This is a genomic window from Bradyrhizobium erythrophlei (assembly GCF_900142985.1).
Classification (GTDB): Bacteria; Pseudomonadota; Alphaproteobacteria; order Rhizobiales; family Xanthobacteraceae; genus Bradyrhizobium; species Bradyrhizobium erythrophlei_B.
The window spans coordinates 3,768,242-3,825,912 of sequence record NZ_LT670849.1; the positions used below are offsets into that span (position 1 = coordinate 3,768,242).

Annotated in this window: 51 protein-coding genes and 1 pseudogene (1 of these 52 cut by a window edge); 28 read left to right on the top strand and 24 right to left on the bottom strand. The window is 58.8% G+C overall.

All coding sequences use genetic code 11. From position 1 onward, the window contains the following. Nucleotides 1-469: 469 nt before the first annotated feature. Nucleotides 470-1,147, bottom strand: a complete 678-nt coding sequence (locus tag BUA38_RS17520; RefSeq protein ID WP_072819602.1) for an FMN-dependent NADH-azoreductase — start codon at nt 1,145-1,147, stop codon at nt 470-472. A gap of 115 nt (nt 1,148-1,262) precedes the next feature. On the opposite strand from BUA38_RS17520, the gene BUA38_RS17525 reads away from it, so the two are divergent. Then, entirely contained in the window at nt 1,263-1,667 is a 405-nt protein-coding gene (locus BUA38_RS17525) for a winged helix-turn-helix transcriptional regulator (protein WP_244552978.1), read from the top strand. Between the two features lie 842 nt (nt 1,668-2,509). Further along, entirely contained in the window at nt 2,510-3,289 is a 780-nt protein-coding gene (locus BUA38_RS17530) for an AraC family transcriptional regulator (RefSeq protein WP_172806040.1), read from the top strand. A gap of 144 nt (nt 3,290-3,433) precedes the next feature. Here BUA38_RS17530 and BUA38_RS17535 read toward each other — a convergent pair whose 3' ends face one another. The 4 genes from BUA38_RS17535 to BUA38_RS38790 form a co-directional block, all read right to left on the bottom strand. Beyond that, nucleotides 3,434-4,168, bottom strand: a complete 735-nt coding sequence (locus tag BUA38_RS17535; RefSeq protein WP_072819605.1) for an MIP/aquaporin family protein — start codon at nt 4,166-4,168, stop codon at nt 3,434-3,436. A gap of 120 nt (nt 4,169-4,288) precedes the next feature. Then, nucleotides 4,289-5,752 (bottom strand): catalase, encoded by a 1,464-nt coding sequence (locus BUA38_RS17540; protein ID WP_244552979.1) that lies wholly within the window; start codon nt 5,750-5,752, stop codon nt 4,289-4,291. 438 nt (nt 5,753-6,190) lie between these two features. Beyond that, entirely contained in the window at nt 6,191-6,391 is a 201-nt protein-coding gene (locus tag BUA38_RS17545) for a hypothetical protein (protein WP_072819607.1), read from the bottom strand. Between the two features lie 213 nt (nt 6,392-6,604). Further along, complete coding sequence (locus tag BUA38_RS38790) at nt 6,605-7,267, bottom strand: VTT domain-containing protein (protein WP_072819609.1); 663 nt, start codon at nt 7,265-7,267, stop codon at nt 6,605-6,607. Between the two features lie 161 nt (nt 7,268-7,428). On the opposite strand from BUA38_RS38790, the gene BUA38_RS17555 reads away from it, so the two are divergent. From BUA38_RS17555 to BUA38_RS38465, 6 genes are all read left to right on the top strand, one after another. Continuing rightward, on the top strand, nt 7,429-8,382 hold the full coding sequence (locus BUA38_RS17555) for a hydrogen peroxide-inducible genes activator (RefSeq protein ID WP_072819611.1): 954 nt from the start codon (nt 7,429-7,431) through the stop codon (nt 8,380-8,382). Between the two features lie 158 nt (nt 8,383-8,540). Beyond that, nucleotides 8,541-9,035, top strand: a complete 495-nt coding sequence (locus BUA38_RS37830) for a hypothetical protein (protein ID WP_197685861.1) — start codon at nt 8,541-8,543, stop codon at nt 9,033-9,035. A gap of 812 nt (nt 9,036-9,847) precedes the next feature. Further along, on the top strand, nt 9,848-11,086 hold the full coding sequence (locus BUA38_RS17565) for a molybdopterin-dependent oxidoreductase (protein WP_072819615.1): 1,239 nt from the start codon (nt 9,848-9,850) through the stop codon (nt 11,084-11,086). Nucleotides 11,087-11,099: 13 nt separating this feature from the next. After that, nucleotides 11,100-11,432 (top strand): c-type cytochrome, encoded by a 333-nt coding sequence (locus BUA38_RS17570; protein WP_072826199.1) that lies wholly within the window; start codon nt 11,100-11,102, stop codon nt 11,430-11,432. 466 nt (nt 11,433-11,898) lie between these two features. Then, nucleotides 11,899-14,229: an amidase family protein gene (locus tag BUA38_RS17575; RefSeq protein ID WP_072819617.1), complete on the top strand. Its 2,331-nt coding sequence runs from the start codon at nt 11,899-11,901 to the stop codon at nt 14,227-14,229. A gap of 419 nt (nt 14,230-14,648) precedes the next feature. Beyond that, nucleotides 14,649-14,783: a hypothetical protein gene (locus BUA38_RS38465; RefSeq protein WP_276328132.1), complete on the top strand. Its 135-nt coding sequence runs from the start codon at nt 14,649-14,651 to the stop codon at nt 14,781-14,783. A 313-nt stretch (nt 14,784-15,096) separates the two neighbouring features. On the opposite strand, the gene BUA38_RS17585 is transcribed toward BUA38_RS38465, so the two are convergent. From BUA38_RS17585 to BUA38_RS17595, 3 genes are all read right to left on the bottom strand, one after another. Next, complete coding sequence (locus BUA38_RS17585) at nt 15,097-15,525, bottom strand: VOC family protein (RefSeq protein ID WP_072819620.1); 429 nt, start codon at nt 15,523-15,525, stop codon at nt 15,097-15,099. Further along, on the bottom strand, nt 15,522-15,704 hold the full coding sequence (locus tag BUA38_RS17590) for a hypothetical protein (RefSeq protein ID WP_072819622.1): 183 nt from the start codon (nt 15,702-15,704) through the stop codon (nt 15,522-15,524). The genes BUA38_RS17585 and BUA38_RS17590 overlap by 4 nt, the downstream gene beginning before the upstream one ends. A gap of 186 nt (nt 15,705-15,890) precedes the next feature. After that, nucleotides 15,891-17,093 carry an MFS transporter gene (locus BUA38_RS17595; protein WP_072819623.1) on the bottom strand — a complete coding sequence of 401 codons (1,203 nt, stop codon included), beginning with the start codon at nt 17,091-17,093 and terminating at the stop codon, nt 15,891-15,893. 1,487 nt (nt 17,094-18,580) lie between these two features. On the opposite strand from BUA38_RS17595, the gene BUA38_RS17600 reads away from it, so the two are divergent. The 4 genes from BUA38_RS17600 to BUA38_RS17615 all read left to right on the top strand — a co-directional run bounded on the left by BUA38_RS17600 (nt 18,581) and on the right by BUA38_RS17615 (nt 21,756). Beyond that, nucleotides 18,581-19,438: an MlaA family lipoprotein gene (locus BUA38_RS17600; protein WP_172806041.1), complete on the top strand. Its 858-nt coding sequence runs from the start codon at nt 18,581-18,583 to the stop codon at nt 19,436-19,438. An 85-nt stretch (nt 19,439-19,523) separates the two neighbouring features. Next, nucleotides 19,524-20,063, top strand: coding sequence for a hypothetical protein (locus BUA38_RS17605; RefSeq protein WP_156898556.1), 540 nt, complete (start codon nt 19,524-19,526; stop codon nt 20,061-20,063). A gap of 159 nt (nt 20,064-20,222) precedes the next feature. After that, entirely contained in the window at nt 20,223-20,798 is a 576-nt protein-coding gene (locus BUA38_RS17610; protein WP_072819626.1) for a DUF1330 domain-containing protein, read from the top strand. Between the two features lie 43 nt (nt 20,799-20,841). Then, nucleotides 20,842-21,756 (top strand): FAD:protein FMN transferase, encoded by a 915-nt coding sequence (locus BUA38_RS17615; protein ID WP_072819628.1) that lies wholly within the window; start codon nt 20,842-20,844, stop codon nt 21,754-21,756. Here the strand turns inward: BUA38_RS17615 and BUA38_RS37545 are convergent. Further along, nucleotides 21,740-22,087, bottom strand: coding sequence for an EF-hand domain-containing protein (locus tag BUA38_RS37545; protein WP_072819629.1), 348 nt, complete (start codon nt 22,085-22,087; stop codon nt 21,740-21,742). The genes BUA38_RS17615 and BUA38_RS37545 overlap by 17 nt on opposite strands. 380 nt (nt 22,088-22,467) lie before the next feature. On the opposite strand from BUA38_RS37545, the gene BUA38_RS17625 reads away from it, so the two are divergent. The 5 genes from BUA38_RS17625 (at nt 22,468) to BUA38_RS17645 (ending at nt 27,322) form a co-directional block, all read left to right on the top strand. Beyond that, nucleotides 22,468-23,064 (top strand): thermostable hemolysin, encoded by a 597-nt coding sequence (locus BUA38_RS17625; RefSeq protein ID WP_172806042.1) that lies wholly within the window; start codon nt 22,468-22,470, stop codon nt 23,062-23,064. Beyond that, nucleotides 23,064-25,187, top strand: coding sequence for an AMP-binding protein (locus BUA38_RS17630; RefSeq protein WP_072819632.1), 2,124 nt, complete (start codon nt 23,064-23,066; stop codon nt 25,185-25,187). Before BUA38_RS17625 ends, BUA38_RS17630 begins: the two co-directional genes overlap by 1 nt. After that, nucleotides 25,174-25,962 carry an SDR family NAD(P)-dependent oxidoreductase gene (locus BUA38_RS17635; protein WP_072819634.1) on the top strand — a complete coding sequence of 263 codons (789 nt, stop codon included), beginning with the start codon at nt 25,174-25,176 and terminating at the stop codon, nt 25,960-25,962. Before BUA38_RS17630 ends, BUA38_RS17635 begins: the two co-directional genes overlap by 14 nt. Then, entirely contained in the window at nt 25,959-26,648 is a 690-nt protein-coding gene (locus BUA38_RS17640) for a tetratricopeptide repeat protein (RefSeq protein WP_083587626.1), read from the top strand. Before BUA38_RS17635 ends, BUA38_RS17640 begins: the two co-directional genes overlap by 4 nt. A 110-nt stretch (nt 26,649-26,758) precedes the next feature. Continuing rightward, the gene (locus BUA38_RS17645) at nt 26,759-27,322 is read left to right on the top strand and encodes a class I SAM-dependent methyltransferase (protein ID WP_083587627.1); all 564 of its coding nucleotides are present in this window, start codon (nt 26,759-26,761) and stop codon (nt 27,320-27,322) included. On the opposite strand, the gene BUA38_RS17650 is transcribed toward BUA38_RS17645, so the two are convergent. Both BUA38_RS17650 and BUA38_RS17655 read right to left on the bottom strand, forming a co-directional pair. After that, nucleotides 27,309-28,745, bottom strand: a complete 1,437-nt coding sequence (locus BUA38_RS17650; protein WP_072819638.1) for an ATP-binding protein — start codon at nt 28,743-28,745, stop codon at nt 27,309-27,311. The two genes, BUA38_RS17645 and BUA38_RS17650, sit on opposite strands and share 14 nt — an antisense overlap. A 1-nt stretch (nt 28,746) precedes the next feature. Next, nucleotides 28,747-29,418 carry a response regulator gene (locus BUA38_RS17655; RefSeq protein ID WP_072819640.1) on the bottom strand — a complete coding sequence of 224 codons (672 nt, stop codon included), beginning with the start codon at nt 29,416-29,418 and terminating at the stop codon, nt 28,747-28,749. Between the two features lie 793 nt (nt 29,419-30,211). On the opposite strand from BUA38_RS17655, the gene BUA38_RS36740 reads away from it, so the two are divergent. Both BUA38_RS36740 and BUA38_RS17670 read left to right on the top strand, forming a co-directional pair. After that, complete coding sequence (locus BUA38_RS36740; protein WP_156898557.1) at nt 30,212-30,472, top strand: hypothetical protein; 261 nt, start codon at nt 30,212-30,214, stop codon at nt 30,470-30,472. Nucleotides 30,473-32,066: 1,594 nt separating this feature from the next. Then, nucleotides 32,067-33,821 (top strand): c-type cytochrome, encoded by a 1,755-nt coding sequence (locus tag BUA38_RS17670; RefSeq protein ID WP_156898558.1) that lies wholly within the window; start codon nt 32,067-32,069, stop codon nt 33,819-33,821. A 435-nt stretch (nt 33,822-34,256) separates the two neighbouring features. On the opposite strand, the gene groL is transcribed toward BUA38_RS17670, so the two are convergent. The 7 genes from groL to traA all read right to left on the bottom strand — a co-directional run bounded on the left by groL (nt 34,257) and on the right by traA (nt 41,553). Beyond that, nucleotides 34,257-35,909 (bottom strand): chaperonin GroEL, encoded by a 1,653-nt coding sequence (groL, locus tag BUA38_RS17675; RefSeq protein WP_072819645.1) that lies wholly within the window; start codon nt 35,907-35,909, stop codon nt 34,257-34,259. Between the two features lie 138 nt (nt 35,910-36,047). Then, entirely contained in the window at nt 36,048-36,365 is a 318-nt protein-coding gene (locus tag BUA38_RS17680; RefSeq protein WP_072819647.1) for a co-chaperone GroES, read from the bottom strand. A 450-nt stretch (nt 36,366-36,815) separates the two neighbouring features. Then, nucleotides 36,816-37,040, bottom strand: a complete 225-nt coding sequence (locus tag BUA38_RS38075; RefSeq protein ID WP_072819649.1) for an ATP-binding protein — start codon at nt 37,038-37,040, stop codon at nt 36,816-36,818. Then, a complete protein-coding gene (locus BUA38_RS38080; RefSeq protein WP_244552981.1) occupies nt 37,031-37,258 on the bottom strand; it encodes a hypothetical protein in 228 nt (75 codons plus the stop codon). Before BUA38_RS38080 ends, BUA38_RS38075 begins: the two co-directional genes overlap by 10 nt. 610 nt (nt 37,259-37,868) lie before the next feature. Beyond that, complete coding sequence (locus tag BUA38_RS17700; protein WP_072819654.1) at nt 37,869-38,081, bottom strand: helix-turn-helix domain-containing protein; 213 nt, start codon at nt 38,079-38,081, stop codon at nt 37,869-37,871. Between the two features lie 131 nt (nt 38,082-38,212). Then, entirely contained in the window at nt 38,213-38,428 is a 216-nt protein-coding gene (locus BUA38_RS17705) for a helix-turn-helix transcriptional regulator (protein ID WP_072819656.1), read from the bottom strand. A gap of 128 nt (nt 38,429-38,556) precedes the next feature. Further along, nucleotides 38,557-41,553 carry a Ti-type conjugative transfer relaxase TraA gene (gene traA / locus BUA38_RS17710; protein WP_072819658.1) on the bottom strand — a complete coding sequence of 999 codons (2,997 nt, stop codon included), beginning with the start codon at nt 41,551-41,553 and terminating at the stop codon, nt 38,557-38,559. 171 nt (nt 41,554-41,724) lie between these two features. Here traA and BUA38_RS17715 point away from each other — a divergent pair, with 171 nt between their 5' ends. Both BUA38_RS17715 and BUA38_RS17720 read left to right on the top strand, forming a co-directional pair. Next, nucleotides 41,725-42,051: a conjugal transfer protein TraD gene (locus BUA38_RS17715; protein WP_072819668.1), complete on the top strand. Its 327-nt coding sequence runs from the start codon at nt 41,725-41,727 to the stop codon at nt 42,049-42,051. Nucleotide 42,052: 1 nt separating this feature from the next. After that, complete coding sequence (locus tag BUA38_RS17720) at nt 42,053-42,322, top strand: conjugal transfer protein TraD (RefSeq protein WP_072819670.1); 270 nt, start codon at nt 42,053-42,055, stop codon at nt 42,320-42,322. 314 nt (nt 42,323-42,636) lie between these two features. Here the strand turns inward: BUA38_RS17720 and BUA38_RS38795 are convergent, their stop codons facing one another. Beyond that, nucleotides 42,637-42,861, bottom strand: coding sequence for a DUF1330 domain-containing protein (locus BUA38_RS38795; RefSeq protein ID WP_083587629.1), 225 nt, complete (start codon nt 42,859-42,861; stop codon nt 42,637-42,639). Between the two features lie 83 nt (nt 42,862-42,944). Beyond that, entirely contained in the window at nt 42,945-43,304 is a 360-nt protein-coding gene (locus BUA38_RS17730) for a hypothetical protein (protein ID WP_156898560.1), read from the bottom strand. A 678-nt stretch (nt 43,305-43,982) separates the two neighbouring features. Between BUA38_RS17730 and BUA38_RS36755 the strand changes: the two genes are divergently transcribed. Then, complete coding sequence (locus BUA38_RS36755) at nt 43,983-44,207, top strand: hypothetical protein (protein WP_156898561.1); 225 nt, start codon at nt 43,983-43,985, stop codon at nt 44,205-44,207. 936 nt (nt 44,208-45,143) lie between these two features. Beyond that, nucleotides 45,144-51,014 (top strand): ATP-binding sensor histidine kinase, encoded by a 5,871-nt coding sequence (locus BUA38_RS17740; protein WP_083588017.1) that lies wholly within the window; start codon nt 45,144-45,146, stop codon nt 51,012-51,014. 121 nt (nt 51,015-51,135) lie between these two features. On the opposite strand, the gene BUA38_RS17745 is transcribed toward BUA38_RS17740, so the two are convergent. Then, nucleotides 51,136-52,035, bottom strand: coding sequence for a LysR family transcriptional regulator (locus BUA38_RS17745; RefSeq protein ID WP_072819678.1), 900 nt, complete (start codon nt 52,033-52,035; stop codon nt 51,136-51,138). Nucleotides 52,036-52,218: 183 nt separating this feature from the next. On the opposite strand from BUA38_RS17745, the gene BUA38_RS17750 reads away from it, so the two are divergent. Further along, nucleotides 52,219-53,448: a cupin domain-containing protein gene (locus tag BUA38_RS17750; RefSeq protein ID WP_072819680.1), complete on the top strand. Its 1,230-nt coding sequence runs from the start codon at nt 52,219-52,221 to the stop codon at nt 53,446-53,448. A 111-nt stretch (nt 53,449-53,559) separates the two neighbouring features. Here BUA38_RS17750 and BUA38_RS17755 read toward each other — a convergent pair whose 3' ends face one another. Both BUA38_RS17755 and BUA38_RS36225 read right to left on the bottom strand, forming a co-directional pair. After that, nucleotides 53,560-53,991 (bottom strand): hypothetical protein, encoded by a 432-nt coding sequence (locus BUA38_RS17755; protein ID WP_072819682.1) that lies wholly within the window; start codon nt 53,989-53,991, stop codon nt 53,560-53,562. 46 nt (nt 53,992-54,037) lie between these two features. Further along, nucleotides 54,038-54,280, bottom strand: a complete 243-nt coding sequence (locus BUA38_RS36225; protein ID WP_083587630.1) for a LysR family transcriptional regulator — start codon at nt 54,278-54,280, stop codon at nt 54,038-54,040. A gap of 119 nt (nt 54,281-54,399) precedes the next feature. Here BUA38_RS36225 and BUA38_RS17765 point away from each other — a divergent pair, with 119 nt between their 5' ends. The 3 genes and pseudogenes from BUA38_RS17765 to BUA38_RS17780 all read left to right on the top strand — a co-directional run. Continuing rightward, complete coding sequence (locus tag BUA38_RS17765; protein WP_072819684.1) at nt 54,400-55,434, top strand: 2-dehydropantoate 2-reductase; 1,035 nt, start codon at nt 54,400-54,402, stop codon at nt 55,432-55,434. A 310-nt stretch (nt 55,435-55,744) separates the two neighbouring features. Further along, nucleotides 55,745-56,962 carry an MFS transporter gene (locus BUA38_RS17775; RefSeq protein ID WP_338076254.1) on the top strand — a complete coding sequence of 406 codons (1,218 nt, stop codon included), beginning with the start codon at nt 55,745-55,747 and terminating at the stop codon, nt 56,960-56,962. 35 nt (nt 56,963-56,997) lie between these two features. Beyond that, nucleotides 56,998-57,117 (top strand): annotated as a pseudogene (locus BUA38_RS17780) (DUF1275 family protein); the annotation flags it as partial. A gap of 42 nt (nt 57,118-57,159) precedes the next feature. Here BUA38_RS17780 and BUA38_RS36760 read toward each other — a convergent pair. After that, nucleotides 57,160-57,525: a hypothetical protein gene (locus BUA38_RS36760; RefSeq protein ID WP_156898562.1), complete on the bottom strand. Its 366-nt coding sequence runs from the start codon at nt 57,523-57,525 to the stop codon at nt 57,160-57,162. A gap of 22 nt (nt 57,526-57,547) precedes the next feature. Between BUA38_RS36760 and BUA38_RS17785 the strand changes: the two genes are divergently transcribed. Beyond that, on the top strand, nt 57,548-57,671 hold the start of the coding sequence (locus tag BUA38_RS17785; RefSeq protein ID WP_072819690.1) for a helix-turn-helix transcriptional regulator. Its footprint extends 785 nt past the window's final position; 124 of the gene's 909 nt are visible here — the first part of the coding sequence; the start codon lies at nt 57,548-57,550; its stop codon lies off the right edge, out of view.

Here is a 57,671-nt window from a genome sequence, read left to right on the forward strand (position 1 = left end):
CGTGTGAGCGACGCCTATGCCTCCAAGTCGTCGCCGGCGCACTAACAGTCGCGATAGGCTGGCGTTCCAACGAAACGCAAACGGCCCGCGCACCCATCCATACGTCGCACTCTTCGTCCGTCGTTAGGATCAAGGCGGCGGCTTCTGTCACTTTGATCCTGCTCGTAGCCAGATCCTGCAACACGCTCATCCGGTCGATCTCCGCCCGGCTCATCGCAATCACCGTCATCATCAGCCCCAAACTCCCCAACCAAAACCGTGGAGAGTGAGATGTCTATCTGGGCCAAGACTTCTCTACCTGGCGTCTACAGTGTTCCTTCGCAGAATGCGTTGTTGTGGAACGACCGGTCATGGCGCGCCGAGCGGGCATTCGGTCGACGACGTCGGGAAAGTGCTATGGGTGTGGATAAGCGATCTGTAGCGGTGATACTCGCTGGATTGAAGTCTCTCGGACAGCTGCCCCTGCTTTTTAAGCAGCCTTCAGGACCGAGACGTCGGCCAGAGCGGTTTCGAGTGCGAGCTTGCGCTGTTCAGGGCCGAGGCCGACGCCTTCAGCACGTACGAACGCGGCGTCGCTGATGCCGATGAACCCGAAGAAACTCGTCAGGAATGTTTCCTGATGATCCATAAACGCCATCGGAGACGAGGCGGTGTAGAATCCACCGCGGGACGAGGCGATGATCAGCTTCTTGTCGCCCGCGAGACCCTGCACGCCGGTCGCGGTGTACTTGAACGTCTTGCCGGGCGAGGCAAGGCAATCAATCCAGGCCTTTAACTGGCTGGGAATCCCGAAATTGTACATCGGAGCCCCGAGCACGACGATGTCGGCCGCGAGGAACTCGTCGAGCACGACGTTGGTTTCGGCGAATTCAGCCTGCGTCGATGCATCGACCGTGGCACCACCCTGCACGGTGGCAGCCACCATTTCGACGATGTGGTCGGCGAGCGCTCCGGCCTCGTACAGCGCCTTCATCTTGGCGAATAGGATGGTGGGCGACTGGTGCGGGACGGGTGCTATTGCCAGATCGCGATAGGTGATTTCGAGACCCGGTGTGGTCTGCTTCAGGCGGGCGACAATACTCGCCGTAAGTTGCCGGCTCACCGACTGACCACCGGATATGCTGGAGTCGATGTGTAAGAGCTTCATATTTGATCTCCTTAGCGCTACATCGGTCAGAGCCGCTTACGGAATAACCGCTAGAAACATTTTGTTCGTTGCCCTAAGATGCATCCCGGCAAAAACTTCACAAGGAGGCACTATTTTGAGCGATACGCACATCGATGTGTGCGAAGGGGGCCACTCCCCTGAGGAGCGCCGCGCGTTCGCGGAAATATTGTCGCGCATCGGCGACAAGTGGACTGTGCTGGTGGTCGGCGTGCTCGCGCATGGACCGATGCGTTACAGTCAGATCTTCAAGCTGGTCGGGGGTGTCTCGCAACGCATGCTGACGCTGACGCTGAAGAGCCTGGAGCGCGATGGCATTATCAGGCGAACGGTTTACCCGACCAATCCGCCACGGGTGGATTATGAGCTGACCGAGCGCGGAAAAACGCTGATTGTGCCCTTACACTTGCTCTGGACGTGGGCTCAGACCAACCGCGCTGCAATCGAGGGTACCCGCCGCGACTTCGATCACCAGCGCAGCAAGGATGGGGCAGCAGCCTGATTGGCGTGACGCATCCTTCACCCAGATCGGAAGATTTCGATCGTGTGAATAGGAAGGTGTCGGGCCCCATTGGCGCTGCCGACGCGGTGATTTGCCACAACTAGGGATTCAGCCCAGAACCTACGCAAGCTCGCAAAACTGATCCCGCTGCCTGCGCTGCAGCCCGCTTAAGCACGCTCGAGTCGACGTCGCCCATACGCGCCGTGCGACCCGCCAACCGCTAGTTCGCGGACTTCTTCAACAGTATCTGCCATGAAGATACATGGCACCCAGACGGCCAGCCTGCGATTCCACGGGTCTTGCGTCAAACTACAGAAGCCGGAACTTATTCAGCTGCCGCCCGGTGCTTCAGCACGTGCGCCGGCGAAATTTGGACCGCGCCTTTGCCCGCCTTGCTGCGATTGGCGCGGTCTTCGTCGATTCTCTGTGGCATCACGCCCTCGTCGCGATGCCTCGATCTCGCGGCAATTCGCGTGCGACGACCTCCAGCGGGTTCATCTGAGGTTGCGGGCGAACGCGCGCTTCAAAGGATCGTGACGGTCGAAGCTTCAACTTAAGGTGAGAGTGGCAGCCTCCGCGTCTTGATGGTCATCGCGACCGTCACGACGTCCCGAGCTGAGGCACACAGCAGCGAGTGAGATCAAACCATGGCCGGCCCCGCCGAAACGACCTTGAAGCGATTTGCTGACCTTTTGCCCCCTCCCATGCGTCCGGTCGCCGAGCCTGCGGCATGCCCGGATCGGATTCTTGAACCTCGCGCGCTTGTCGACATTTCGCCGCCTGAGATCGTCAGACGCCATTCTGCCACGTGGTCGGGCTTACACGCGGAGACGGTCCAGATCATGCGGCTCGCGCCGTTTGAATACGGATTCCGGGCTCCATGGCATCTGCTCATTGCCGCTGAAGTCGCCGAGCGCGACGACGGCGAGACCTTTGTTGAAGGTCTACCCCGGTCTACGCTTCGCAATTTCACGCACAAGCTCACCTTTGTTCCTGCCGGGCATGACTTCCGCGGATGGCAGATACCGCGCGCATTGACGCGTACCACCTATTTCTACATCGATCCGTGCTGGCCACTTGCCGATCCGGCGTTGCGGTTCGAGGAGATCGAATTCAAGCCGCGACTGTTCTTCTTCGATAGCGATCTCTGGCAGACCGCTCTCAAGCTGAAGTCGCTGATTGAGAACTCGGACTCGATGCCCCGGCAATACGGCGAAGTGCTTGGCATCGCGTTGACGCATGAAGTCGTTCGCATCAATAGTGACGCTGCACCCCGGGGGCCCGCCAGTCGCGGCGGCCTTGCGTGCTGGCAGCAAAAGCGGGTGGCCGCCTATATTGAGGAGCACGTCGCCGACGACATTCCACTCGCGACCCTCGCCGAACTGGCGCGACTGAGCCCGTTCCATTTCTGCCGGTCGTTCAAGGAGTCCTTCGGAATGCCGCCGCGCAGATATCATGCGAGCCGCCGAATCGAACGGGCCAAGCAGCTATTGGCGAATCGCGAACTGTCCGTCACGACCATCGCATTTGATGTCGGCTTCTGCGATACGAGCACATTCACTGCTGCATTTCACAGGCTGACCGGCCAAACCCCGAGCCGTTACCGTCGCAATCTCGATTAAAGCGATCCCGGATAACCGCTGGTTTTCCCACCCGACGCTATGCCGACCTGGCTTCAGAATTGAGATCAGTGATGCAGGGCGTCCGCTCGGGCGTATCCGTCGAAGCGGCTCCCGAATGACGTGGCAGTCCGCCTGCTACCGATCTCATTCGGCTGGCGTCCGGGCTGCGGCCGTCGCAATCCGCTCCTGGACCAGCCGGGCGAGCCCTGTGTGCAGAATGGCAGCCACGATGGCGCCAACGATCGGGGCAACCAGGTACAGCCAGGCGTCGTTGAAATTGCCGGTCGCGACCATCGGGCCAAGCGCCCGCGCCGGGTTGAAGGCAGCGCCCGTGAGCGCCCCACCCATAATGATGTTGAGGGTCAGGGTCATACCGATCGCCAACGGCGCGAGGATGCCGGCGCGGCCCGCCACCGCGGTGCTGAGCACGACAGTGACCAGGAAAAAGGCGAGGACGGCCTCGATCACGAAGCCAGCCCAAGCGGTGACTGTGAGGGTCGTGGCACCCAAAACGACGTTGTGCGCGAGCGCGGGCGTACCGAGGCCGGTCTCCGCACCGCCCAATACGGCCCGCAACAACAGCGCACCGACGATACCGCCAATGAGCTGACTGACGATATAAGCGGCCGCTTCGCCCACACGCATGGCGCCGGCGGCGAGCACACCCACAGTGACGGAGGGGTTGAAATGGCCGCCCGACACGGAGCCGTAGGCGAAGGCGAAGACCATGACAGTTAGACCGTGAGCGAAGGCAATCGCGGCGACACCGGGTAGGCCGACACCATCGCCGACCACGGCCCCGGCGCCGGCGCCGATGAATATTAACGCGAAGGTGCCGATGAACTCCGCCAGGAGTTTTGGTGCAATCCGGTTGGACATCGTTCTCTCCAGAGTGGGGTTGACCGCTCGGCGCGATCAGGTCTGCGCCGGGAACGATCCGTTGGCTTTTGGGGATGGCCGACGGCACGGGGAGCGCCGTCGGCAGGCGAAGCGAGCGACCTACTCCGCGGCGATGGTCTGCGGTTTGAAATCGATGCCCATCGCCTTCCCGACGCCCGCGCCGTATTCGGGGTCGGCCCTGTAGCAATGAGCGATCTGCCTCGTGACGATCTCGGCCGGAACGCCTTGCATCGCCGCCCGGTAATTTTGGAAGAGTTGCTCCTTCTGAGCGGCCGTCATGAGCCGGAACAGGTCGCCGGGCTGACGATAGTCGTCGTTGCCGTCGCGGTGATTGTAGCGGTCGGCATCTCCGGAAATTTTCAGCGGCGGCTCGCGGAAACGCTCGTCCTGCACCGGGCCGTTGAACGAATTCGGCTCGTAATAGGCATCAGGATTCGGATTGCCTGCGAGCCGCATGGTGCCATCGACGTTGTAGGTGTGGACGGGACAGCGGGGCCTGTTGACGGGAAGCTGATCCGCATTGACACCGACGCGATAGCGGTGCGCATCGGCATAGGAGAAGATGCGCGCTTGCAGCATCTTGTCCGGCGAGTGGCCGATGCCGGGCACGATATTGGCGGGCGAGAGCGCGGCCTGCTCGACTTCGGCGAAATAATTCTGCGGATTGCGGTTAAGTTCGAGGATGCCGACCTCGATCAGCGGGTAATCGTTGTGCGGCCAGACTTTGGTAAGGTCGAACGGGTTGTACCAGTGCTTGCCGACATCGCTCTCCGGCATGATCTGGATGGAGAATTTCCACTTCGGGAAGTCGCCCTTTTCGATCGATTCGAATAGGTCGCGCTGATGGGTCTCGCGATCGTAGGCGACCTTCTCGGCGGCTTCGGCGTTCGTCCAATTCTTGATGCCCTGCATGGTCTTGAAGTGGAATTTCACCCAGTAGCGCTCATTCTTGGTGTTGATGAACGAGTAGGTGTGCGAGCCGAAGCCGTCGATATTGCGATAGCTCTGGGGCAGGCCGCGGTCCGACATCAGGATGGTTACCTGGTGCAGGCTCTCCGGCGACAGCGACCAGAAATCCCACATCGCGGTCGGCGAGCGCATGTTTGTTCTCGGGTGGCGCTTCTGGGTGTGGATGAAGTCAGGGAACTTCAGCGCGTCGCGCACGAAGAACACCGGCGTATTGTTGCCGACCATGTCCCAATTGCCGTCCTCGGTGTAAAAGCGCAGCGCAAAGCCGCGGACGTCGCGCTCGGCGTCGGCGGCGCCGCGCTCACCGGCCACCGTCGAGAAGCGCAGGAAAGCCTCGGTCTCTTTGCCCTTCTGTAACACCTTGGCCTTCGTGTATTTCGCAATGTCATGAGTGATGGTGAGCTTGCCATAGGCGCCTGAGCCCTTGGCGTGCTGGCCGCGCTCGGGAATGCGCTCGCGGTTCTGGTGGGCAAGCTTTTCCAACAGAACGAAGTCTTGCATCAGCACCGGACCGAGCGGGCCCGCCGTGATGCTGTTCTGGTTGTCGGAGACCGGCATGCCGCTGTCGGTGGTGAGTGTAGGGCGTTTGGCCACGGATTGCTCCTGTGTTGCGAGACGTTAAGATCCCGGCAGCGCTGCTCATGCTTTCGCAACGTCGTCTCACAGGATTGCGGTTGCGAGAACCGGGCGTGAACTCAAACGTATGCATCCGCTTCGCAATGACTTTGGCTCAATTGCTGCCATTGCCGCGGTTTTGCGCCAATCTCCGGAAGCGGAAAGTTATTCAGCTGGCGCGGCCCAGGGATGGAGCGCAAGCCACGAGCCGTGGTCACACGTATTTGTGGTCACACGTAGTTTCGTTTTACAAACTTGTGATGCTCGAGATGGTGGTTCAGCTCAAGTGAGCGCTTGTGGCGTGCGGATAGGTCGACCACGTCACCGTCGAAAGAAAATACTCAAGCAGATGAATTTGTCAGGCAGCGGCTATGCATCGGGCGCGCGTGATGGATCAACCGGCCGGTGCAGGTGCGCTCAATCCGCTGGCTGCTTCCCGTCCTCAATAGCAACTGCAGTCAGGTGTCTCGGGTCGGTCACGCCATTAGATGCTGCCCTGAGTATTCTTTCAGCCATCTTCGCTTTTGTTGCGGGTGTCCGGTTGGCGACATCAATCTGGTCGACAGCCGCATCTAAGACCGACTTCAGCGTAGACACCAATTCCGGTTCGAAATCCATCGGCGATAGCTTCGGCGATGATGGCGACTTCCGCATTAGGGCACTCCTGTTCGCGAGCCTCGTTTAATTTGCGTATGAGTCGATGATGTGACAGGCCGCCCACTTTGTTTTGATTCTAACGATGGCGTCAGCATGAGTGCTTTACGCCAGCCCGTCTACACACGCGCGTCGTTCGGTGGAAACCCCGCCGGAGTGGGTGAGCTGGATGTTTGGTCATCCGCACGAATGATCTAACAGAGCGACCTCCGCTCGACGGCGTAGCGTGACTTCATTTCGTCGAATAAAAATTGGGACTGCATGCCCCGCCGCAATAAATAAGCCCAATGAGATCACACTCAGTATTCCGGAAATCCTGTGATTTTCGGTGCCCGCTGCATAGGCACAGAAGCCAAAGAGACACGCCCAGCAGACTCCACCAGTGATATTGAAGAAGAAAAACCGACCTGCTGGCATGCAGTTGGCGCCCGCAAGCAAAGCCGCGACATTCGCAGCACTGCGATGAAACGCCAAAAGAACACGACGGCGTTCCCATACCGGAAAAAAATATCGACCGATCAGCAATCGATCCTCATCGGGGCGGATCCACCGACGGTATCTGCGAAGAAAGGGCAAACCGAGCTTACGCCCGACCATGTATCCCATTCCATCCCCGACAATCGCGCCGGCTGCAGCCGCGAATACAACGAAGACGATGTCGATCTGACCAGTGGTGGAGGCAAGGAGTGCCGCGGCAACAAGGATTGTCTCCCCTGGGAGAGGCAGGCCGGCACTCTCCAACGCAACAATACCAAAGATGGTCCATGGGCCGTAGATTGGGATCAACTTAATCAGAGCATCGGACAAAGAAATAAACTCGATATGTTGACGGTGTTTCACAGTGCTTCACCGGATGGTGAGATGTTCGCAAGCGATTGATTTATAGGTACCTGACCATGGAATGGTCAGCTGCTGGCTCTTATCTTGTGTGTGTGCGGAGGTCCGCCATTCTTTGCCATTGGACCAATGGATAAAAACGCACAGCTACATTGGACATTCCGATGGCCATCCTGCCCAGTCTTCAACAACTCCGCTTTCTCTGTGCTTTGGCCGAGCAATGCCATTTCGGCCGTGCTGCGGAAAGTTGTGCCGTCACGCAGTCGACGCTGAGCGGAGGGATCAAGGAGCTCGAGGCACGGCTGGGCATAACGCTGTTTGAGCGCAGCCACCGCCACGTGATACTGACGCCCTTGGGGAAAGAGATCGCGACGCGTGCCCAGCGCCTCCTGGTCGAAGCCGAGGAACTGGTCGGGTTGGCCCGCAATGCGCACGAGCCATTGTCCGGACCGCTCCGGTTCGGGGTAATCCCGACAGTCGGGCCGTATGTCCTGCCCTCGCTGCTGTCGCATCTGGGCACTGCGCGGCCGAAGCTCAAACTGTACGTGCGGGAGGCGCCGACTGCAGTGCTGCTGGATAGGCTCGCTGGAGGAGCGCTCGACATTTTGTTGGTAGCAATTCCTTATGACCTTGGCGATGTCGAGGCGATGGAAATCGCCGAAGATCCAATCGTCGTAGCGATGCCGCGCAACCATCCTCTTGGACAACACAAAGCGGTAAGCCGCGATGACCTAGCGCGCGAGCAGCTGCTCCTGATCGAGGACGGACATTGCCTGCGCAGCCATTCACTGCAGGCATGTCGGATCGTGGATCCGGGTCGCAATGAGGTCTTCCAGGCGACCAGCCTGCGATCGCTTGTCCAGATGGTTGCCGCTGAGCTTGGCATCACGCTAATGCCACGGATCGCGGTGGATTCGGAACTCACTTCATCTCGCAATGTTGTGACTCGGCGACTCTCTCCAGAGGAGCCGTACCGGACCTTGGTCCTAGCTTGGCGGCCGACATCCTCGCGCGGCGCCGAATTCAGGATGCTCGGAAATCTTATCCGAGAGTGTCTGACCGGTCCCAAGAAAGCATTTGTGCCTGACCGGGACACTGCAGCACTACCGGCGCGCTGACTGGCATCGTCCTTTTCTGCGGTGATAACAGCGCAATCGGCTGCTCCGATTACTGTCTTCGAAATTTCCCGTTAGCGATCCGAAGTGCGGCAACGATATGAGGTCGGGCAGGAAGTTCGATGATCATTGATGGCTCCTGCCCATCGAAAGGAAGATACATGACTGCACGAAGAACGATGATGGTATTGGCAACCGCCCTCCTTGCCGGCTCTCTGCTCGCGACGGGTGCACAAGCGCGCGGCGGTGGAGGCGGCGGCGGTGGCGGTGGCGGTGGCGGTGGCGGTGGACATGGTGGCGGCGGCTTTGGTGGTGGCGGTGGCTTCCACGGAGGCAGCATGGGCGGCGTTGGCGACGGCGGCTTCCACAGTGGCACTTTCGCTGGAGGATTTCACGGTTTTGGCCCCGGCCCCGTCGTTCGAGGATCCAACAATGGCGGCTTCCATGGCTTTGGCCCCGGTCCCGTCGTTCGAGGATTTAATGGCCACGACTACGGGCACCACCACTACGGCTACCGGCCGTATGGCTACTGGGACAACTACGCTTACTATCCGTACGACGATTCCTACTACGACAACGGCAGTTGCTACGTTGTTCAGCGACGGGTGCACACCGCGCATGGCTTGCGTCTGCAACCCCGCGAGGTATGCGGTTGATCGATCGTAGCGCGTCGATGTTGATCGCGATCTGAAACGTCAATTGACCTCAGCGCGGTCCCGCGCTGAGGTCATTTTTTTGCGGGATGCGCCTACTTCCCCGTCGCGACCCGCTGCGTCTCCACATTCACTAGCCGTCCTCGACATGCACCGGAAACGTCTCGACGACAACGGCGCCTGGGACCTAAGCGCCTAATGGCGTACAGCTTCGGTTGCTATGAGGACCGGATGGAGTGCTGGTTGATTTCTGTGAATGCGATGGGTGGGGTGAAGATAGGCAGGATGGATGCGCCTTACGCGGGACACAGCTTCTTACCCTGCCTGGCTTTGCCATTACAAACGTGAATTCCAAAGCTTGGAGCGCGTGATGCATTTGCCGCAGTGAAAAAAAATGCCACCTACCATTGGCCTTGCAAACCCAGGACGGAGCGCCTCTCGGGTCACCTCCCGTACAATTGATCCTCACATCGACGAAGTCCAGACGAAATTTCTACACGCAAGTTCAACGTTAGAGTTTTCACGTACGTTTGCCAGGCATCCGTTCGGCCGCCGCGCGTCGCCGAACACTCAAGCGTGATGAGTATGGTGCTCGTTTCTTCCTACATCTGGAAATGAAGCGCTTGGCTTGCGTTTCACCAGACGAAAAACCGTGACCGCGAAGGCGGACCAGCACTCGCGAAATCGTACGACAGACGGGTCTTGCAGGCAGTGCACTAAGCTCTAGCGCGATAGACCAGGTGAACTCGGCTGTCGTTAAGTCTGTCGCTGCGGACTAGGTTTGGCCGTATACGGGCACAGGACAGGAGCAGCTGATGCGCGATCACGACGTGCAATCATCGGTGCTGACGCGACGGCGCGTGCTCGGTGGAATGGGAATTGCCGGCCTGGCGCTAATGTCCTCGCCCGTATTAGCGCAAGAGACGGTCGATCTGCACGTGCCGGGCGGTCCGAGTACGCGCATGATCACCACATCCTATCCACAAAAGGGCCGAATGATCCTGCAGCGTTCGAGCCCGCCATGGCTCGAGACGCCCTTCGAAGTCTTCGACAAGGGCGTGTTCACCCCAAACGAGCAGCATTATGTGAGCTGGCACTGGGCGACTTTTCCAGGCGACATCAATGTGGATAGCTTTCGTCTTACGGTGCACGGACAGGTCAATCAGATCCTTTCGTTATCGCTCAAGGATATTCTACAGAGCTTGCCAAGATTCGATATCGCCGCGGTCAACCAATGCGCCGGCAATTCACGCATCTACGCCGTACCACGCGTTGCCGGCGCTCAATGGGCAGATGGTTCGATGAGCAACGCGATCTGGACCGGGGTGCGTCTTAAGGATGTGCTTGACCGTGCCGGTGTAAAAGCTGGTGCCATTCAGGTCCGCTTCGGCGGCCTGGACGAGCCGGTGATTTCGGGTGCACCGAAGTTCCTGAAGTCACTCACCATCGATCACGCTCGCGACGGCGAGGTGATGATCGCTTTCGCCATGAACGGCGAGCAGCTTCCATTGCTGAACGGATTTCCGCTGCGGCTCGTTGTGCCTGGCTGGTGCGGAGTCTATTGGATCAAGATGCTGAACGACATCGAAGTGCTGGATCAGCCCGACACCAATTACTGGACAGCGACCGGTTACCGCGTACCCGATACGCCGCACAATTCCGTCAAGCCTGGCGATACCGGATTCAAGATGGTGCCGGTAACCCGCAACGCTCCGCGGTCGTTCATCACCAACATCCGCGACGGCGACACGGTACCGGCGGGGACGCCAGCTTCGGCGCAGGGCATCGCTTTCGGCGGCGATTGCGGCGTTGCCCGTGTCGACCTGTCGATCGATGGCGGCAAGACTTGGCAGCCGACCCAGCTCGGGGCCGATCAGGGCACATACGGCTTTCGGCAATGGCGGACTCACTTCACGCTGTCTGCGCCCGGCGCGCACACCCTGATGGTTCGTTGCATCAACACCAAGAATGAGGCGCAGCCCGATTTCCGGATATGGAATCCGGCTGGCTACCTGTTCAATACCATTGAAGCGACCCATGTGGTTGCGGCCTGAAGAGGAACAAGAAATGCTACGTGCAGTCCTCCCGATGCCCGCCGTTCTGGGTCTGATTCTGTTATTGCATCCCGGCCATGCCGCAACGATCACCACATTGAAGTCGCTGAAGCTGGATGTCCCCACCAGCGACGCGATGTTCCCCGCCGGTCCAGGATCGGATGCGATCAACAACAACTGCCTCGCCTGCCACTCTGCCGACCACGTGCTGAATCAGCCTTCGTTGTCCAGGGAAGCCTGGCAAGAAGTCGTCAACAAGATGATCACGGCCTACAAGGCTCCTGTCAGTCCTGACGACGCCAAAGCGATCGTCGACTATCTGGTTCGCACCAAAGGCACTTCATAGGTCCGGTAACGCAAGCGCTCAGCAACAGCACCTCGCACCGCTAGACTTTAACGAATCGAAATGGGCTCGCTATGAAGAACCTTGGAATCAGCATTGTAGTGCTGGCAACGGTCTTCAAGGCCGATCCGAACCGCACCCGGCGCTTTTGACCTCACGAACCCAGCAATTGCTTCAGGGACAGAATCGACGACGCCCTCTCGGACAACCGATCCCTTCTCGTTCACTACGCAGATCGACGTCTGCTTCAACGACACGTCAAGTCCAACATAGCATTCCATTGCACCTCTCCATCGTTGCTGGGGCCACATGAGGCTGGCCCCTCTATTCCCTGGAGAGCTGATTCCTATGTCCTTGTCTGGCTCGATCCCGGAATTACCCCATGTTGCAAAAGCCTTTTTGAGGTGACACACGGAATTTTCTAGGAGCGCTGATGCGTTTTGTGTAAACAAATGTGAGGGACCCCGTGATGTTGGATCATATCAAAGACCACGAGACGGCATTCCGGCTGGAAGAAGCGACTATTAGCGAACTGCATGAAGCGATCCGGGCCGGCAAGACCACCCTTGTCGAAGTGGTTCAGCGATACATCGATCGCGCGCGTGCGTATAACGGTGTTGCCTGCCTTTTGCTAACGGAGAACGGCGCCAATGTCCCGGAGGCGAAAGGTGCGGTTCGCGCCCTTGCACCGCTGCAATTTCCGACCGAGACGGTAAAGGCATCGACGATCCTTCCCGATCTCGACAGGTACAATGGGCCGCCACTTGAGTTCGGCCGCATGGAGCCGACGGCATCGGACCCCGACGTGTACCAGCAATATGGGATGATCGTCGGCAAGCCGAATGCGGGCCAAGTAAACGCGATCGGAACTTTCAACATTCGCGGCGAGCGCTCGGTCACCTGCAAGGGAGACTACGATCTTCATCCCTCGAGAGGACCGTTGCCGAAGGGTGCTCCACCGGTCTGTGAATTCTTCCGCAAGCAACCGGACGCATTGGAGCGCGCGGCCGAGCTTGATGCGCAGTACGGACGAAATCCCGACCTCGAGAGGATGCCTATGTACGGCGTTGTATTCTCGTTCAAGGACTCGTTCGACACGGCCGATATGCGCTCAACCGGCGCAGGTGATGCCGCCTACGATATCGATTTCCCGGCACGGGACCATCTGCTTGTCCAGCAATTGCGCAGCAAGGGCGCGATAATTTTCGCCAAGGCGATCAACACGGAGTACAACGGCCGCGCCGGCGATCCCGGCGGGAAAAACCATCCGGAGAAAGTGCTCGCCTCGACACTCGGGTATCAGCGCGGCAGCTGGGGAGGCAATGCGGTCAATCCCTATGACACCGCGCGCGCCGCTTCCTTGGGTTCAAGTTCAGGGTCCGCGCTATCGGTCAGTACTAATCTCGTGATGGCGAGCCTCGGCGAAGAAACCCGCGCCTCGTGTCGCGGTCCGTCAAACCACAACGCGATCGCGCTTATTCTACCGCACAAGGCGATGCTTGGTTTTAATGGTGGTGCGATCGGTGCCGACGTGCATTGCGACCGCACCGGCATTCATGCCCGTACGATTGTCGACTGTGCCAAAATCCTCGATGCCCTGAAGGACGCGGACAACGGCTATTACGATGCGCGCGATCCGTTTACGACAGTGCCGCGGTCCTCGGTGCTCAAGGGACCTTACGCCAGTCATGCCAGGATGCCGGGCAACGCCGGCGCCCTGGCCGGCATGCGGATCGGGGTTATTCGCGAATCAATGGTCTATCCGAAGGGCTCGAAAACCGAACAGCCGATCGTGATGGCAGCGGCGCGCGAGATCAAGGAAATGCTCGGCGGGAAACTCGGCGCGACGCTCATTGAATCCAGTCATGCCTTGTGGGAACGCGACCCTGACCTGGAGGTCATGGCTGTCGACTATACCCGTGCGCTGGCGCAGCTTATTCCGCTGATCATGCCGGACATCCTGTTCCGGCTCGACAGCAGAGGCCAACCGCTCTTCGGGGAGTTTGCCGAGGCGATCGTGCCGACCGAGTTCTTGCCTGGTAAGGTCTTTGGCAGCGGCACCATGCAACCGATCGATTACTGCGTAGCCATGGCCGAAGGAAACATTCCGCCACCGTCCAACCTCGACATCCGCACGATTCAGCAGCAGGAGCTGTCGAACACATTCAGGTACCATATCTCGCAATATCTGATGCGTCGCACGGATGATTGGAGGGAGAAGGGCTTTCAGGAAACGCTGTCGGACTGGAAGGCTCTCAATGCAAGATCAAAGTTCTGGGGTGACGATCAGCGCGCGGCATTCAAGAATTGGGAAGAGGTTGCCGATCCACGTAACAGGCTCGACGGACGCCAGGGCGTCAACGAACGCATCATGCTGCGCGAATTGCTGCGCCGCGCTGACATGATGGTGATATTGGAGAACAAGCTTGACGCACTGGTACGCTTGCACACGCCCTGGGCGCCGGGGTTGATCGGACATCCGCATCAATACGATATCCCGTCGAACCTGACGCCGGAATCGCTGATGGGGCCGAACGCCGGCTTGACCGAAGTTCTAGTCCCGGCCGGCTATGTGAAGGTGACCTACGATCCGGTGTTCAAGCTCAGCGACGACGGCAAGCGCTACGTATCGGCAGCATCGGATGTACCCACAGAACTTGCGGAGCCCGGGCTGCCGTTCTCGCTCGTATTCCGCTGCGAGCCCGGCAAGGAAGATATCATTCTGAAAGTCGCGTCGGCCTATGAGGCCGCTTCAAAGCGGCGTATTCCCCCGCCAGCGTTCGGCCCAATTCCGGCCTGATCATCGGGTTCGGAACCAGCCTCAGTAGTGGTTTGCGCATTCGCTCGCACAATGGCTTCACCATCACTATCCCTCGGTTTAAGTCTTCAGTACACAGCCACGAGTTCGGTGTTAGAGCTGATGAGCTTGCTGCTCAAGCTAACTGTGTTATTAAGGCGGCCCACAATCAAGGAATATTGAGTGCCTAAAAAAGCAAAGAAGACTGTCGTGCGTCGCGAATACACCAAAGCCGATGTGAAGGAGTTGCGTGCTCACTCAAAGGCGAAAACGCCCGTCGTTAAAATTGCGAGGCTTACAAAACGTAGTGTGGGCTCGCTGCGGCAGAAGGCGCTCAAGCTAGGGATTCGTCTAGGCCACCGACGCTAGGTCCGATTCCACCGGCTCACCGACGATATAACCTAGCAAAAGCGGAAGATCATATGACGCTGTTCAATAAGGTTTTCTCGACGAGGACGCTATTGCAGATCATCTGCGTTCTGGGCACAGTCGTCGCGATGAAAGCTTTGAGCACGCATTATGATTTCAGCTGGGCAACAGCGTTGGCGGCTGAATAAGAAAAGAGTTCCGACCGTCACTATGCCAGCATAGCCGTCGTGTCTTCCCGTTCGCGAGCATCCTGGCACTCTCTGATTTCAGCGCCTTGCCGACTTTGGGCCGCGGAAGGCCGTCCCTTACTTCAATCTGCTTGGGCGTTTGACGCTCCCGACCCGCTGCTTCACGAAAGCTGATACCGCGGCGATATCGAGTGTGCGACTGCTCTCGGCTGCACCACAGCGACAACGCGTTCGCCCCACCGCGCATATCCGAAGGTCGGATTCCTATCCCGATGGTACAAGCCGAGGCGCTCTAGAGATGGTGAACACCAACTCAGAAGGGACTGGGGTCGTGTTCGCCGAAGATCCCGCGGGCCTTCTCGACGAACTCGATCAGATTGCCATCGGGGTCGCGGACGAAGATCGTTCCGATACCGAAATCAAGCGGCTGGTCAGTAGAGCTTATCGGTCGGTGTTCGCTTTGCCGCACGTCGGACTGGAAGGGAATATAGCCATGCTCGAGCAATCGAGCGACGACATTCTCCAACCGGTCGACACGCAATGCGACATGCCGCGCCGGGTCGTCAGTGTCGTCGCCAGCACGGGTACGCTGCATAAGGTGGATCAGGCATCCCTGGTCGTGTCCCAGCCAGTTGGATTTCTGCGGGTGAGGAACAAGCCCGAGTACGCCAACGTAGAAACGCTGCGCGCGATCGAAATCCGCGACGCGCATGCTGACATGCTGAATGCCGGCGAGCCTCATCTTCCGTTTTCTCCGGGGAATGCCGCGAATTGGGCGGCTAGAAAGGCCGGATTCTCGTTCGGCAACCCGTGCTCGGCGGTATCGCCAATGAGGTCAATCGCGAGGCCTAGCGTCATCGCGGGTCCTACTAGAAGCGGTATGACCAGCGCGCTCAAATAGACGATCGCAAAACGTTTCATCTAACCTCCGGTAGCGCAGATGACAACCGCAGCTGGATGAGGCCGTTCCGGGCAACCGCTGGCAATCAAAACTAGCGGAATCGGCTGAAGAACGCCATGCCTGCGCATCCAATGCTGGTATGCGGCTCGGCACTCTTCCCGCGGCGGGGAAACAATAACCAACTTCTTTCCATGAGTGATAGTGTTTCAGGCATCCGCCGATCGCGGTACGCTTCGATCGCCTTTGCCCTCGGCTGTGACTGCCAGCAGCCATACGGCAAACCCCGCCAGAGCCAGCCCGCAGCCGACCCAGCCGGTCGATGTCCATCCGTAACCGGCAGAGATGGCGAGGCCTCCCAGCCAGGGGCCGACCGCGTTTGCGGTGTTGAAAGCCGAATGGTTGAGTGCCGCCGGAAGAGCTTGGGCTTCGCCCGATACATCCATCAGCCGTGTCTGCAGCACAGTTGCGAGCGCTCCGCCTAAACCGATCAGAAATGCATCGATTGTCACGGTCCAGATGTTCAACGCTGCCCAGGGGAATACGGCCAGCGCGACGGAACTCCAGAGCAATAAGCCGCCCGCCGTCGGCATGATTGCGCGATCGGCGACCCGCGGCACGACAATATTGCCGATGGTCAGGCCGAGTCCGAACGCTGACAATACCAGCGGTACGAAGGCAGGCGAAACGTGCGTCACTTCCATCAGCGTTGTTGCCGTGTAGGTATAAACCGCAAACAGGCCGCCAAAGCCGATGGCGCCGATTGCGAGCGTGAGCCAAACTTGGCCGCGCGTCAGGGAATCCAACTCGCGTAACGGGCTTGCCTTCGGGGCCGGGTGATCGACGGGCGCGAACCACGCAACCATTGAAAAGGCGACAATGGCGAGAACCGTGACGGCGCCGAAGCTCCAACGCCAGCCGACCGCTTGTCCCAGCCAGTTCGCGAGTGGAACACCGATCACGGTCGCGACCGTCAGGCCAAGGAACATCTTTCCGACGGCCTGAGTCCGCTTGTGGAATGGCACTAGCGAAGCCGCCACCACGGCTGCCGCACCAAAATAGGCTCCATGTGGGAGACCGCTCAGGAAACGGAACACCAGTAGCCAGTGATAGCTGGGCGCGAACGCGCTCAGTGCGTTACCAGCGGCGAACAGGGCCATCAGCAACAGCAGGACGTTGCGACGCGCCAAGCGAGCTGTCAGCACAGCGAGCACGGGCGCACCGATCACCACGCCCAACGCGTACATGCTGATAACATTTCCGGCGGTCGGTTCATCAATCCGCAGATCGGGCGCGAAAAAGGGCAACAGGCTCATAGTTGCGAATTCAGTAGTGCCGATCGCAAATCCGCCCATGGCCAACGCGAACAGGACAAGGCCGATCCCACCGGGGGCGGCATTCTGCTTTTCCATATCTTTCCCGAGTTCTTGGATTGTCGATTTCGAGCGCCCTAAGGCTTGATCGAGTGAATGGCTCGATCCGATGACGGCGGCTCGATCATTGACGGTCGCGGCCTGCCAACTCCGTGCGAAAAGTGCTGAAGCGTTAGGCGATCAGTGGTCACGAATCCGATAGCGGATGTGAGTGGATGCTTAACGCAACTATTTCATACCTCCAGCACGGCTCGAGCACTTGTCATTTGCGGGAGTGAGTCCTGACAGGGGCAACTGACCGAGAGGAGGCTCATTGAATTCCGTGATATCAATCAAATAGGCACACATGCCGGTAACTTCAAATAATGCCTGCGTGATGTGCGCGTTACGTCCCGGCCAATCAATCGCTATCCTCAGTGCGCAGCCCTTTGCCTTGGATCGGGTTCGCGGTTGGACTACGCGAAAACCGTAGCGGAGGTAGCATCCGCGTTTTCCCTCTAACCGAGCGTTGGTCGCCGCAATCCAGCGGTTCCAGGCCCTGCAAGCGCGCTGAGCTAAATACGAATTTACTTTTCGCTCGCAATTGCATTCTTACATTCCAAATCATCCGCAGAAATCGAAGGATTTAAAGTCGAGTAGGCGAGAGCTTGCCTCGGTCGCAATCGTCATGTTGGGAACGGCCATCATGTATTGGGGCTAGTGGCATTTCAGCACGCCGTCATGGTTACGCGGATCGGAGTCGAGCTGTGAAGACGCGCATGACGATAGCCGCCGTGTCGGCATGAACGGTTTGGATGATTGCATACCCAGATGACTGGAGCGAACGTGGCGACGAGGTCCAAGAGCATTGTTGAAGATTTCGAATCGATCCGCCGCAATCTGAAACGGCTTGAAAACCAACGCGCCCTAAGCTCGCCGGTACAAGCCGTCGCCGTTGAAGAAGACAGGACGGAGGGGCGGACTAGCATTTCGCATCTGTGGATCAGCGGAAAAATATAAACGTCGCTGAAGCCGCCGACGGATCGTCCGAATTGCGCTTGCTCACGCTAGGTTCGGATCGGTGCATTTCTGCAACGTTACAGAAACACGCTCCCTGACTTGTCAGGTGGAGAAATTGTCCGATCCTCGTTTCTCTATAGGCAAAACCGATACGACCTTTGCTTACACGTCCTTATAATTCAGCGGCTTTTCAGAGGCTGGACATCATTCGCAATAAAACTTTGACCAGTGTGAGCCGCTATAGCGCTGATCGGTATCTTGTCTTAGCAAACGTCTGCGGCTAAGCACCGCTGGTGCTGCCTTGGGTAGAACATAAACTCAGGCCCGGCATTCTTGACGAGAAACGGTGTAATCGGATCTACAGTAACACTTGCTTGAACGCGCTTTGGCGGTCCCAATTCTTGCGTAATCCTAACGACAGTACATCTGAGTTCATCAGTCTTCCACCTCTAGCCCTCCCGGTGGGAAATGCCAAAGTTGAATTGTTTGGGGACACGACGCAGATGTATCGGTGCTGTTCTTGCGGTGTGCTGGTGCGCAAAACTAGAGCCAGGCGAAAGCAGTGTTCAACGGCACCAGGGGTGACCGCTTCTCTATTTCACGGAACGTGCGCGCTGTTGCTCGGCGTAGTCCTTTCCGCTTCCGCCTTCGCGCAGGAGGTGTGGAATCCGTACAGTCGAGAGCCGCGCGATCCGATCGAGCAGGGGCGGATCGATAGCGCCAACGATCCAGCCGAAGCTGTCAATCGCAAGATCTTCGAAGCCAACCGGGCTTTCGATAACGTCGTCCTAAAGCCGGTTGCCCGGGCGTATCAGGGTTTCTACCCGAAGGTGCGTGAAAGCATCCACAATGTTGCTGTCAACGTCGGAGAGCCCGTTGTCCTCGTCAACGATGTTCTGCAGGGCAATATCGGACGGGCGCTGAATACGACGCAGCGCTTCGCGATCAACACAACGGTCGGCGTTGTCGGTATCAACGATGTTGCCACGACGTCGGGCAAACCACACCACTATGCGGACCTGGGCCAGACTTTCGGCGTGTGGGGAATAGCACCCGGACCGTCCGTGCAAATTCCGATCCTCGGCCCATCCAACCTTCGCGACGCATTCGGCTTGGCCACGACGAGCCTTGCCGGTACGTACGCATTCCAAGGCGCGATCGCGAGCGTCGTCCCGTATGCTCAGATGGGAGCAACCGCCGTCGATGATATCGACTACCGCTCAAAAATGCTGCCGAATACCGATGCGTTGGAAAAGTCATCGCAAGACCTTTACTTGTCGATCCGGTTGATCAAGGCGCAGATGCGCGCCAGGCTCGTCGAGGAAGGCAAGGCGGGGCGCGTGTCTCCCGACGATGCGAGCAGCGACAGATCCGCAGGCAATTGAGTTCGGCGAGGAAGCCGTGTCCTGGAAAAGCAATCAACGCAGCTCGTTCGACTGGATTTCACATTTGGACGATACACTTTGATCCTTGCGAAGGCAGATCAGAAAGAAATGGATGGCACGTATGTTTTCACGATGTAGCGTCTTGCCAACGCAGAAGATTGTACTTGCGATTGTGTTGTTGCTCATGCCGGCCTCCACGTTCGCACAACAACACGAGGTGGGCGCTTTCTCTCGATTTGCCGGCGATTGGTCAGGCGAAGGTACTGTCAAGACATCGGCGGGCAGCGAGCGCATTCGCTGCAAGGCGCACTACACGGTCACGCCGGATGGAGCGTCATTGGAGCAGGCCTTGCGTTGTGCGAGCGATAGCTACAAGCTTGATGTCAGAACCAAGGTCGCGGCAACCGGACCCCGATTTGCCGGCAAGTGGAACGAAGTCTCTCGGGATACGATCGGCAATATATCCGGATCGATTACCCCCATGGGAATCCGGGGCAGGATCGACGGCATCGGCTTCACCGCGGACCTCGCAATATTGATTCAGGCCAATCGCCAATCGGTCACGATCGACCCGGAAGGAGCAACCGACATCTCGCAGGTCGCGATCACGTTGACGCGAATATAGAACCAGCGAATTATTGCGCTTCCGCTTTCGTTGTAAAACGACGATCTAACTCTGGATCCATCCTGCTGGGGTCGCGGGCTGCTCCGCGGTTGGCAATCGGCAGAAAGCCGGCTCCCCGGCTTAGTCGAGACAGGATCGGTCTTTCCCGGTGGAGGCGAGATGATTCAAAACAATTTCCGTAAGCTTGCTTTGGTTGTCAGCGTGGCTTTTCTTGCAACTGCCTCGCAGGTCGCGGCTCGCGGCGGTCATGGCATGCGCGGGTTCGGTGGAATGGGTCATCGCGGCCTGTCCAGCGGGCTTACTTCTCTCACAATCACTCCAGCTTACGTCATTATAAACGCTTCGAAGATCGAAGATGAAAAAGCCTTCAGAACTGCAACCGACGATCTGAGTTCGACGGTCGCCACTTTTTCCGGCCGAATTGTAGCCGACGTGGACAAACCGCTTTCCTGGGAGGGAGACGCGCCAGTGCACCTCCTTATGATCGAGTTCAGCACCAGTGATCAAGCACAGGCCTGGAAGGATTCAGAAGCGTTCAAGAATTTCGACGCGGCCGGGCACCGAGGCGCGGAACTTCAAATTGAGCTTGTTCAGGGGCTGCCCGTCCCGGCCAATAGCGAGACGGCCCGTGCAGGGCGCGGTCGCTTCAGAATAGACCAGCGGGCATACGAGCCAATTGTGAAAGAATATGATCAGACGCTGAGTAAGATGCACGGCATCTGCAAGGGATGTTGAAAGAAGCGCTGAGCGAGCAAACTAATCCGAAAGTCATTCATGGATGTTGACGCTTCACCATACATTTTTTTCAATGGGAAGCGATTGCTCAATTCACCTCTGTGCAGACAGTAAAGCAGCATGCGATAAGTTTGCCGAGGCCGCTGAAGCCGAGGTTGTGCGGATTGAAAACCGGTATTCGCGTTATAGGGCCGACAGCGAGTTATCGCGAATTAATGCCGCGGCAGCCTGCGGCGACAGTATCCGGATCGACGAAGAGACCAGCAGTTTAGTCGCCTACGCGAAGGCGTGTTTCGTCAAGAGCGACGGGGCGTTCGATATCACATCGGGAATACTTCGAGCCGCGTGGGATTTTTCGACCTCGATGCCACCGAATCAAGCAGCGATAGACGCTTTGCTGCCGCGGATTGGTCTCGACAGTATTACTGTCTCAGACGGCTGCCTTCACTTTTCAAGGCCTGGTCAGGAGCTAGATTTCGGCGGGCTCGCGAAGGAATTCGCGGCCGACCGTGCAGCAGAGGCTTGTGCTGCCCTTGGCGCACAACATGGTTTTGTCGACCTCGCGGGAGATATTCGCGTTATCGGCCCCCAAGCGGATGGACGTCCATGGATTGTTGGAATCCGACATCCACGAGCAGCGGGCACAGTGATTGCCGAGGTCGCGTTGACGAGCGGAGCTCTTGCAACCAGCGGAGATTATGAACGCTATATTGACTACGAGGGACGGCGCTATTGCCATATCCTGGACCCCCGCAGCGGCTGGCCAGTGCAAGGCCTTTCGTCAGTGACCGTTATCGCCGATCGCTGCATGGTTGCCGGCAGCCTTACCACGATCGCGATGCTAAAAGGGCGAGAAGGGCCGAGCTGGCTCGGGCAGCTCGGTATCCGGCATATTGCTGTTACCGACGAGGGAAAGGTCTGCGGAACCGAACCTATCGAAGTTAGGCGCTATAGTTGACCAGGGTGCCTGGCGGGCTGTTTGGAGAGATGGTCGTTGGGTTGATTTGGTTCAGGGACTGAAGGCTCGCGATGGCGGAAGCAGATGATTGTGAATTGCCAGCCGCGCTTCCCCCAGCGCGTAGCGACGCCATCAGCTGCGACATCGTTGACACGAAGTTCTGCTTTGAGACCGCTCCGCTACCGGATGGATCCAGTGCCGTCCAAATCGCTCCCGCTCCCTGTTTCTGGAAAACGGCTGGAGGATTCTGGGTCTGAAAGGCTTGACCGAATTGGGCTTGCGTGATCGAGCCGGAGCCGGCCGTATCGATTGAATCGAAGAGATTGGACATCTTCTGTTGCGGAGGACCGCTAGAGCTTGCACCGGATACTGAGTGCAGTCCAGTAGCCGACGCGATGCCTGAAATGTCCATTTGGAAAAGACCCTCGGAAATCTCGATCCCGCTATGTTCGTCGACATAAGTAAAGATTTAACCAAGGTCGCTGCCGAATTTGCGCAAGCTCGCTGAGGATGCACTCAGCGGCGAGCGAGGCCTTATGGGTCGATCGACGAAGTTATTTGATCCGGGAATGGCGGAGAACTTGGGTAATCGTATATCTACGAAAAGCCTCACGATTGTAAGGACACTGTAAGCAAGTATTCATATGAAAACGACTGCGGTGTCAGCAGGTTAATTGCTTTGGCGCAACTGCGGCAACAGAGAACGCGAAATTGAGCAAACCAAACCGGCGGGAGCGCCTTCGCATATTGACACGAGATTCGACGGTCGAGAGAGCCCGCGTCGAGCGTTTCATTGAGCGCAGATTTCTTGATCGGTTCGGCGCGCTGATCGCTGACCATTATCCCACGCTTTTGAGCTTGCAGAGCGATGAAGGGGAGGTTGTCTCAGCAATCGGACTTCGTAGTGCTTCTTCTGAAGAATTGTTTTTGGAGCAATACTTCGACGAGCCGATTGAACGTGTGATTTTGGAGATCACGAATGTCGTCGTGCCGCGGTCGGACATTCTCGAGGTAGGCAACATGGCGTCGATCGGGCGCGCTGCCAGCGCTCGTCTGATCGCCGCATCTGTCTCCTACCTCAGTAGCTGCCGATATCTTTATGCAGTAGCGACGGCAACGGAGGAGTTGCGCCGAATGCTAGTGGCCTTTGGATTCGCGTCACGCGGGCTTGGAGCCGCTCGAGCGGACCGGCTGCCAGACCAAGGCCGATCATGGGGAAGCTATTACGAACAGAATCCGGAAATCCTAATGGGTGAGATAAGACAAGTCTCTGATCGGGTGCGGCCACACGCGCGAGCGGGCCTTTAATGAGCCGCCTTCTCAATCAAATCGCGCAAAGCGCTGCCATTTGCGGCGGCTCCATCGCCCTCAGCGACGAACTGCGAACCTATACCTACGATGCGCTGGATGCGGAGGTCAGGACTGTCGCGAGGATGTTGCGTGAGGAGCTTCCGGGGAATGGGCCTGTCGCTCTTGTCGCAGATAACTCTTGTGCTTGGGTCCTTCTGGATTTGGCGCTTATTGCACTGAAGCGTCCGTTGGTGCCACTTCCAGGTTTTTTCACCCACGAACAGCGTAACTCGGCGCTGGTTCGCGTCGGAGCCCAAGCGTTGATCTGTGATGCAGCTGGAGGAAACGCACCCGCGATCGATGTCGGAGGGAAACAATTTCATATCAGGAAGTTGAATTCTCTCCCCGTTGAACTGCCGGGCGATACCGCAAAGGTCACTTTCACGTCGGGAACTACAGGAAACCCGAAAGGCGTCTGTCTTTCCCAGTCGGCAATGGAAAGGGTGTCTCTTTCCCTTGTCGACGCTATTGGGAAAGACAAGGCCGGTGTCCACGTGCCTATTCTGCCGCTTGCCGTGCTGCTCGAGAATGTCGGCGGTCTTTACACGACGCTTCTCGCTGGTGGGCATTATCGAGCGCTATCTCAGGCCGAAATCGGTTTCGCTAAACCTTTCGAGCCCGATTTCGCCAAACTGATTGGCGCGCTCGCCGACAACAAAGCGACCAGCGTGATCATGGTCCCCGAAATACTTCGGGCTGTCACTGGCACGCTGTTTCGTTCTCAAGCGAAGCTGCCCGAATTGAAGTATGTGGCAGTCGGCGGCGCAAGAGTGTCCGGTTCTTTACTTGATATGGCCCAGCGGCTGCATCTGCCCGTTTACCAAGGCTATGGGCTAAGCGAGGCCGGGTCCGTCGTAACCTTGAACACCACCGAAAGCGATCGCCCAGGAAGTGTGGGCAAACCGTTGCCGCACATAAAACTAAGTCTTGCGGCCGATGGCGAGATCTTGATCGAAGATCCCGGCTTTCTCGGATATTTGGGCGACGCGGCTGCGCCGAAGATCTATGAAACCGGCGATATTGGTCGGTTTGACGACGCCGGCTTCCTTTACGTTAGTGGCCGCAAATCCAACATCCTGATCACCGCGTACGGCCGGAATATCTCGCCCGAATGGGTGGAGAGTGAAATCACGGCCGACCCCGCTGTTTACCAAGCGTTCGTGTTTGGCGAAGCAAGTGCCCGGTTATCAGTGCTGGTTGTGCCGACGCAAGCGTCGGTATCGTCGGATCGGATCGCGGCCGCAATCGGCGCAGCAAATGCGAAGCTGCCAGACTACGCCAAGGTCGGAAGATGGTCGGTCGTTGCGCCATTCACGGCGCAAGAAGGCTTGTTGACCTCCAACGGAAGGTTGCAGCGTGACGCAATCAAGCAAAAATACAGTCCAATAATCGAGCAGATTGCCATGCCTAATTTCTATGAAACCCTTGTTATGGAGACGGCGACGCAACAGGCCTATCTGGTCGCGTCCAAGCAGATTCGACGGGGACTTGTCGGCGACATCTCTCTCGAAGCCTATCTGGAATACCTTGCCGAGGCCTATCACCATGTTCGGCACACCGTTCCACTGATGCAGTTCGTCAAGTCGCGCCTTCCGTCAGGGCGAGAATGGCTTGAGGAGGCGTTGGACGAATATATTGCAGAGGAATCGGGGCACGAGGAATGGATACTCGATGACATCCGCAACGCCGGCGGAGATGCGGAAGCGGTTCGTCTCGGCCGCCCGAACATGGCAACCGAGTTCATGGTCTCCTACGCCTATGACTTCATCAACAGGGTCAATCCGGTCGGCTTTTTTGGCATGGTCTTCGTGCTTGAAGGGACCAGTACCAAGCTTGCAACCACCGGCGCCGAAGCGTTGATGCGATCGCTCGGTCTGAAGGAGAACTGCTTTCGGTATTGGCTGTCGCACGGCGCGCTCGACCTCGAACACATGGACTTTTTCCGGGATCTGATGACTCGTATCGAACATACAGAAGATCAGGAGGCGATCATCCATATGGCCCAGCGAATGTTCATACTCTTTGCAAACGTTTTTAGAAGCATCCCGCCTGATTCGACTGCCCGCAATGCCGCTCTCTAGGCGCAAGGTTGTCCTGACCGGTGGCTCAGGCGGAATCGGCCGGCGCGTCGGCAAGCTGCTGATCGATCGCGGGGCGTCGTTGGTGACCGTTTCCCGATCTGTAGACGGGAACGCGGGAGCGCGGCATTTCTCTGCCGACCTCTCTTCGCCTGAAGGACTCAAGTCCGCGGTCGCTTTTGCAAGAGATGAAGAGCCGGACGTCCTCATCAATCTCGCCGGTGTTCAATATCTTGGACCGGTGGAGCAGCAATCCGATGCCGACGTAGAGGCCACTTACGCTATCAATCTGGTTGCTCCTGCGCTTCTCTGCCAGGCCGTTCTGCCGGCCATGAAGCGCAAGCGGAGTGGCCAGCTCGTCAACGTCGGCTCCATCCTAGGCTCGATAGCACTCGCTTATTTTGTGACATATTCGAGTTCAAAGGCTGGACTTCGATCATTGAGCGAGGCGCTGCGGCGCGAATTGGCTGGCACAGGCATCACCGTCACCTATATCGCGCCCCGTGCAGTCAGAACCGGACTGATCACACGCAAGCTCGCGGAATACGCCGATCTGACCGGAATGGCGATCGACGAGCCCGACTCGATCGCAAGCCGAATCGTCGACGTCATCGAACGGGGGAGCGAGGAAGTCTACTTCGGCAGTGCCGAGCGATTGTTCGTCAAGGTGAACGGCGTCATGCCGCGCTTGATCGATTTTTTCTTGGCGAAAAATGACCGCAAAGCAAGCGCGCTTTTTTCACCTCGAGACCGATCCAGCGGAGGAGCCGCATCGTGAGCGCCAATAAATCACGGCTTGTTTTCTTCGTCGTGGCCTGCATCATCGCATGCGCGAGCAATTCCACCCGAATCTGGGCGGCTGATTCAAAGGCGTTAAGCGCGGAGATTTTGGACATCGCAAATGCATGGGCGCATATCAAATTTGAAGAAGGCGACACGGCGCTGCAGCAAAAGCAGATAGCAGCGCTTGCCGATCGGGCTTCTCTGCTTGCTCAGAAATTTCCGGGCCGCGCGGAGCCCATCATCTGGAAGGGTGTATTGCTCAGCGAGGGTGCCTCGATGGCCAGCGAGGATCACAGCATGCTGACGGCAAGATCACTCGCCTATCAGGCTCGAGATGTCTTGCTGGAAGCGGAAAAGATAGATCCCACGGCACTTGAAGCGGGCGCTTCGGCAAGCCTCGGCGTCCTTTATTACCGCGTGCCTTCCTTTCCAATCGCATTCGGCGATACTGAACTGGCGCGCAAATACCTTGAAGAAGCGGTCCGCAACTCGCCGAACGGAATGGATGCAAACTATTTTTACGGCGATTTCTTGTATGATCAACGCGACTACGCAGGCGCCGAGCGCGTCTGGAAGCATGCATTGACCATTCCCGTCAATAAGGACCGGCCGGTCTGGGATAAGGCCCGGCGCCAGGTCATTCAGGAAAAACTAGCGAAGCTCGCGGCCAAAGGTAACTGATCCGCCTTGCCGCCGTGAACAAATACGAACTTCGCGCTCGCTTTTGGCACGAACTCGGCCGCCAGTTGCGCAATCCGACCGGCAGCAGGGGGCGATGGGTCGGCCGATTAATGTCCGTCATCAACGCGCGGCCGAATCTGCTTGCCATAGAGGCACTGCAGGGCGCTCAAGCGGATAGAATCCTCGAACTTGGAGTCGGCTCTGGCTGGGCGCTGCAAGAATTGGCGCGAGCTGTCAAGCATGGTCGGATTTGGGGCATCGACCAATCGGCCGACATGATTGCTCTGGCGGCGCGCAGAAACCACCTTTGGACACACCGGGCAAGCGTTTCGCTGGCGCGAGCCAAATTTGAGGCGTTGCCTTTCCCGAGCGAGTCGTTCGATCGAATTCTCGCTGTCAACGTCGCATATTTTTTTGGTAGCGACGGCCGGGCATTTCGCGAAGCTCGCCGCGTCCTGAGGCCGCAAGGCCGAATGGTTATTTACGTGTCCGACAGGGCAACCCTTGCGAACTGGCCTTTTGCCGGCGAGGATACGCATCGAAGCTTTGACCGGGACGAACTGATTGCCGCCATCGAAGACGGCGGTTTTGCGAGGAACGAAATCACGGTCGAACCTGTGAGCTTGCCCTTCGGGGTGTCAGGCTTGCTCGGGACCGTGGTCAGGCAACCCTAGGCAGGTCCTCGCCGATTGTCTTATCCAGCCTATCCGGATTACTCAGCTCTTTCAGGTTGCGTCCAACGAGGGCGGCGCGGGAGAGCCGAATGGAGAATTGAGCGCCGCCACTGGGAGCGTCGGTGACGGACACCGTGCCCCGCATCGCTTTCATGATCTTCTCGACAATGGACAGGCCAAGTCCTGATCCATCCGTGGATTTATCGCCCCGCCAGAAGCGCTCGAATATCCTTGGCCGCAGCTCCTCCGAAATGCCCGGACCCGAATCAATTACGTCGACCCCCGGAAGATCACTAATTCGTACCCCTACGGCGGTCCCGCGAGGAGTGTGCTTAATCGCGTTTTCGATAAGATTCTGCAGGGCAGCCTTGAGCGCGAAACTGCTCGTTCGTACAAACAGATTGCCGTCGTTGCGTTCGAGTTTGATGCTCTTACCTGCATTGATGGCAATGGGCGCAAGATTAGCAGCAACATCGGCCACCAGTGCATTGAGCTCGACGAGCTCCGTAAAGTCGATGGTCAGCGAGTCGAGTTGCGCTACCAACAGTAGCTGCGAAACGATTCTGGCCATGTGATCAACGTCGATCTTGAGCAGCTCAATCAACTCGGGATCCTCGAGAGACTGCACATTGGCCATCAGAACCGCCAGTGGCGTACGCAACTGATGTGCGGCATTGGCATTGAATTCCCTTTGCCGTTTCAGACCCTCCTCTAGGCGGTCCAGCACCTCATTTAACGACAGAACGCATGGAAGAATTTCTCTGGGCGCGTCATCGGTCGGAAAACGAACGTGCGTATTGGCTGGCCCGATCGAGCGCGCAATTTCGGACATCTGCCGGAGCGGTCGAAGCCCTCGATTGACTATCCATAAGCAAACGGCGACGAGCACAAACAAGAAAAGAAAATACAACCAGTCGCCGTCGACCAAGAATTCCTCAAGGACCTGCTTACCGAGGCCCTTGGTTTGCTCGGAAACCCGCTCGGCTTGAACATAAATGGTGCGGCCACCCACCTGTGTGCGGAGCGCCGCGCCAAGTACCACGCCGGGGTGTTCCCGACGACCGCTATCATATTTGTAAACGTTGTGGTCCTTGTCGCTAAGCTCCGGAAGCTCTCCGATGCGCCCCGAGTTGCCGATCAAAACTTGACCACTGGTATCCCGGATCGCAAACCGGTGCCTGCTTTCCGAACCGGAATATGCCTCCGCAAGAAGTACAGGCAGATGCAGGTGGACGCCGTTTTCAGCAGAAATGTCGATATGCGCGGCGATGTCCCTCACTTGAGCAAGCAACGCGCGTTCATGCAGCCGGTCGTTTGCCCATTTTGCTTTAACGAACAGCCAGCTGCACGCACAAATAAAGGCAATTGCCATCGTTACCGAAAGGCCGATAGTGATCCGCCGAAAAAGCGAATAGGGCTTCAACTCAGCGCTCCTTGATCATGTAGCCAATGCCGTGCAACGTATGGATACGGCAATCGGACTCGCAGTGCTGCAGCCGGCGGCGCAGACGAAAGACCAAAACTTCGATTGAGTTTTGGGACCTATTCTTACCCAACCCGTTGAGGTTGTCTTCCAGGATTTCTTTCGAAATCACCTGGCCCTCCCGACGCATCAACAATTCCAGCGCTCTGATTTCGCGAGGCGAGAAGTGAACAATCGAGCCGCCGACCGTCACTTGTCGGGCTGCTGAGTTTAGCTGGGTATTTCCGATTGTCAGCAGCGTGGCAAGAGGTTGGCCAGGGCGTCTTAGCAGCGCACGGATGCGCGCAGCTAGTTCGATCATCGCAAACGGCTTTACTAGATAGTCATCCGCTCCAGCATCAAGCCCCATCACCCTACTTTCAATCGAGTCGCGGGCAGTGAGGATTAGTATGGGAACGTCGGTTCTCCTCCGGCGGAGATGGCCTAGAACTTCAAGGCCGTCTTGATCCGGTAAACCCAGGTCGAGCAAGATCGCATCATAGTTCAGCGCAGAGAAGGCGTCGACGCCGGCCCGTGCAGTTGGGAAGGCGTCTAGATCGAAGCCCTCGCGGCTGAGTCCCTTTGTAAGTGACTGAGCGAGCCTGTAGCTATCTTCTATAAGCAGAATTCTCATCCGTTGCCCGACCGCGAGAAAAATTGTAAAGGGACAAATATAGAAAATAGCAGTTGCGCCAGTAGATTAAGGCAAAAATGGGCTATTTTCGAACACTAAGCTGTTGGTGGCACAGATCCTTGTGATGAGGACACTCGTGCAACGAGTGCGGTTGTTAAGATAGGCTGGTCCTGACGTTCCTCGGTTGGCGCAAAGACACAGCTGAGCAACGCGGGTAAATGATGGTCCCATGACTGTACGCTCGAATGATATGGTGGATGGCGCGCCTCACGCGCGTGCCGCCCGCCATTCCCCCTCGGGACGGTCAGTCCCAAAGGGAATATTGGACATCCTCTTCGCTGGCTTGAACTGCTATCATGTGCCTCCCCTGCCTCAAGGGCATAAACGAGCCGAGCTGACGAAGCGGCGCAGCATAGATCGCGGAGGAGCAGGTTGAGGTCTCAATCGATCCGAGGAGCCATCACCATGCATGCGATTCGAAAATTGCGCGAGTCAGGTCACGCTACCGTAGCTGACTACGAAAAACTTCTCGCTCCAGTGGTCACAAACCTTCTCCGGCCTTTTCGGGAATGCCCTATTTGCGGGGCTTTCGGAGCACTGGGACCTACCACTCTGCACAAAACCCCACATCAATTCTGTTCAACATCGACTGCGCGACGGCCGCATGCCTGAGTGAGCGCGGGATTTCCAAATGTCACGTTAGTGAAGTTTCTAACGTGGAATTTAGCGGCGACGGCGCAATGGGTTTCCTACCTCATCCTCTGTTCGTCCGCTGAAAAGAGGAGATATTACGATGACCATCAGGTTGATCGGTGCAGCCGCACTTTCACTGGTGCTCGTGGGTCCGGCAATAGCTGGCAGTGACAGCTACGCAATGCACGACGCGTATCGCGGGCTCTATCGTCATCATAGAATGCCCGCGCAAGACGCGATCAGATTTGGCTATGGCAATGAATATCCAACCTATCATTCAGGATGGGGAGGACTCTATGGGGACGGCAACTACCCTGGCACCATCGACGACAATATGGGGCCTCCATATTTGGGGCGGTGAGGACTGCGAGCCTCCATCAGCTTCGCGCATCGGCGCTCACACGACCGAAGTGACGATGTGCTTGCTGTTGCTCACCATGGTCTCAAACGGGTCCTACGTCTGAGTCGCCGCGCTTCTCAACGAAGCGGTCGAGAAGGCTTCGCGACGAGCCACCGGCATACCAACCGCAAACGCTTGCGGGCAAGAACAACAGACTGATTTTCAAAGCGCTCTAAGCTACCTCACCACTACTCTATCCCGACCTAACTCGAAAAATATATCCCCGGCTGATCGGTTATATCCACGGCTGATCGATCCGATCTTCTCGAAACTCAGAGGGCCCTTTGGTCAATTTGCGCCGGCGCTGAACGCGCTCTTGCGGCGGGGCTGCTGGGTCTTCGATCTTTTCAAGCGCCCCTTCAGCAAGACGCGCTGCCCGCGCGGCCTGCAATCGCGCGTGAGAGCGAGATATTGGGGAGGACGATCTTAACCGTTCCCGCGCCAACGCTTTGGCGGCCTCAGCCGGCGCGGCCTTCTCAACTCGCCGCTCGCAGTCCTCCGCAAGCGTCCTAAGCTGACCCGCAACCATGCGGTCAGTTATTCTCACAGCGGCGCGGTGTAACATTCGCGCTATTTCCAAATATTCCTTGCTCAGCATGCCGCCTCCGCGATCGCCCGCCCGGCTCAAAACAGATATGAGGATGGTCGGACGGCTGCGCGGTCACCGGAAGTTCACAAGACCATGAGGTGAACCGAACGTGACTGAAATGCAGACTCTCAATTTGGCTTGTACGGAAGACCTGCAATGTCGCAGGTCGTGTAGCCGTGGTCGGAAGAACCAGATGAACCCATCGCGCCTAGAGCAGGCATTTATGATTTGGTTCCGGTCCGCGAACTCCCATACGGGCCCGCAGCTCCGTCACAGCGTCAGAGGCCGGACAGATGGCAGCATCCGACTACGTGCCGATAGGTTCGGTATCGAAGGCATTGATTACATAGGCGCAACCGAGGTCAACGGCAAAAATGCTTCTCAAACGGAGAAGAGCAGTGCAACGATCCCTGTGTCGAAAAAACCGGATGCCGTCACCAAATTAATCCAGAGTAATGCGGGTAAAGTTCCGAGTGAAAGGCAATATAGCCCGTGCGCTGGGTGGACTTTTGTCTTGCGCCAAGACTGGAAGGATCTTGGTAATGCCGCCGGCCCAGTATGTCCTGGCTAAGCGGCCAATGCGCAGGGTGCGCAAATCTCATTTGCCAATGATCTTGCAGCTAAAAACCAGATAGCGACCATTAACGGAACCGCAGCGCTTCTTTTAAGTCCATCACCGGCGATGTGCCAACACCTCGGCTTCGTCGGGTGCTCCAGTCACAGCGGCAGGAGGACCTTCATCACAACGCGCTATTTCCGACATCCGACGGAGTCGAGAGTTGAACGGTCCGGTCGGCGGCCGGATTCCGGCGCGATCCAATCACAAAGGTTTGAGTCCCGAAAAATTCGTGCAAACCAGAAATGTCTGCGTTGCAAGACGAGCTACCGTTCAAACATCTCAAACCGATGGCGCAAAGCGAGCCGAACTCCCCCAGTTCCGGACCGCATGAAAGGACGAAGGATCAAATGTCGTCAACCCAGCCCTCAAAGATGAATCTTCCTTCGGTCCTCCTGGTGCTCGGTGTCGCCGCGGTGGCCGCTCCGCATGGTGCCGTCGCCGCAGAATGTCAAAATCAGGAAACCGGTATCACCCTCTCACCCGGATTCTGCGCCACCGTCTTTGCCGACAATCTCGGCCACGTCCGTCAAATGACGGTCAGCAGCGACAATGTCGTCTATGCCAACACCTGGAGCGGTCGCTACTACCACAACGACACTCCGCCGGCTGGCGGATTCCTGCTCGCGCTCAAGGATACTTCCGGCAGCGGCAAGGCAGATGTCGTCAAGCGTTTTGGCCCGGACAAGGCCGCCGGCGCTGCCGGCGGCACCGGCATCGCGCTCTACAATGGTGCGCTCTATGCCGAACTGAACGACAAGATCGTCAGCTATGCGCGCGCCCAGGGCGAGATCGTGCCGGCCGGCCAGCCGAAGACCGTGTTATCCGGCATGCCGCTGACCGGCGATCACCCAATGCACCCGTTTGCCATCGACGCCAAGGGTAACCTGTTCGTCGACCTGGGATCGGCCACGAATGCATGCCAGGACGACAATCGCATGCCCCTGTCGCCCGGGCACAATCCCTGTACCGAGCTAGAGACGCGGGCTGGCATCTGGCGCTACGACGCCAACAAGGCCGGCCAGACTTTCTCGGCCGCCGCGCGCTATGCCACCGGCATCCGCAATGGAGAGGGGTTCGGGTTCGACAAGGCCGGACGGCTCTTTGTTACGCAGCACGGTCGCGATCAGCTCTCACAGAACTGGCCCAAGCTCTATAGTGTCGACCAAGGCGTCGAACTGCCGGCCGAGGAACTGCTCGAACTGAAACAGGGCGGCGATTACGGATGGCCGGAATGCTACTACGATCAGAGTCAGAAAAAGCTGGTCCTGGCGCCCGAATATGGTGGCGACGGAGGCAAGACGGTCGGGGTTTGCGCCGACAAGGAGGGGCCGGTGGCCGCCTTTCCGGGTCATTGGGCGCCCAACGACCTGTTGATCTATACGGGCACACAGTTTCCCGAGCCTTATCGTGACGGCGCCTTCATCGCTTTCCACGGTTCGTGGAATCGCGCGCCGCGGGCGCAGGCGGGCTACAATGTGGTCTTTCAGCCGATGAGCGACGGCAAGGCGGCGGGCGATTACGTCGTGTTCGCCGATGGCTTCGCTGGCGCGCACAAGGATCCTGGTCGCGCCGCCTTTCGGCCGAGCGGCCTGGCCATGGGGCCGGATGGCGCGCTCTACATTTCCGACGACGTGCATGGCCGCATCTGGCGGGTGACTTATCGCGGCGATGCAGCGACCGCGCGGGTGGCAGCTGCGCCAGCCCCTGCTGCGGCATCCGGCGCGGCCGGCGCTGCCCTGCCGCCGGAAGGAACGCATGCGGATGCGGGTCGCGCCACCCCCGACCTTCCGGTGCCGCCCGACGCCACCAAGGATCAGGTCGCGCTAGGCGACCGCATCTTCCACGGCGAGGCCGACAACGGCACCTGCAGCGGATGCCACGGGTCCGACGCCAAGGGAACGTCGGTCGGCCCCGACCTGACCAACGGCATTTGGGTGTGGGGCGACGGCAGCCTCGGGGCCATCACCAAGACCGTGACCGACGGCGTACCGCGCCCTCGCAACTATACAGGCGTCATGCCGCCGAAGGGCGGCGCCCAACTGTCGGACGCCGACGTCGCCGCGGTGTCCGCCTATGTCTGGGCGATCGGTCACACCAAGTAGGTGAGGAGCCGCTGACGACAGGATTGCCGTCTATGATCTGACCCATCTCTCGCGAAGCCGGGGGATTACGCACTGACGAAACCGACTTGGCGAGTCGTCGCCGAGAAGAAAGCGGACTTGTGCAGCGGCAATGTATATTGGTGGGTTGCGCCGCCGCATCAATCCGTCACTGATGAAATCAGCGTCTTTTCCCGTCTCGCGACTAGATCCGTTGTCGGAAATAATAAATGAAGAGGCCGGCGTCTCGAAGAATTTCTCGCTTACGGCAACAACACTCATGTCCGCTTCGGCAATTCCGAGCGCCGCTACCCCATCTCGGTTTATGGTTAAACACTTGGTCGCCGATATCGGCAACGCCTAGCTCGCGACTGCGAAAAAAGGCCCGGCTTTTTTTTGCCGGGCCTTTCCTATTGTTGAGCGGCAAACAGTTTGGCCTTAGAAATCCATACCGCCCATGCCGCCCATTCCGCCGCCGCCCTGAGGCATGCCTCCGGCACCGGCGTTTTTCTTCGGAACTTCAGCCACCATGGCTTCGGTGGTGATCAGGAGAGCCGCAACCGAAGCCGCGTTCTGGATTGCCACACGGACCACCTTGGTCGGGTCAATGATGCCCTTGGAGATCAGGTTGACGTATTCGCCAGTCTGGCTGTCGAAGCCGAACGAATACTGATCCTTTTCGAGGATCTTGCCGACGATGACGGAGCCGTCTTCGCCCGCGTTGATCGCGATCTGGCGGGCCGGATAGGATAGTGCTTTGCGCACGATCTCGACGCCGGTCTTCTGGTCGTCGTTCTTGGTGCGAATGCCCTTTAGGTGCTCGGAAGCACGCAGCAGAGCGACACCGCCGCCCGGAACGATGCCTTCTTCCACAGCCGCACGGGTCGCATGCATCGCGTCATCCACGCGATCCTTGCGCTCCTTCACCTCGACCTCGGTCGCGCCGCCGACGCGGATCACCGCGACGCCGCCGGCGAGCTTGGCCAGGCGTTCCTGGAGCTTCTCGCGGTCGTAGTCCGAGGTGGTTTCCTCGATCTGCGCCTTGATCTGCGCCACGCGAGCTTCGATGTCGACCTTCTTGCCGGCGCCGTTGACGATCGTGGTGTTTTCCTTGTCGATCATCACCTTCTTGGCGCGGCCGAGCATGTTGAGGGTGACGTTCTCGAGCTTGATGCCGAGATCTTCCGAGATGGCCTGGCCACCGGTCAGGATCGCGATGTCCTGCAGCATGGCCTTGCGGCGATCGCCGAAGCCCGGAGCCTTGACGGCCGCGACCTTCAGACCGCCACGCAGACGGTTGACGACCAGGGTGGCGAGGGCCTCGCCTTCGACGTCTTCCGCGATAATCACAAGCGGCTTACCGCTCTGCGCCACGGCTTCCAGTAAGGGAAGCAATTCATTTAACTGAGACAGCTTCTTTTCACTGATGAGGACGTAGGCATCTTCCATTTCAACGCGCATCTTGTCGGCATTGGTGACGAAGTAGGGCGAGATGTAGCCGCGGTCGAACTGCATGCCTTCGACGACCTCGAGTTCGGTCTCAAGCGACTTGGCTTCCTCGACCGTGATCACGCCCTCGTTGCCGACCTTCTTCATGGCGTCGGAGAGGAACTTGCCGATCTCGGCATCGCCGTTGGCCGAAATAGTGCCGACCTGGGCGATTTCCTCGTTCGAGGTGACCTTCTTGGAGTTCTTGACGAGGTCCGCAACGACGGCTTCGACCGCGAGGTCGATACCGCGCTTCAGATCCATCGGGTTCATGCCGGCGGCAACGGCCTTGGCGCCTTCGCGCACGATCGCAGCCGCCAGAACGGTCGCGGTGGTGGTGCCGTCGCCGGCGGCATCGGCCGACTTGGAGGCGACTTCGCGCACCATCTGGGCGCCCATGTTCTCGAACTTGTCGTCAAGCTCGATTTCCTTGGCGACGGTGACGCCATCCTTGGTGATGCGGGGCGCGCCGAATGACTTGTCGAGCACGACGTTGCGGCCCTTCGGGCCGAGCGTCACTTTTACCGCGTTGTTGAGAATTTCGACGCCGCGCAACATCCTGTCGCGGGCATCGACGCCGAATTTGACTTCTTTGGCTGACATAATGGTCTCCGTTTTCCATCGATCCCATACCGCTGAAATAGGCGGGTTCTTCGGGGATGAGATTTGAACCTGCGGGCCGCATCCTTCGAGACGCCGGCTGTGCCGGCTCCTCAGGATGAGGTAAAGTGACTGGCGCGCTTACGCGGCTTTCTTCTTAGCGGCGGGCAGATCGGTGAGAACGCCCATAATGTCGCTTTCCTTCATGATCAGCAGTTCCTGACCATCGAGCTTGACCTCGGTGCCCGACCACTTGCCGAACAACACGCGGTCGCCAACCTTGAGGTCAATCGGGATCAGCTTGCCGGCTTCGTCGCGGCCACCCGGACCGACGGCGGTGATTTCGCCCTGCGAGGGCTTTTCCTTGGCAGTGTCCGGAATGATGATGCCGCCAGTGGTCTTCTCTTCGGCGTCGATACGCTTGACCACGACGCGGTCGTGAAGCGGACGGAATTTCATGCTGTCCTCCTATTTTCTGATTGTTGTTGCTTGGACTAAATAGCAGTCGAGGCTAGCGAGTGCTAACCACCTAGAAGTAAGCCGGCGTAGGGGGCGTACAAGACCTTCCCGAAACGATATTCCGTTCAAAGGCAGCACGACTAACTGCCCAAGGGCCGCTGGCGGTTACCATCCGGCGCAACCACGGCGTTTTCGCAATGATTTTGAAACTCACGACCAACGACACGGCTAGCATCTGGGTCAATCTTTCGCGGATACCTGCAGATGACGCTAATTGCCGCGCATGGCGGCGGATGACATAAGCCCGAGGCCCGCCACCTGAAAGGTCGCCGCGCACGCCACAGCGAAGTACCGCGAGTGTCGCTCTGTGGCGCGAAGCGGACACATCCCCCGCCTCGTACCAGACGAACCGGAGTAGCCCGTCACTGATCTCGGCGGTCCTTCGCCATTTCAGACTGAACTGGCCGTTTTGGGGCGAAATGCTATTTCAACCACAAAACCTAGCCCGGGCAGGATGTCAAAGCGGAAACCGTGCAGCTTGACGATCGCCGCAACTAGGCTGAGACCCAGCCCCAAGCCCTTGATATGGCGGCTTCGATCTGATCGGTAGAATCGCTGCACAACCAGCTCGCGCTCGTCCTCGCGGACCCCCGGTCCGGTGTCGGTCACTCGCACGAAGCCGTCGTTGCCGCGGCTTGTAAGACAGACATCAATACGCCCCCTTTCCGGCGTGAAGTGATGGCATTGTCGAGCAGGTTGGCAACCACTTCGAAAAGAAGGTCGCGGTCACCGCGCACAATTAGCTCCGATTCCGTTCTCACCCTAAGTTCGATCCGCTTCTGCTCGGCCAACGGCTCGTAGAGTTCGCCAATCTCGCCCACCAGGTCGGCCAACGCAACGTTGCCGAACCCATCCGTGCGTCGAACCTGCTCAATCTCGCGAATGCGCAAAAGCGCGGCAACGATCGAGATCGCATGGTCAATGCGCGCGATCGCTTTATCGACTGCCGTCTGCCAGTCCGCGACCGAATTGGCGTTGGCGCGAGCCCGGTCGAGGCCGATCCGGACGGCCGTAAGCGGCGACCGCAGGTCATGCGCAATGTCGTCGCCGGCGCTGGCGAGGCTCTGGACAGCATCTCGATTTCGTCCAGCATGCCATTGACGAGAGTGGCGAGCCTATCCAGCGGCTCGTCGGTGCCGCTTGTCGGTAGCCGTTGCTCGCCTGCCACGATGCGTTGGACGCGCGCACTCATTTCCGCAACGCGCTTTTGCTCGCGAGTCTCCAGGACTATCGCTGCGACGAGTGCGAGTCCGAACCCCGGAAACAGGCCGAAGATCAGTCCGCGCTTCACGACCTCAGCGGTTTGCTCATTGTAATTGGTACTCCACGTGGCATCCACAACCGGGCAGTCTATTGGAGCGAACGCGTGCGCCTGATGCAGCATTAGGCCAATCGTCTCGATCGCCTACGCAAGTGAGTTGCCGTGCCGCTGCGCAAATCCGGCTAAAGCATAGCCCGTGATTCAACTCGTGGCAGCGAAGCATGATATTCATCGATGCTATCGAGATCGATGAGCGTCTTGCCTCCCATCTTGTAGGCCCTGATCCGTTCCTGCGCGATCAGCTCATAGGCTTTCGTTTTTCCGAACTTTCCATAGCGGCACCCATCCTTAAACTCGACGAGCCGGCGCTGTTTGTTGTTGTCGTTGTCAGCCATGGTTCAAAGAGGTGCTTCGATGATCTCTACGATAAGGGGATCAGGACCGGCCGCGCCAGTTGGCATTTGCACAAGGGCACATCCAGGGTACAGGAGGGCAAAAATCGGACGGTCGGGAGCGTTGTCAGAGTTCATCGAACCGGATCGAACTCGAGTTTCGGATGCCACGCGACGGGATCTGCGATCCAGCGGTTGATGTCGGATTCATGCCACCCGGACCCGTTGGTGCTGATTTGGAGCTGAGCGGGGAAGGTGCCCTCAGCGATCTTGCGGTAGATGGTGGATCGGGACAGCCCGGTCTTGGCGAGAACGGTTTTCAAACGGATGATACGATCTGGTTCGCGCATGGCCGCGCTGCCTCCTGCTCGCTGTTTCTGACAGCATCTGAGATTAGACAGGAACAGGGCGTTGCGGGGCGCAAGAGCATTTTGCTCACAGGCGTACTTTGGCGTTTAAACGGCGGAAATAGGATAGATCAAATTCCGAGGCCCCGGCCTCTGCCAAGATCGATGCCGTGGGTGAAGGCGAGTTCGAGACCAAGCCGGCGCCCCGATTCGAATGCGATGCCGAGCTCCCGCTTGCGGTTCTCGAGGAGAGATTCCAGTTGCGGATCGCGTTCGAGGCTTCTCGCCATGGCGCCCATCGCCGAGCGCGTTGACCTGTAGCCGGACATGTCGCCCGCCTGATACTGGCGCTGGCTGGTGTGGCCGAGCTCCTGCCAGCGCTCCACGAAGCGGTCGGCGCGGCGGCCTGGATTGACGCGCATTTCGGTTTCGAGCTGTTGCGCGCGGATGGCTCTGTTGACCCGGCCACTAGCCGCCTCGTAGGCGAGGTCTGGATCCTTCTTGTAGGCGGCTTCAGCGTCGACCGAGCCATAAGGCCGCACCTCCTCGAAGACTTTGCGGGCCTTTTGCAGTTCTTTCACCTGCTCGGGACTTGCCTCGCCGCCCAGTTCCTGCACCGCGAAGATCGTAGCCACGGCGCTGGCATGGCGCACGAGCGCCCTGGTACGCAACCGGCGCAATTCCTTTTCCGGGTCTACCTCCACTTTCCTTTCCGGCGCCTCGCTTTCGCGCCGCAGACCTGGCGCACCGCTCCTTTCCCGTTCCGGCCTCATTCCGCCATGCACGCCGGGCATACTTTCAGGGGAGCGAAGGCCGTCGAACATGTCGCGTACCTTCTCGGGCACGACCTTGCGCACGATCTCGGCCACGCGCTCGCCGAAGGTGATTCCACGCCCCTCGGCATAGCTCTGCACGGGATCGGCACGCTTGTAGTCCAAGGCCATGTCCTTGGCCCGGTCGCGCGACAGGGTGCGGTTGAGCCGGTCGTAACCCGCAAAATCGTCGCGGCCATAATGCAGGTCCACGCCATCTCGGTGCCGTGACAAGGCGACATAGCTCGCATGGGCATCCATGCCTGGGGTTACCAGCACATGGGTGCGGTCCACCGTCATGCCCTGGGCCTTGTGGATAGTCGCCGCATAGCCATGGTCGATTTTGTTGTAGTCCTTCAGGTCAAACCGCACGGATCGGCCATCGTCGGTCTGCACGGTCATGGATTGCGCGCTCGCCTGTTCGACGGTGCCAAGCGTGCCGTTCTTCACGCCGAGGCCGCGCTCGTTCTGCAAGAACATGAGGCGATCCCCGCTGGCGAAGTTTCGCTCGCCGCGCTCGACCGTCACACGCACCTCATCACCCAGGTCGCCGCCGTTCCGCATCCGCTCCCGCGCCGCCTCGTTGAGCGCCCGGACCTCGTCGTTGGTGTGAGTGAGGACGATCCGGCTCCTATCTGGTGACGCCTTCCGGTCGCGGTCCCAGCGCTCGATCAGATCGCCGCGCGCCTGCTCGCGGGTCTGGGCCTCATGCACCATGCCGCGGGAGCGATAGGCTTGCAGCGCGTGGCCAGTTCTGCCCGTCGCCAGATAACGCGTGGCATCCCGTTGCCAGTCCTGGCGCTGACGGCGCACTTCGCCGATTTCCGCGCCGCCGTGACGCTCATGGATCGAGCGGAACGCCGCGCCGGCCTCGATGGCTTGCAGTTGTTGCGGATCGCCGACCAGCACGACTTTCGCGCCAGCCTCGGCGGCATGGGACAGCACGCGCTCCAACTGGCGCGTGCCGACCATGCCCGCCTCGTCGATCACCAGGACATCGCGCGAGGTGAGCAGATCCCGCCCTTGTTCCCAGCCATGCTCCAGGCTGGCGATGGTGCGTGACGATATGCCCGATCCGCGTTCGAGATTTTCTGCCGCGATACCGGACAACGCGACGCCCCGGGCGTCGTAGCCCGCCGCCTCCCAGGCCTCCCGCGCCACCCCCAGCATCGCGCTTTTTCCCGTTCCGGCATGGCCGATCACGACGCCCAAATCGCGGCCATCCGTGACATGCGCCAGCGCGTCAGCCTGCTCGCCGGACAGGACAAGCCCGCGTTCTTCGGCACGCGCAAGAGCTGCTTCGCGATCCCTGTCACGCACCTCATGGCGATCCCGTTCGGCCATCAGTTCGGCGGCGCGATGCAGCCGCTGTTCTGCTTCGATCATGGCGCGGGTCGTGAACCGTTCCTCGCCGCTGGTATCCTTGCCGAGTTCGACCAGATCGGGCGCCTTGCGCGTCGCGCCCATGACCTGGTTGAACTGCTCGATCCCGTCGCTGTGCCGATGCGCGACCTTCGCCATGTCGCGCCGCGTGAAGGTCGATTGCTGCTGCGTGATCGCGTCAAGCCCAAGGGAGGGATCGGCGATGATCCGCGCGCCATTGTTGCGCGCGATCTCGCGATGCATCTCGGCGCGGTCGGCTTCGAGTCCGTCGCCGTCGATGCCCCGGACCTCGATACGTTTGGCGGGTGCGCCAATCTGGCTTTGCGGCTCGAGCGCAATACCCTGTGCCTCAAGGCTGCGATGGTCGATCCGTGCGTCGATGTCGAGTTCGGCCAGGCGCTCATTGGCGAGCTCAGCCCAACGTTCGCGCCAGCGCTCCACCCTCTCGGCGCGGTTCCAGTTACGGACCTTTTGGCCAAAACCGTTCTCGTCAACCGCACGCATGGTCAGCATGACATGCGCATGGGGTTTGGGCATGCCGTCCTCAGCCATGTCCCAATGCACGTTGAGATCGGCGATCATGCCCCGATCGACGAATTCGCCCCGAACGAAATCGCGGGCCAGTTCGATGCCTTGCGCCTCACTCATCTCGCGGGGAAGCGCGAATTCGACCTCGCGGGCCAGCTGGGCATCTTTACGGACTTCGAACGCCTCGACATCGTTCCAGAGCCGCTCGCGGTCGCTCCATGCCGCTGGCGCATTCTCCGGCAGCATCACCTCGGAATGGACGACGCCGCGCTTGGCCGAGAAGTCGTGGCTGCGATCCAGCCGCTCGTCGCGCAGCCGCGAGGCCGAACGGTAGGCGGCCGATGCCACCGCGCTTGCGCCGGATTTGCGGCCAATGACCTTGACGTGAAGATGATAGATCGCCATCGCGACCGGATCATCTACATGGCGAAGCGCACGTCGGCACGACGTATAAGCGCGCCCTCCCTCGAAAAAATCTCGGGAGGGACCAGCCCGTCTCGGCCGGTCCCGGTGACCCTACAGCATTGGGCGTGACGCTGGACTATCAATTCTCCATCAACACTGACGGAGACGACCATGCGCAAGCCGCGCGATTTTGATGCCGAACTGAAGGCGCTTGGGGACAAGGCGCGCGACCTCAAGAGCCGCAAGGTGCAGCAGCTTGGCGAACTTGTCATGGCTACGGGGGCAGATGCGCTTAGCGCCGATGAATTGGCAGGTGCGCTGATCGTGCTGGCCGAAACAAAAGAGGCCGGAAAGAGGGAGGCATGGGCCAGGCGCGGCGCTGCATTTTTTCAAAGTCGGACGCGGCGAACTGCACCGACAACTGACCGCCATCCGGATGGCCCTCCTGCGCAACCAAGCGGCGCGCAACCGGCGTCAATCCGCAAAGGCGCGACATGACATGCGGACGTGGCAGGTTGAGCGTCGCAAGCGTACGCGGCATCTGATCGAACTCGGCGGCCTCGTCGTGAAAGCTGGGGTTGTGGATTTGACCGGCGACGACCGTGCCATAATCTACGGTGCGCTGCTCTGGATGGCAGACAAACTGAAAAGCAATCAAGCGGAACAGGCGCGAGCGCTCTGGGCGGCAAAAGGGAAGGGGGCATTCGCTGTGGAACGGGCGACAAATGCGCCCACCATCGCGCAGGAAACGCCCCAAGATCGGGCATGATCCATGGCGGGCGGGGCGGAGCTTCCAAATATTGCAGCGTTGCCGCGACATCGCGCGGCTTGGCGCCCGTAAATCGGCGCGGGGTCCCGACGCCGACAGGCGCGTTAAGTTATTGATCTATTTTGCGGTGGAGGGGTCACACTCGGGCGCTTCTTCACATCGGCCATTCTCAAGCTGGCAAGCTTCTGAAATCAGGTCGGCTTTCAGAGTATTGGCGACGCAATTTCGTATATTTCAAGCTAACGCCCGCCGCTTTTGACCCGACCCAGACATTAGCGGCGTATGCAGCAGCGTTGCCGCAACCGTGATGACGGTCACTTGGGGATACCCTCAACCCCGAAGATGCGGATGTTGGCATACTTCTCGCCGGGGGCCTGAGAGTCTTTGAAACCGGCCGATTCAGTGAATGCGACCAAGTTGTCGATGCTGTCGAATTGAACGACGATGACCTGCCCCGCCGGGGGGGTGCCCGGCGACTGTTCTCGGCTGCCCCCCGCGCACAATGTATCTGCCGCCAGAGTCAGCAATGGCCTTTGCACGCGCGGGCAAAAATTCTTTCATATATCCGGCCGCTAACCGAACTCCTGCGCCAGCTCGAGGAGCATTCGGGATGGCTGGCCATCTATCGCCGCTGCGCCATCGATTGCGTTCCCTTTTTGGGCGCGGATCTCAAATCCTCGGCAATTTGCAGGCAGCTGAGGAGATCGAAATAGTCCAGGGTACCCAACGAGCGAGCATCAGCCTGACATCGATTCCGTATTGAGGCCGATGTTGATGCCGAGAGGGGACCAAGCTGCTGTCTTGCAGCTTCCTCATCACGCACGCAATCCTCGTCGCTCTGGTCAGGGGGTATCTGCAAGTCTTTCGCGTCAGCCGTTCTGGCATTACATACCGTCTTCACGTTTATCTCCGGCTCCGCAGCAAACGCGGGCGGCATGACCACGAGCAGTAGCACTCCCAACGACATAGAGAAACGTAACATTTCGAACTCCTCATGCAATGAGGCGCGAGTGAGAGAACATATGGAAGGGATGCACCTTCGGACCGACTGAGGGCGTTCGTCAGCGGCCGCTTTACTTCCGCTTGTGGCGCCTAGTAACAGGGGTGGACGACTAGTTTTTCTTCGGTCAGAAACTGTAGCGTGCCGTACCCATCCATATCGAGGGCGTATCTAAAATTGCCATCGTCCGTCGAGAAGACGGCAACTACGACGCCACTTCCATGGTCGTCGGTCGCTCTATCGACCTTATCGCCAATCGCGAACTTTGACATCGATAACTCTAACCCCTTCAGCGATATAATCGCAGGTTGCGTGCTTGGCCGGTTAGCGATTGTGTGCCGGAGGCCTTGGCTCCGCATCGAGAGCTAGGGGTGAGTTCGGCGAACCGACATTGAACAGAGGTTTTAGCCGAGCTAAATTTAGGTTTGATTTGCAGGCTAGCGCGTGTGGTCGCAGTTTCAGGGCAACTCATCCGGGGAAGCAACCGTACTGCCTGATGCTGCGATACGAGAGAATGAAGCGACTACCACCAAGGCATCGAGTGCGAGCGACCTCCGTACAATTATCAAGAGCATTCTCCGTGTCTATTTCGTCGGCACAAGACGCACAAGGCGAGGCAACGAATGCCCCGACACCGTCGTTAGCCAACGGAGAAGTAGGATGCAAAAGTTTGTTCTGGGTGCATTATTGATTGCTGTATCGACCATTCAAATGGCCAGCGCGGCCGAATACCACGCGCGGAAAGCTCGCCGCCACTGGGATTTCCGCAGTTCGTATAATCAGTTGAACGAGCCGCATCGGAACATCGAGAGCTTTGGTCTCGGTACAACGGGCGGCGGCGCTTCATTCCTCCATCCCAGCGACATCACTCCCTCTGGAAGCTAATTTCTCGATGAATCGCAAAGGCGGTTGAGATAGAACGACTGACGTCTGATCTCGTCAAGGATAGTTCTTGATCCATGAACACAGGGCGGTCGAAAGACTGTCCTTTGTTGTAACGGGGCACTGCCGGCAGCTGCGGCATTGTCTTATCAGCCGTTTCCGATGCCGCCGCGTTGCTCAAGCGCCTTAAATGAACCAGTAAGGTCCCCAACCGAGCGGAGTGTCATTGCGTGCCTCTGTGGGCGTACCTGCCCGAGATGACAGTAGTCTGACTTCGGAAGTGCCAGTTCGGTCCGCAGCCGCCTGCGTCGTCAGAGGATCACTTATGTCATGTGCCGCAGCCACACTGCGATGGGGATAGCCGTCGGTCTCGGCTTTGCGTTCCTGGCAACTCACGTCAGCGGGTTCGGCGTCGCGACCTTGATTAGTTACTAACAGTCTCGACATGGGTGTCGATCACATGAATGGTGAATCGCCGGGGCTTGTCCGTCCCAGTGAAACTAGGAATGTTGAGGCACTTCGCTAATCGTACGCAGGTAGCGTCCGATGTTCGCCTTTGCCAATGTCATCATGACAGTCGAACTCTTGATTGAGGGCTGCCTTTGCCATCAAGCCGTATCGCTCCGGTCGACAACACATTGTTCGTTCCGCGAATGTGTTCAACCGAGGTGAGTCCGCAGTCCGCCGTCACCCATTAAATTTTGGTTTGGGCTAACCATACGTTGGTATGTGCTGCCGAGAAATCGCAAGGGGGGATGTGCTGATTGGCCTGACGTTCCTGCGAACGGCTGCGAATTTCAAAAATGCAGCGGAACCGAAATGGCTTACTGAAGCTCCACGACGGCTGCCCCGGCTTGACGGCGCGACGTAAACCTATCCTAATCAAGGTACTCAGTGTCCGCATTGAGGTACTCAGTGTCCGCCCAGCAGGAGGCCCTCGTGAATGACCTCTTGGGCTATGTATTCTCGCCGTTGAGAAAGGGAGACATCGCTCTCTACCGAGGCTCCGGCGACGGCCTGGCGCCGGTGCTGCTTGTTGCAGCCGAAGAAACCTCGCTCGATTGCGTCGAGCGACTTCAACACGAATATGCGCTCAAATCCGAACTTGAAGCCGGCTGGGCCGCGCGACCGGTCACGCTGACACACGACAACGGCCGCATGACGCTGGTGCTTGAAGATCCCGGCGGGACGCCACTCGATCAGCTGCTTGGCCGACCATTGGAAATATCGCATTTTCTACGTATCGCGATCTCCCTGGCGGGGGCGCTGCGCCATGTACACGAGCGTGGCCTCATCCATAAGGATATCAAGCCTGCGAATATCCTGGTGGATGCGACAAGCGGCGGCGTATGGCTGACCGGGTTCGGCATAGCCTCGCGTCTGCCGCGCGAGCATCAGGCCCCAGCGCCGCCGGACATAATCGCCGGGACGCTCCCATACATGGCGCCAGAACAAACTGGCAGGATGAACCGCTCGGTGGACTCCCGCAGCGATCTCTATTCTCTGGGTGTCACCTTCTACGAAATGTTGACGGGGCAGCTTCCCTTCACCGCTACCGATCCGATGGAGTGGGTGCACTGGCATATCGCGAGGCAACCGGTGCCGCCCAACGAGCGGGTCGCGCGCATCCCGGACGCGCTCTCCGCTATTGTGATGAAGCTCCTCGCTAAGACCGTCGAGGACCGCTACCAAACTGCTGCGGGTATCGAGGTCGATTTACGGCGAAGTCAGGCGGAATTGGAGACGCATGGCCGCATCGGCGCGTTCCCGCTGGGCAGCCACGACCAGTCGGACCGCCTGTTGATCCCGGAGAAACTGTATGGGCGGGAGCGCGAGATCGCTGTCCTTCTCTCCGCCTTCGACCGGGTCGTGGCCCACGGCAAGCCAGAACTCGTGCTCGTATCTGGTTATTCAGGCGTGGGCAAATCTTCCGTGGTGAACGAGCTACACAAGGCGCTCGTTCCGCCGCGCGGCATGTTCGCTTCCGGCAAATTCGACCAGTACAAGCGCGACATCCCGTACACGACCCTAGCACAAGCTTTCGGGACCCTCGTCCGTCAGATCCTCGCCAAGAGCGAAGCGGAGGTGAAGGCGTGGCGGGACTCCCTAACCGAGGCGCTGCGCCCGAACGGCCAGCTTATCGTCAACCTCATACCTGAAGTCGAGTTCGTCATCGGGAAACAGCCACCTGTTCCGGATCTTCTACCGCAGGACGCACAGAACCGCTTCCAAATGGTATTCCGACGGTTCGTCGGCGTGTTCGCGCGGCAGGATCACCCCCTCGCATTGTTCCTCGACGATTTGCAATGGCAGGATGCAGCAACGCTCGAACTGCTGGAACACCTCGTCACCGATCCAGATGTGCGGCACCTCCTGCTGGTTGGTGCCTATCGCGACAACGAGGTCAATCCGTCTCATCCGCTCATGCGAACGCTCGATGCCGCCCGCAAGGCGGGAGCGCGGATCCAGGAAGTCGTGCTGGCGCCTCTCAAGGTCGACGATGTCGGTCGGCTATTGGTCGATTCCCTGCACTGTAACCGGGATTCCGCCCATCCTCTGGCGCAGCTGGTGCACGAGAGGACCGGCGGCAATCCGTTCTTCGCGATCCAATTCCTCACTGGGCTGGCCGAGGAAGGGCTGCTTGCATTCGACGCGAACTCGGCGGCCTGGATTTCGGACTTGGAGCGCATCCGCGCCAAACGCTACACCGACAACGTAGTGGAGTTCATGGTCGCGAAGCTGAAACGGTTGCCAGACACGACGCAGCAGGCACTCCAGGAACTCGCTTGTCTAGGGAACGTGGCCGAGTTCGCGACCCTGACCTTGGTTCGAGGCGTATCGGAAGATGGGGTCCACACAGCGCTCTGGGAGGCTGCCCGCGTGGGCCTGATTCTCCGCCTAGACAGTTCCTATGCGTTCCTCCACGACCGCGTTCAGGAAGCGGCCTACGCTCTCATCCCCGAAAAAGAGCGCGCGGTGACACATCTTCGAATTGGCCGAGTGCTTGCGTCACGAGCATCATCAGAAGGGCTAGAGGAGAAAATATTCGAGATTGTAAATCAGATGGACCGTGGTGCCGCACTGATCCATTCGCGGGAGGAGCGGGACCGGCTCGCCGAACTCAATCTTATTGCAGGCAAGCGCGCAAAGACGTCGACGGCCTATGCTTCGGCGCTGAATTATCTCACAGCTGGCCGCGCGATGCTGATAGAGGACAGTTGGCAGCAACAATACGAGCTAATTTTTTCGATTGAATACCACTTGGCAGAGTGCGAGCTGCTGACCGCCGATCTGGCGGCGGCGGAAGAACGGCTCATGATGCTTTCGCATCGCGCGGGAAACCTTATCGACATCGCCGCCGTGGCGTGCTTGCGGTTGACGCTGTACACGACCCTGGACCGGAGCGACCGCGGCGTGGCGGTCTGCCTCGAATACCTCCAAAGGAGCGGTGTTCACTGGTCGCCGCATCCAACAACGGACGAAGTCCAGCGAGAATATGATCGGATATGGCAACAGCTCGGGAGCCTCTCCATAGAGAACCTCGTCGACTTGCCGTTGATGCGCAATCCGGAGGTACACGCGACGCTCGATGTTCTGACCGAGGTTGTGACGCCGGCATTATTTACCGACAAAAACCTGCTCTCGCTCGTGATTTGTCGGATGGTGAATCTCAGCCTCGAGCACGGTAACAGCGATGGATCGTGCTTCGCCTATGTCTGGCTTGGTATGATTCTCGGACCGCACTTTGGCGATTACCGAGCTGGATTTCGCTTCGGTCGGCTTGGCTACGAACTGGTGGAGAGGCGTGGTCTGCATCGCTACCAAGCTCGTGCCTACATGTCCTTTGGGAATCTTGTTATGCCCTGGACTCAGCACGTCCAAGCCGGCCGGGATTTGGTGCGTCGCGCCTTCGATGCCGCAAACAGGATCGGCGACCTCACCTTTGCTGCTTACAGCTGCAATAACCTGAACACGAATCTTATCGCAGCCGGTGATCCGCTCGGTGATGTGCAACGCGACGCTGAAAATGGGCTCGACTTTGCGCGGAAGGCACGGTTTGGTCTCGTTATCGATATTATCACCGCGCAGCTCGGGTTGACCCGGACGCTGCGCGGCCTGACGCCAGAATTTGGCTCCTTCAATGATAACGGGTTCAACGAGAGCCAGTTCGAAGATCATTTGCAGAGTGATTCACGTTTGGCGCTTCCTGAATGCTGGTATTGGGTTCGTAAGCTGCAAGCACGCGTTTACGCAAACGATTATGCTTCCGCTATCGAAGCAGCATCGAAGGCGCAGCAACTTCTCTGGACGTCGCCCTCATTCTTTGAGGTGGCCGAATTTCATTTTTACGACGCGCTCGCGCGAGCAGCACAGTGCGATGCCGCATCGGCCAGCGAACGGGCTCGCCATCTGGAAGCGCTGGTCGCCCATCACAAACAGCTCGATGTGTGGGCGGAGAACTGCCCCGAGAATTTCGAGAATCGCGCGACGCTGGTCGCCGCCGAGATCGCTCGTCTCGAAGGCCGAGAGTTTGATGCCGAGCGCCTCTACGAACGGGCCATACGCTCGGCCCGCGCCAACGGCTTTATTCACAATGAGGCGCTCGCTAACGAAGTCGCTTCTCGCTTCTACGCTGCGCATGGCTTCGAGAAGATTGCGCGTGCGTATTTGCAGGATGCCCGGTACGGATATCTGCGTTGGGGAGCCGATGGAAAGGTGCGGCAACTCGAACGGCTTCATCCGTATCTCCGCGAGGCACCAGTCCCTGCATCTGCCACCGCTACCATTGGCACATCCGTGGAGCGACTGGATGTCGGCGCGGTACTCAAGGCCGCCCAGGCAGTATCCGGCGAGATCGTCCTCGACAAGCTCATCGAGAGGCTCATGAGGATCGTAGTGGAACATGCCGGCGCAGAGCGTGGCCTGCTCATCCTGTTTCAGGGCGACGAGCCACGGATCGCGGCGGAAGCGACGACCGGTCGGGGGCAGGTTGAGGTCACGCTTCACCAGACGCCCGATTCACCTCCCGAGCTTCCCGAATCCGTACTTCACTACGTGATCCGGACCCGTGAAAACGTGATCCTTGATGATGCTATGGCGCAGAATCCGTTTTCAGCGGACGAGTACTTCTTCAACAAACACGCTCACTCAGTCCTTTGTATACCCCTTGTGAAGCAAGCCAAACTGATTGCGGCGCTCTACCTCGAGAATAATCTGGCATCGCATGTGTTCACGCCCGCCCGGATTTCGGTGCTTGAATTACTGGCGTCGCAAGCGGCGATCTCGCTGGAGAACGCGCGCCTGTACAGCGATCTCGGGGAACGGGAGGCCAGGATTCGTCGCCTGGTCGACTCGAACATCATCGGAATCATGATCGGGGATTCACACGGCCGGATCATCGAAGCCAATGAGGCCTTTCTCGACTTGTTGGGCTACGGCCGCGAAGACCTTGTCTCGGGTCGGATACGGTGGACGAAACTGACGCCTGCCGAGTGGGCCGCGGCGGACGAGGCTGCCATAGCTGAACTGAACGCCACTAGGACCTGCAAGCCATACGAGAAGGAATATTTCCGCAAGGATGGCAGCCGCGTCCCAGTTCTGGTCGGAGGAGCCTTTTTCGAGGGCAAACGAGACGAGGGGGTTGTCTTCGTTATCGACATGACGGAGCGCAAACGCGCTGAAGAAGCGCTCCGCGAGAGCAAGGAGCGCTTTCGTGATTATGCCGAAACCGCCTCGGACTGGCTCTGGGAAACCGGACCGGATCACCGAACCATCAGCATATCGGAGAACGTTGGTGCGGTTGGCGTCCTGCCCTCACGTCTGCCCGGGGCGCTTCGATGGGAAATTGCAAACGATGTAGAATCCGAACCAGAAAAATGGCGGCGGCATCGGGAGATACTCGACACACGTCAATCATTTCGCGATTTCGTGTATAGCATCTTGAATGAGCTCGGATCTCCAGTTTATGTCCGAGTGAGCGGCAAGCCGTTTTTCGATGCTAAGGGAAGCTTCTTAGGCTATCGCGGTACCGGCGCTGACGTCACCGCAACGATCCGCGCAGATCATGCCGAAGAGGCGCTGCGCAAAGCGCAGGCAGAACTCGCACGCGCAATGCGCGTGACGACGCTGGGCGAGCTGACAGCCTCGATTGCCCATGAGGTGAACCAGCCACTGGCAGGTATCGTTGCCAACGCCCATGCCTCCTTGCGCTGGCTTGATCGCGAAACTCCTGACCTGGAACGTGCGCGCCGCTCGGTGGAATGGATCATAAACGACAGCGATCGGGCGAGCGAAGTGATCCGTCGAGTTCGCGCACTGGTGAACAAATCCGACCTTGAAATGGTGCGACTCGATGTCAATGACGTCATTAGAGAAGTCATTGCGCTGATGCAGCGCGAGTTAATCAACCATGAAGTGTCATTGCTAACGGAGTTGGCACCAGCTCTCCCTGCGATCCTGGGAGATCGGGTCCAACTGCAACAGGTCTTCATCAATCTGGTGATGAACGGCATTGAAGCCATGCAATCCGTTACGGATCGGCAACGCGAACTGGTGATCCGATCGCGCCAAGACGAGAAGCAACAAGTGCTCGCAAGTGTGACGGATTGCGGCGTTGGCATCTCCGCCGAGGATGCGGATCGGCTGTTCAACCCCTTCTTCACGACCAAATCCAGCGGCATGGGCATGGGACTTTCGATCTGCCGTTCGATCATGGAAGCGCACGGCGGCCGACTGTGGGTTACGGCAAATGTTCCCCACGGTGCCATGTTTCAGTTCATGCTGCCGGTGAACGCAGACGTTGCGTGGTGAGGTTGTGCCCGTTAGCCGCCTCGCGCTCACGTCCGCGCGACCGCGATTTCAGCTTGATCTCTCTTCAGACATCAAGCGTAGGCTCCTCGTGCAGGCGCGTGGTTGCGACGGTCTGATAATATCAGAGAGGCGGTTGCGGACGCATCCAGTGCTGCTGCAAAAAATCTACGAAGGTGCGTACCTTCGGCAGAAGCAGGCGGTTGCGCAGGGTAAGGATGCTCAATGGCGTGGGCGACCGCTGATAGGCCTTGAGCACTATCCTGAGCCGTCCGTCGGCGAGATAATGCGCAACCTGCCATGACGGCACTCGGACGAGCCCGGCCCCGGCTAAAGCCGCACTGACCAACGCATCGAAGTCATTGGCACAAAGCCGGGTTGGAATGCGCAGAGATCTTCGTACTGTGCCGTCCTGGAAACTCCATTCCGCCACACCTGGCACATCGCCGAAGGCCAGACAGTCGTGCTCGACCAGGTCGTCCGGCCTCGCCGGCTCGCCGCGGCGGCGCAGATAGTCCGGCGCAGCGCAGACAACAAGCTGGATGTCGTCGAGCTTGCGGACAATCAGGCCTGAGTCTTCTAGCGGTCCAAGGCGAAGCACGACATCAATACCTTCCTCGGCAAGACGCACCGGCCGATCCACCAGCATCAGATCGATAGAAACCTGGGTCTGTTCCGCTAGAAAGTCGGGCAGCATTGGCGCCAAGCGCAACCGCCCGAGCAGCGACGGAGAGCTTACATGCAATCGGCCGGATGCGACTCCCCTCTGCGCCGTCAGGCCGCGTTCCGCCTCGGCAACCTCCTCTAAAATCTGCTTCGCCCGTTCGTAATAAAGCAGACCGGACTCCGTCAGCGAAAGATGGCGCGTGGTCCTTTCGACAAGCGTGGTGCCGAGAAACTCTTCGAGCGCCATGAGCTGGCGGCTGACAGAAGTCAGGGATTGGCCCAATTGACGGCCTGCGGCCGACAGATTCCCCGCATCCGCAATCCTGACGAACACCCGCATCGCGGCAAACTTGTCCATAACGGATTATCGCGAAAAACGGAAAGATGTCTCGCCAAATCTTTAGGTACTCACCAAAACCGGGAGACTCCACATGCGGACAACGCGGGCTCGGCGTCCTGTGCGCAAACGAGCCTACCAACAACCCGGCCTTCCCGTTTCGATTACATGAACTGAGGAAGGCCCTAACGACGAGGTAACATCATGAACCCAATTTCACGTCGCAACATTCTTGCCGTCGGTGCCGCAGGCGGGCTTCTGGCCGCAAGCTCCGCGGCCATGGGGCAGACGAGCCCGCAGCTCCCGCAACCCAGTCGCGCTGCAGGTGTTGGCGGAAACGTCCCGGGCCCACGCGATATCACGCGCGACCGGGAAAATCCCGACATGCTCAATCCGCCGTCGACGGATCAGGGCACGCTGCCGAACTTGCGTTTTTCTTTTGCGGATGCACATACAAAACAGTCCGACGGCGGCTGGACGCGGCAGGTCACTCAGCGCGAGCTCGGCATCTCCACTACACTGGCGGGCGTCGAGATGCGGCTGGACGCCGGCAGTATCCGCGAACTGCATTGGCACAAGCAGGCCGAATGGGCCTACATGCTTTACGGCACCGCCCGCATCACCGCGATTGACCAGGATGGCAATAATTTCGTCGACGACGTGGGCGTCGGCGACCTGTGGTATTTCCCGGGCGGCGTGCCGCATTCGATCCAGGGATTAGGTCCCGACGGCTGCGAATTCCTGCTGGTCTTCGACGATGGATCCTTTGACGAAGATGACACGTTCCTCATCACTGATTGGTTCAAGCGCATCCCCCAAGAGGTGCTAGGCAAGAACTTCGGCGTCTCCGGTGATAACTTTGCGCATCTGCCCGATCCGAGCCAGCGCTACATCTTCAAATCCGAGGTGCCCGGACCGCTCGGTCCTGACAGGCTCAGGGGCGCCAAGCCCGTGCCGCTAACCTTCAAGCATCAGCTCATGGCGCAGGATCCGATCCGCACCAAGGGCGGAACCGTGCGCATCGCCGATTCGAGCGTATTCAAAGCGTCCAAAAATATCGCGGTGGCCTTGGTTGAGATCGAGCCAGGCGGGATGCGCGAACTGCATTGGCATCCCAATGTGGATGAATGGCAATATTACATTGAAGGGCAGGCGCGCATGGGCGTGTTCGCTGCTCAAGGGGCAGCCCGGACATTCGACTACCGGGCCGGCGATGTCGGCTATGTGCCGTTCGCGATGGGCCACTACATCGAGAACACCGGTAACACGCCGGTGCGTTTCCTCGAGATGTTCAGGAGCAGCTATTACGCAGACCTATCCCTCGACCAGTGGATGGCGCTGACGCCGCCGCAACTGCTCCGGGCGCACTTCCCGTTGGACCAGACCGTGATGGATAGCTTGCACAAGAAGAAATATCCGGTCGTGCCTGCCTGAGTATCCCCGTGATGCGGCGCGCCGCCTGGTCGCAATTGCGACGGTGGCACGCCGCGTCCGATCGACGCCGGATACTTGCTCCAATGGCCGACGCGGGTGTCAGCGTCACCGTCAGAAGCGGAACCTCAATCCGACCGTTGGAGCGACATTGTTGCGCTGGAGAAAGCCGTAGGGCAGTCCGCCATTCACTTGCGTGAACATGATCCCGGAATAGACATCCCACTTTGGTGCAAACCGCCAATCGACAGCGGCAGAGATCGCGTCGAACGTTCCGGCGCATTGCGGGTGCTCGGTGCCGACGCAGGGGGCGAGCCCCCCTCGGGGGTGCCGAAGAAAGAATTCTGAATATAGGCGCCGATCACATCCAGATTTTCTAGTAACAGCGTACTTGGCCCCGACCCACATGGTCTGAAATTTCTTGTCTTCCAGCGGTCCAATGCGAAGGGCGACATAGATACCTTCCTCGGCGAGTCGTACCGGTGGATCCACCAGCATCAGATCGACGGAGACCCGAGTCTGCTCCGCCAGAAAGCCGGGCAGCATTGGCGCCAGTCGCAACCGACCGAGCAGCGATGGAGCTCTGACATTTTTACCGGCCGGACGCGACTCCCGTCTGCATTGTCAGGCCGCGCTCCGCCTCGGCGACCTCCTTAAAAAACTGCTTCGCCCGTTCGTAGTAGAGTAGACCCGACTCAATCAGCGAGAGATGGCGCGTCGTCCTCTCGACAAGCGTCGTGCCGAGGACCTCTTCGAGTGCCATGAGCTGGCGGCTGACGGAGGTCAGGGAAAGACCCAGCTGACGGCCTGCGGCTGACAGATTCCCGCCGTGAATTTGTCCATGCGCGGATTATCGCGAAAAACGGAAAGATGTCTCGCCAAATCTCCGGATAGTCACCACTGCCGGGAGACTCCATGTTCTCATCGTTGGATGACAGAACAGAGGAGCAAGCCATGAAGATCTGCGTATTCGGGGCTGGTGCAATCGGCGGTTACATGGCGGGCGAACTCGCATTGGCAGGCCATGATGTATCTGCCATTGCCCGCGGTCCGCATCTAGCGGCCGTTCAAAGCCACGGACTCAAGTTAATCGTGGATGGACAGACGCGCACGGTAGACTTACCGGCGAGCGACGACCCGGCGGCGTTTGGCCCGCAGGATGTCGTAATCTGTGCGCTGAAGGCGCAACAGGCCCACGCCAACGCCGGCGCGTTTGCTCCGCTGCTCGGTCCGAAAACCGCCGTTCTCACAGCGATGAATGGCATTCCCTGGTGGTATTTCTACAAGGAGGGTGGCCGGCACGACGGCCATCATTTGCAAAGCGTCGACCCCGGCGCCGCGCAATGGAATGCGATTGGACCCGAGCGCGCCATCGGCTGCGTCGTCGACCCCGCCTGCGAAGTCGTGGCGCCCGGGGTGATCGAACATCGCCTGTTCAAGCGCTTCACCATCGGCGAGCCCGACGGTTCTACATCGGACCGCATCTTGGCTCTGCGCGATGCGTTGGTTTCGGCCGGCTTCGATGCGCCGATCCGTGACACAATCCGCTGGAGCATCTGGCTCAAGCTGTGGGGCAACGTCTGTTTCAACCCGATCAGCGCTTTGACCCTCGCGACTCTCGATCGCGTCACCTCCGAGCCCGGCTTGCGCGCCCTGTGCAAATCCATCATGGCCGAAGCGGAGGCGATAACTGCATCGCTAGGTCTTACCATTCCAAAACAAATGATGGAGAGGCGGCTGAACGCAGCCGGCTCTGTGATCGGTCACAAAATTTCGATGCTGCAAGACCTCGAACGAGGCCGATCCATGGAGATCGATGCACTCGTCACCGCGGTCCAGGAAATGGGCCGTCTCGTCAAGATCGCAACACCAACGATCGATGCGGTGCTCGCCCTTGTGCAGGAGCGCGGTCGGCAAGCTGGACTCTACAGTAACGACATCAGCCAGGTTGATGGGAACGACGCATGCTCGGATTACAGACTCGATTGAGCGCCGAAAAGGGCAGGCCTCGTGCCGCAGCAATCCCTTACGCATTAGAAAAAGGGGGGAAGACAGTGGCCAAGGACAATGCGTCTTGCGGCTGGTCGAGGCGGACGGCCGGCACTCCTCTACTTTCCTCGTCGATCAACTTTAGCATCACGCTGGTGATGGCAATTGCGTGCGGGTTGGCGGCTGCCAGCGTTTGCTACGACCAATCTGGGCTCGGCATCATGGGAGCTGCCTTGTCCGTTCTCGCCGCCCAACTCGTCAAAATCCCTCCCGTCAAGCCGACCGCGCGTTAGAAAAATAGGAGAAGACCATGGCTATGGACAGTGCACCTCACGACCGCTCGTGGCCGATAGGAGACGACCCTCTGTCGTCATCGATCAGCTATGGCTTGACGCTGGTGATGGCGATTGCATGCGGCGTGGCGGCCGCAAACATTTACTATAACCAACCCATGCTCGGCATCATGGAAGCCGCTTTCCCGGGCCAGGTCGTCGTGACCGAGCTCGTGCCAACGGCGACCCAGCTCGGTTTCGCCACCGGCCTTTTGTTGCTGGTGCCGTTGGGAGACCGATTCGAACGACGGCGTCTTATCCTGATTCAGTTCGCGGCACTCGCGCTGTCGCTGGCTGCAGCCGCTCTCGCCCCTGACGCCTGGTCACTCGTGGTTGCATCGGTATTCGTCGGCGTGGCATCAAGCGTGGCACAGCAAATCGTGCCGTTCGCGGCAGAGTTGGCCCCACCCGGCCGCCGGGGTGCGACTATCGGAACCGTGATGAGCGGCCTCCTCTGCGGTATCCTGTTTGGGCGCGCCCTTGCCGGCGCGATTGGCGACCACTATGGCTGGCGCGCCACGTTCTGGCTCGGCTTGCTCCTGGCGGTTGCGGTGGGCTTGTTGTTGGCGGCGATTTTACCAAGAAGTCACCCTAAAACCCACGAAGGCTACGGAGCCCTCCTCAAATCTCTGGTTATCGTCTGGCGGGAAGAGCCGGAATTGCGACGGGCAACGATCATCCAGGGCTGCCTGTTCGGCTCGTTCAGCGTCCTCTGGACTATCCTGGCGCTACAACTCGACGTCCGATACCGCCTCAGCGCCGAAATCGCCGGCCTGTTCGGCATCGTCGGCGCCGTTGGCGTACTCTTTGCGCCTGTCGCCGGGAAGATCGCCGATCGAAAAGGTCCCCATGCCGTCATCGGACTTGGCAGCGCCATCATGCTCGCGTCCTGGGTGTCTTTTGAAGTGTGGGGCACGATCGCCGGCCTGATCGTCGGCGTCATTCTGCTGGACTTCGGCGAGCAAGGTGCGCTGGTCTCGAACCAGCACGTCATTTATGCGCTTCGCCCGGAAGCGCGTAACCGGTTGAACACGATCTTCATGGGCGGAATGTTTGTGGGCGGCGCGGTCGGCTCAGCGGGCGCGAGCCTCGCTTGGCAATTGGCCGGTTGGGCCGCTGTCTGCACTTTTGGGGCAGCCCTGGTCGCTATCGCCCTTTCCCTGCATGCTTGCGGTCGCGTAGCCGAGAAACGCTGAACAACATGCTACAAAAACGCCCGATCGATCGGCCGATGAATAGCTTCGGCATGACACGGCTATTAAGCCTGAATGCAGGGTTCGTGGACACGGTGGGCTTCCTTGGCCTGGAAGGATCGTTCACAGCGCACATCACGGGCAATTTCGTAACCCTAGCCCAGGATTTTGAGTTCAAATGACCGCCCAATCGGACTAGATCACCACAGTGTCGTTTCGATCACGTCACCGATTTCTCGAAGATAGGCTTTGACCTTCGCGGCAATTCGGCCGCGAAGGACTCTCGCAAATCCCAAAATGCGCGAAAGGCTTCTCCACTGCGGGCGTCCGAAATGCTTTTCGCTGTCCATCAATCCCATGTCCGACCGCTCGAGGCGCTCTCGGCTTTTCGATGCGTTGCTGGTTCGCGGCAATCGTTTCAAACTCAAATCTTGGGTTCTTTCAAAAAATGGGAAACATTTTTGCAAAATGGCCACCGCAACCCCTCCAAAGTTGAAGGCGATTGCGGGACGATTGCGGTAAAGACTTGCAAGGGATAAGATTTTCCGAGGAAGTACGCCCTTCATCGGAACAGTCTAGCGAGGGGACATGGATAGTCAGACGTCCACCTTACAGCGCGGACCGGAATATTTTGCCAAGTTGGCGGAACGGTTTGGGCATGCTCCCAAGATCGTCATCTCCTCGAACGACTTTCATCTCCATCATTACGAAG

Bases quoted from the DNA above. Each gene is read 5' to 3' on its own strand.
- BUA38_RS36760 (WP_156898562.1), bottom strand. From the start codon at position 57,525: ATGAAGGGCGTACTTCCTCGGAAAATCTTATCCCTTGCAAGTCTTTAC.
- BUA38_RS17545 (WP_072819607.1), bottom strand. From the start codon at position 6,391: ATGGATTTCGAACCGGAATTGGTGTCTACGCTGAAGTCGGTCTTAGAT.
- BUA38_RS17700 (WP_072819654.1), bottom strand. From the start codon at position 38,081: ATGGCTGACAACGACAACAACAAACAGCGCCGGCTCGTCGAGTTTAAG.
- BUA38_RS17530 (WP_172806040.1), top strand. From the start codon at position 2,510: ATGCGGCTCGCGCCGTTTGAATACGGATTCCGGGCTCCATGGCATCTG.
- BUA38_RS17680 (WP_072819647.1), bottom strand. From the start codon at position 36,365: ATGAAATTCCGTCCGCTTCACGACCGCGTCGTGGTCAAGCGTATCGAC.
- BUA38_RS17575 (WP_072819617.1), top strand. From the start codon at position 11,899: ATGTTGGATCATATCAAAGACCACGAGACGGCATTCCGGCTGGAAGAA.
- BUA38_RS17565 (WP_072819615.1), top strand. From the start codon at position 9,848: ATGCGCGATCACGACGTGCAATCATCGGTGCTGACGCGACGGCGCGTG.
- BUA38_RS17655 (WP_072819640.1), bottom strand. From the start codon at position 29,418: ATGAGAATTCTGCTTATAGAAGATAGCTACAGGCTCGCTCAGTCACTT.
- BUA38_RS17720 (WP_072819670.1), top strand. From the start codon at position 42,053: ATGCGGACGTGGCAGGTTGAGCGTCGCAAGCGTACGCGGCATCTGATC.
- BUA38_RS17645 (WP_083587627.1), top strand. From the start codon at position 26,759: ATGTCCGTCATCAACGCGCGGCCGAATCTGCTTGCCATAGAGGCACTG.
- BUA38_RS17775 (WP_338076254.1), top strand. From the start codon at position 55,745: ATGGCTATGGACAGTGCACCTCACGACCGCTCGTGGCCGATAGGAGAC.
- BUA38_RS17595 (WP_072819623.1), bottom strand. From the start codon at position 17,093: ATGGAAAAGCAGAATGCCGCCCCCGGTGGGATCGGCCTTGTCCTGTTC.
- BUA38_RS17765 (WP_072819684.1), top strand. From the start codon at position 54,400: ATGAAGATCTGCGTATTCGGGGCTGGTGCAATCGGCGGTTACATGGCG.
- BUA38_RS17630 (WP_072819632.1), top strand. From the start codon at position 23,064: ATGAGCCGCCTTCTCAATCAAATCGCGCAAAGCGCTGCCATTTGCGGC.
- BUA38_RS17570 (WP_072826199.1), top strand. From the start codon at position 11,100: ATGCTACGTGCAGTCCTCCCGATGCCCGCCGTTCTGGGTCTGATTCTG.
- groL (WP_072819645.1), bottom strand. From the start codon at position 35,909: ATGTCAGCCAAAGAAGTCAAATTCGGCGTCGATGCCCGCGACAGGATG.
- BUA38_RS17730 (WP_156898560.1), bottom strand. From the start codon at position 43,304: ATGTTACGTTTCTCTATGTCGTTGGGAGTGCTACTGCTCGTGGTCATG.
- BUA38_RS17585 (WP_072819620.1), bottom strand. From the start codon at position 15,525: ATGAGGCTCGCCGGCATTCAGCATGTCAGCATGCGCGTCGCGGATTTC.
- BUA38_RS36755 (WP_156898561.1), top strand. From the start codon at position 43,983: ATGCAAAAGTTTGTTCTGGGTGCATTATTGATTGCTGTATCGACCATT.
- BUA38_RS37830 (WP_197685861.1), top strand. From the start codon at position 8,541: ATGACTGCACGAAGAACGATGATGGTATTGGCAACCGCCCTCCTTGCC.
- BUA38_RS17670 (WP_156898558.1), top strand. From the start codon at position 32,067: ATGTCGTCAACCCAGCCCTCAAAGATGAATCTTCCTTCGGTCCTCCTG.
- BUA38_RS17750 (WP_072819680.1), top strand. From the start codon at position 52,219: ATGAACCCAATTTCACGTCGCAACATTCTTGCCGTCGGTGCCGCAGGC.
- BUA38_RS17520 (WP_072819602.1), bottom strand. From the start codon at position 1,147: ATGAAGCTCTTACACATCGACTCCAGCATATCCGGTGGTCAGTCGGTG.
- BUA38_RS17705 (WP_072819656.1), bottom strand. From the start codon at position 38,428: ATGCGCGAACCAGATCGTATCATCCGTTTGAAAACCGTTCTCGCCAAG.
- BUA38_RS17590 (WP_072819622.1), bottom strand. From the start codon at position 15,704: ATGAAACGTTTTGCGATCGTCTATTTGAGCGCGCTGGTCATACCGCTT.
- BUA38_RS38465 (WP_276328132.1), top strand. From the start codon at position 14,649: ATGACGCTGTTCAATAAGGTTTTCTCGACGAGGACGCTATTGCAGATC.
- BUA38_RS17615 (WP_072819628.1), top strand. From the start codon at position 20,842: ATGTTGACGCTTCACCATACATTTTTTTCAATGGGAAGCGATTGCTCA.
- BUA38_RS17535 (WP_072819605.1), bottom strand. From the start codon at position 4,168: ATGTCCAACCGGATTGCACCAAAACTCCTGGCGGAGTTCATCGGCACC.
- BUA38_RS37545 (WP_072819629.1), bottom strand. From the start codon at position 22,087: ATGTCCAATCTCTTCGATTCAATCGATACGGCCGGCTCCGGCTCGATC.
- BUA38_RS17745 (WP_072819678.1), bottom strand. From the start codon at position 52,035: ATGGACAAGTTTGCCGCGATGCGGGTGTTCGTCAGGATTGCGGATGCG.
- BUA38_RS17715 (WP_072819668.1), top strand. From the start codon at position 41,725: ATGCGCAAGCCGCGCGATTTTGATGCCGAACTGAAGGCGCTTGGGGAC.
- BUA38_RS17610 (WP_072819626.1), top strand. From the start codon at position 20,223: ATGATTCAAAACAATTTCCGTAAGCTTGCTTTGGTTGTCAGCGTGGCT.
- BUA38_RS17555 (WP_072819611.1), top strand. From the start codon at position 7,429: ATGGCCATCCTGCCCAGTCTTCAACAACTCCGCTTTCTCTGTGCTTTG.
- BUA38_RS17635 (WP_072819634.1), top strand. From the start codon at position 25,174: ATGCCGCTCTCTAGGCGCAAGGTTGTCCTGACCGGTGGCTCAGGCGGA.
- traA (WP_072819658.1), bottom strand. From the start codon at position 41,553: ATGGCGATCTATCATCTTCACGTCAAGGTCATTGGCCGCAAATCCGGC.
- BUA38_RS17755 (WP_072819682.1), bottom strand. From the start codon at position 53,991: ATGCTGCCCGGCTTTCTGGCGGAGCAGACTCGGGTCTCCGTCGATCTG.
- BUA38_RS36740 (WP_156898557.1), top strand. From the start codon at position 30,212: ATGACCATCAGGTTGATCGGTGCAGCCGCACTTTCACTGGTGCTCGTG.